Source organism: Tropicibacter oceani, assembly GCF_029958925.1.
In the GTDB taxonomy this organism is placed as follows: domain Bacteria; phylum Pseudomonadota; class Alphaproteobacteria; order Rhodobacterales; family Rhodobacteraceae; genus Pacificoceanicola; species Pacificoceanicola oceani.
The window spans coordinates 2,872,531-2,928,813 of record NZ_CP124616.1 but is presented as its reverse complement, the minus strand read 5'-3'; the positions used below and the strand labels follow the sequence as shown (position 1 = coordinate 2,928,813).

Sequence of the window (56,283 nt, the reverse complement as noted above, 5' to 3'; positions counted from 1 at the left end):
ATCGGATCTGCCGCGAAACCGCCGACTGCGACAGGTGAAGCGAGTCGCCAGCATGGGTCAGACTGCCGGCATCCGCCACGGCGTGAAAGATTCGTAGCTTGTCCCAGTCCATTTTGGTCACATCTTTCTGTTGCGCGGTGGGTTGTTGAAACGAATGCATAGTTAAATGCCACCTTAATGTAACCGGTGAAAAACACAAAAAATTCCCTGTTCAGGTCAGCTTTTATGACCTATATTTGCTGTAGACTGCCGTCTTATTCAGCGTTGGGAGGCGCCGATGACCACGCAAGACATATCCCTGAATGACCGTTTCGATCTGTCCAAGGATCAGGTCCTGTTGAATGGCACCCAGGCGCTTGTCCGGCTGATGCTGATGCAAAAGGCGCGCGATGCGCAGGCCGGGCTGAACACCGCGGGCTATGTGACCGGCTATCGCGGATCGCCGCTGGGTGCGGTTGATCTGCAGATGACCCGCGCCGAAAAGCTGTTGACGCAAAACGACATTCTGTTCCGCGAGGGGCTGAACGAAGACCTTGCCGCCACCGCGCTTTGGGGCAGCCAGCAGGCCGAGTTGCGCGGCGAAGGCAAGTTCGACGGCGTCTTTGGCCTGTGGTACGGCAAGGGGCCGGGCGTGGACCGGTCGGGCGATGTGATGCGCCATGCCAACATGGCCGGGACCTCGCCGCATGGCGGGGTGATCATGGCCATGGGCGACGATCACACCGGTGAGTCCTCGACCGTGCTGCACCAATCGGAATGGGCGCTTGTCGATGCTTATATGCCCGTCGTCTCCCCGGCGGGGGTGCAGGAGATCCTGGATTACGGCATCTATGCCTGGGCGCTTAGCCGCTTTGCCGGGGTTTGGGTCGGGTTGAAAACCATGAAGGACACGGTCGAGGCGACGGCGGTGGTCGATGGCCGCCCGGACCGGGTGCAGCTGACATCGCCCGCCTTTGACATGCCCGAAGGGGGCCTGAACATCCGCCTGATCGACACGCCGCACGCGCAGGAATCGCGGATGATCGATTACAAACGCTTTGCCGCCGAGGCGTTTTCCCATGCCAACAAGATGGACAAACGCGTCTGGGGCAAGCCGGGGGCCAAGATCGGTTTTGTCTCGGCCGGCAAGAACTGGCTGGACCTGCTGCACGCCATGTCCCTGCTGGGCATCGACGAGGCCGAGGCCGAAAGGCTGGGCATCACCACCTACAAGATCGGGCAGGTGTTCCCGCTGGACATGAAAGGCTTTCACGATTGGGCCGAGGGGCTGGATCTGATCGTCATCGTCGAGGAAAAGCGCAAGCTGATCGAGGTGCAGGTCAAGGAAGCGCTGTTCGAGGATGCGCATCGGCGTGTCTATGGATGGTACAAGGGCGGCGCGGGCGCGCTGCACCGCGAAGAACTGTTCCCGACCCGCGGCGCGCTGGACCCGACATGGATCGCCCGCAAGCTGGGCGAAATCCTGATCGAAGAGGGCCGCGGCACTGATGGCATCAAGGCCGGGCTGCGCACCATCGAAGAGGCAACCAAGGCCGACAACGCGCAGGAAATCGCCGCGCGCATTCCCTATTTCTGCTCTGGCTGTCCGCACAACTCCTCGACCAAGGTGCCCGAGGGCAGCCGCGCCTATGCCGGCATCGGCTGTCACTATATGGCGCAGTGGATGGACCGCGAAACCACCGGCTTTACCCATATGGGCGGCGAGGGCGCGAACTGGATCGGCGAGGCACCGTTTTCCAAGCGCGGTCATGTGTTCCAGAACCTTGGCGACGGCACCTACAACCATTCGGGCGTGCAGGCGATCCGCGCGGCGCTGTTGGACAACACGCGCATCACCTACAAGATCCTGTATAACGACGCGGTCGCCATGACCGGCGGCCAGCCGAACGAAGGCGGGCTGACGCCGCAGCGCATCGCGGCCGAAGTCACCGCCATGGGCGTCAAGAAACTGGCCGTGGTCTATGACGAAAAAGAGGACGTCGACCTCAAAAGTTTCCCCGCCGGGGCCGAGTTGCATGAGCGGGCCGAACTGGACCGGGTTCAAAAGGCGCTGGCGGAGTATGAGGGCGTCTCGGTCCTGTTGTATATCCAGACCTGCGCGGCGGAAAAACGGCGCCGTCGCAAGCGCGGCAAGTTCCCCGATCCCGATCGCCGGGTGTTCATCAACACCGATGTCTGCGAAGGCTGCGGCGATTGCGGCGTGCAGTCGAACTGCGTGTCCATCGTGCCGGTGGAAACCGAATTGGGCCGCAAGCGGGCCATCGACCAATCCAGTTGCAACAAGGATTTTTCCTGCCTCAAGGGATTCTGCCCGTCTTTCGTGACGCTGAAGGGCGCGCAGGTGAAAAAGGCGCAGACCGCCTCGCTTGACCTGCCGGACCTGCCGTTGCCAAAGCTGCCCGCAATCAAGGGCACGCACAACATCGTGGTCACCGGGGTTGGCGGCACCGGGGTTGTGACCATTGGCGCGGTGTTGGCGCAGGCGGCGCAGATCGACGGCAAGGGCGCTGCGATGATGGAAATGGCCGGGCTGGCGCAAAAGGGCGGCGCGGTGCATATCCACCTGCGGCTGGCGGAAAAGCCGGGCGACATCAGCGCGGTGCGCGTCGCAACGGGCGAGGCCGATACCTTGATCGGCGGCGATCTGGTGGTGTCAGCCGGGGCCAAGACGCTGGGCCTGATGACCACGGGACGCACCGGCGCGGTGGTCAACAGCCATGAGATCATCACCGGCGACTTTACCCGCAACACCGAATTTGCCCTGCCCATCGACCGGTTGGAGGTGGCTTTGCAGGCGCGGTTGCAGGATCGGCTGGCGTTGTTCGATGCCTCGGAACTGGCCAAGGCGCTGCTGGGGGATTCGATTTTCTCGAACATGATGATCCTTGGCGCCGCGTGGCAAAACGGGCTGGTGCCGCTGACACACGAGGCGATCCGCAACGCGGTGCAGCTGAACGGTGCGGCGGTCGACAAGAACCTGCGCGCCTTTGAAATCGGCCGCTGGGCCATGGTGCATCCCGATGAGGCGGCAAAACTGATCGCCCCCAGCGTGGTGCAACTGCCCAAAACGCTTGAGGACAAGATCGCCTTTCGCGCCGATCATCTGGTGAAATACCAGGGCAAGCGGCTGGCCAAACGCTATCGCAAGCTGGTCGACGGTGTGAGCGATCCGCGCCTGCGCGAAGCGGTGGCCAAGGGCTATCACAAACTGCTGGCCTACAAGGACGAATACGAGGTCGCGCGCCTGCACTTGGAAACGGTGGACAAGGCGAAACAGCAGTTCGAGGGCGATTTCGAGGTGAGCTATCACCTGGCCCCGCCGATGCTGTCGAAAACCGGCCCGGACGGGCGGCCCTTGAAAAAGGAATACGGCGCGGGGATGCTGCGCGGTTTCAAACTGCTGGCGCGGATGAAACGCCTGCGCGGCACGCCGTTCGATCCCTTTGGCCGTACGGATGAACGCCGGATGGAACGCGCCCTGATCAAGCAATACGAGGCGGACATGGCCGCGTGGCTGCCCAAGGCGGGCAGCGCCAACATGGACGCGCTGGTGGCGCTGGCGGAACTGCCCTTGCAGATCAAGGGCTTTGGTCCGGTCAAGCAAAAGGCCGAGGAAAAGGCCGCAAAACGGCGCGAGGAATTGCTGGCCGCCCTGCGCGCAGGCCCCGCACCGCTGAAGCAGGCGGCGGAATGATCGCAGGCAGGCCCCGGACTTGATCCGGGGCCGCGCGGTCATCCGGGCAACGGGGCCCGTGGCGCGCCGGGGGCAGGGGGCACTGCACCGGCAGTCATCAATTTTTGACAGACCGCGTGCAATCTGGTGTCCTTGGATGCATTCGGGTAAAGCCCCGCGCATCCGGTCCTGAGGATTCCAGCCATGCCGCCCCGCAAACAGGTCGCCCGAGACATCTCTTACAGCTACTCTGCCACCACGCGGGGGGGCAAGGCGATGATCCGCCTGATGGAAAACGCCACCGGGCGGCTGGGCCTGATCAAGCGCGCCAAGGGCTACGAGCACGAGGTCGCCCTTGGGCGGGATTTCTGGCAGGTCATGGTGGAACGCTATGGGCTTGGCCTTGAGGTGGTGCAGGGGCATCTGGACGATATCCCCAAGGACGGCCCGCTGATTGTCATCGCCAACCATCCTTACGGCATTCTTGACGGGCTGATGATGGGTCATATCCTGTCGGTGGTGCGCGGCGATTTCCGCATTCTGGCCAATTCGGTGTTCCGCAAGGCCGAGGATCTGAACAAGGTGATCCTGCCGGTGGATTTCGACGGCAGCAAAGAGGCGCTGAAACTGAACCTGGAAACCCGCAAGACCGCACTGGAGTATCTGGGGCAGGGCGGCTGCATCGGGATTTTCCCGGGCGGCACCGTGGCCACCGGGGTCACGCCCTTTGCACGCCCCATGGACCCGGGCTGGCGCACCTTTACGGCCAAGATGATCGCCAAATCCGGGGCGCAGGTGGTGCCGATCTATTTCGACGGCCATACCTCGCGGCTGTTCCAGCTGGCCAGCCATCTGCACACGACCCTTCGCATGGGCCTGCTGATCAAGGAATTCCGCAAGCGGGTGGATACGCCCGTGCGGGTGTCGGTCGGCCAGCCGATCGACCCTGCGCAGATCGCCGCACGGGCCGGGGATGCGCGCGCGCTTATGGATTTCCTGCGCAAGGCGACATATGATCTGTCGCCGATCCCCTTGCCATCCTATGACTACGGGTTCGAGTTCGAAACAAAACACAAGAGCGGCGATGAGCCGCCCAAACGGATCTATTGAGGCGCCAGGGCGCGCAGCAGGAGTACATGACATGGCAGTTGGCGTTTTTGATTCCGGCCTTGGCGGGCTGACCGTACTGGAGGCGCTGACCCAGCGCCTGCCTGACGTTCCCTTTGCCTATTTCGCCGACAGCAAGCACGCGCCCTACGGCGTGCGCGATGCCGATGACGTCTACAACCTGACCTGCGCCGCCACCCAGCGGCTGTGGGACGAAGGCTGTGACCTGGTGATCCTGGCATGCAACACCGCCAGCGCGGCCGCCCTGCGCCGGATGCAGGAAAGCTGGATCCCCAAGGACAAGCGCGTGCTGGGGGTCTTTGTGCCGCTGATCGAGGCGCTGACCGAACGCCAGTGGGGCGACAATTCCCCGCCGCGCGAGGTTGCCGTGAAACACGTGGCCCTGTTCGCGACGCCAGCCACCGTGCGCAGCCGCGCCTTTCAGCGCGAGCTGGCCTTTCGCGCCATCGGCGTCGATGTCGAGGCGCAGGCCTGCGGCGGTCTGGTCGATGCCATCGAAGAGGGCGACATGATCCTGGCCGAGGCGCTGGTGCGCTCGCACGTCGATGCGCTGATGCGCAAGATGCCCACCCCCGAGGCGGCGATCCTGGGCTGTACCCATTACCCGCTGATGCAGGAGATTTTCCAGGATGCGCTGGGGCCCGATGTGACGGTCTACAGCCAGGCCAACCTGGTGGCCGCCTCGCTCGAGGATTACCTGCGCCGCCATCCGGGAATGCTGGGCAGCGGCACCGACAGCGTGTTCCTGACCACCGGGGATCCGGCCAAGGTGTCGCGCAATGCGACGCAGTTCCTCAAGCGCAAGATCGCGTTCACTTCAGCATAGGATCGTCGCGCCGGTCCGGCAGCGGCTGCTCTGGTGCGCGCGGGCCGGTGTCGCCCTGCCACCAGGCGCGCTTGATCCCCTGGTAGACGGTGATCTGGCTGCCGGGACCAAAGCCGGCCAGCGCGCTTGCGCGGTACATCAGGCTTTGGCCGGTGCGGCCGCTGGCCTCGCGCCATTTCAGGCGGTACATGCGTCGGTTGTTGATGGTGACCGAGGTCGCGGCGATTTCTGTGACTTCGGCGGTTTCCTCGGCGCCAAAACGCCGGGCGCGGACGGCGGCGATGGCGCGGCTGCCGGAATACCACAGCCCGCCCAGCATCAGCGTGCCAAACACCAGCGCGATGATCTGCGTCACCGTCGCGGCGCTGCGGTTCGCGCCTTGGGTCAGTTCGGTGCGGTCGGGTTCAGAGTCGAGATACCAGATCGGCATGGTGTCATGCACCCGCGCGCGGTTGTAGACCGACAGGCTGACCGAGCGGCTGATTTCCATCTGCGCGCCGCTGTTGGTCATGTAGTCGAGCACAAGGTAATGGGTCACCTCGCGGTCGCCATCGCTGTCGGTGCTTTCGGTGTAATACTTGTCCATGATCCTGGCGGTGGTCTGGCGGCCTTCGGTTTCAAAGCGGATCGCCAGCCCCAGGGCAAAGTGGCTGACCAGGGTCAGCACCAGCAGGCTGCCCAGGAAGGCAAGGGAAAACCAGCCGCCCATGCGCAGGTACAGCTTGTGAATGGGAACGGGTCTGTCCAGGGTCACCTTGGCCATGGCGCAATGATGCGGCGGGCCGCGCCGCCGATCAAGAGCATTGATCCCCCCGCGCTGCGCCGATATAGCTGAAGGCAGGAGAAAACAGATGAACGGTATGCCCCTTCTTTCCCTGCGACGATAAATCGCCTGCCTGCGGTGCGCCATGCTCCGCTGCGTTTTCTTCTTGTCCCTGGCGCCGATCGTGCGCCCCAAACGTCAGGTTCCCCCATGCCCCATTCCATCGCCATCATCGGCGCGTCCGGCTATACCGGCGCCGAACTTGTCCGCATCATCGCCACGCACCCGTCTTTTGAAATCAAGGCCCTGGCCGCCAATTCCAAGGCCGGGCAAAGCATGGCGCAGGTGTTCCCGCACCTGCGGCACCTTGATCTGCCGGATATGGTGACCTGGGAACAGATCGATTTCGACCAGATCGACCTGTGCTTTTGCGCGTTGCCGCACAAGACCAGCCAGGAGGTGATTTCCCAGCTGCCCAAAACCGTGAAGATCGTCGATCTGTCGGCGGATTTCCGGCTGCGCGATCCGGCGGCCTATGAAAAGTGGTACGGCAACAAGCACGCCGCCATCGAGATGCAGAAAGAGGCCGTCTATGGCCTGACCGAGTTCTACCGCAAGGAAATCGCGGCGGCGCGTCTGGTGGCTGGTACGGGCTGCAACGCGGCAACCGGGCAGTTCATCCTGCGCCCGCTGATTGCCGCCGGGGTGATCGACCTGGATCAGATCATCCTGGACCTGCAATGCGGGGTGTCGGGGGCTGGCCGGTCGTTGAAGGAAAACCTGCTGCATGCGGAGCTGTCCGAGGGCACCAATGCCTATTCGGTCGGGGGCACGCACCGCCATCTGGGCGAGTTCGACCAGGAATTCAGCGCCATCGCGGGCCGCGAGGTGAAGATCCAGTTCACGCCGCACCTGGGGCCGTTCAACCGCGGGATCCTGGCCACGGCCTACCTGTCCGGGGATGCGGCGCAGGTGCTGGCGACGCTGCAGGCGGCCTATGCCGATGAACCCTTTATCGAGGTTCTGCCGATGGGCGAGACACCCAGCACGCACCATGTGCGCGGGTCGAACTTTTGCCATATCGGCGTGACGGCGGACCGGATTGCGGGGCGCTGCATCGTGGTGGCGGCGCTGGACAACCTGACCAAGGGCAGTTCCGGGCAGGCGGTGCAGAACGCCAACCTGATGCTGGGCGAGGACGAGACCGCCGGTCTGATGCTGGCGCCCTGTTTCCCCTGATCGGGCAGTGACCTGGCGGTGCGCCTTGCGGCGCGCTTGCCTTGATTGCGTTCGGGCCACGCAGGCCATGGGGAGGGCGCTGCCCTCCCCAAACCCCACCCGGGATATTTTTGGCAATTGGAAGCATGGGCGCGGCAAATCGCGCCGGGGGCTTCGTTTCGTATGCGCAATGCCTTATATAGGCGACAGGAATTCGCTTGGCATGTGGGAGGCCCCTGATGGCTTTGAAATCGCTGAAAAAGAAACGTCGGGTGCAGGTCATTGCCATGACGGCGGTTGCGCTGATCGTATCGACGGCCCTGATCGGCTATGCGATGCGCGACGGGATCAACTTTTTCCGCTCGCCCAGCCAGGTGGTTGAAACGCCGCCGTCGCCGTCCGAGACCTTTCGCATTGGCGGGTTGGTCGAGGAAGGATCGTTGGTGCGCGGGCAGGGCCAGGAGATCCGCTTTCGCGTGACCGATGGCGGGGCGACGGTGCCGGTGGTCTATTCGGGGGTCTTGCCGGACCTGTTCGAAGAGAACCAGGGCATGGTCGGCACTGGCCGCTATGTGAACGGCGTCTTTGAGGCGCATGAGATCCTTGCCAAGCATGACGAGACCTATATGCCCAAGGAAGTGGTGGACGCGCTGAAGGAACAGGGTGTCTATCAGGAACCGGGCAGCTGAGCCGGCGTTTCCCCCGCCTTCTTGGCGAGGGGGAGCAGTAGCGTCACGCGCAGCCCGCCCTTGGGCCGATTTTCCACCATCAGGCTGCCCTGTGACTGGCGGGCAAAGCCCAGCACGGCCGAGAGGCCGAGGCCGGGGCCTTGGCCCAGCGGTTTGGTGGTGAAAAACGGTTCGGTCAGCATCGGCAGGGCATTGGGCGGAACGCCGGGGCCGTTGTCTTCGACGATGATCGCCATGTAGGGCGGCGGCGCTTCGGGGCGCGGGTCAATGTCGGGCAGGGTGTCGACATGGGCCGAGCGCAGCCAGATCCTGCCCCGGCCTTGCAGCGCGTCCTGAGCGTTCAGGCATAGCTGCACCAGAACCGTTTCCAGCATGTCGTGGTCGGCAAGGACCTTGAGGTCCCGGTCGCCGGGTTCCGAGGCGAGCGTGATGCCCGGGGACAGCAGGTCGCGCAGCAGAGCGTGCATCTGGTCGTGCAGGGCCGCGGCGCTGATCGGGGCGGGGCGCAGGCGGGCGCGGCCACTGGTGGCCAGCAGTTGGCGTACGGTCATGGCGGCGCGATGGGCGGCCTCGTGGGCCTGTCTGATCACCTGGGCGCGTTCCTTTTCGTCGCTCAGGGCGCCGTGGAGTTCCAGGTTTCCGATCACGGCGGTCAGGATGTTGTTGAAGTCATGCGCAACCCCGCCGACGAATTGATTGAGCGCGCGGGCCTTTTGCGACTGGGCATAGCGGTGCTGCGCGGCGCGCAGGGCCTGCGAGCGGGACAGCTGTCCCATCAAGGCCAGGTAATAATAAATGGTCACGCCAATTGCGGTAACCACGGCGGCCATAAATTGGTAGGTGCCGCCGAAATTGGGATATAGCAGGACAATCAATGCCGCCGCGACAAAGGTGAATTGGGCGGCATCCGAATATACCACTTCGCGGATCATTTCACCCTTGTGGAAATTGTTCAACAGCAAGGCCACCAGGCCAAGCGCGCCGACAAGAACCAGGGCCGTGTCCTGGACCGCCAGCAAATACAATGGGCCAGAGACAAAGCTGAGCGCCGCGAGGTTGTAGAGCGCAAGACACAAGGCGTATTGGCGATTGGGGTTTGCGGTGATCCGGCAGATGAGTGTGGCCGCAAAGAGGCTGTCCACCACAAGATAGACCAGCAGCCATTGGATGAAGAACCAGTCCGAGGTGGCAAGGTACAACAGCGCGGCGCATGCAAGGGCAAGACTGTATCGCAGGGCCATTTCGGGGACAGAACCGAAATCGGCCTTTCTCAAATGCTCGATCCGGGCCTCGGGTGTGTCGTGCTGCATGGATCGGGCTCAATGTTTTTCAGTTTTCTTAAAAATAGCCTTAAAACGTTAATTTAAAAAACGAATTGAGCAAAATCAAAGGAAAGTTTCGCCGCCGCTTTGCCAAAGCGACGAAAAAGCGACGGGGCCGCAACCGGGGCGGCCCCGACGATGGAATTATTTCAGGATCGAACGGCCGGCGTAGACGGCGGTTTCGCCCAGCAGTTCCTCGATCCGGATCAGCTGGTTGTACTTGGCCAACCGGTCGGAACGGGCCAGCGAGCCGGTCTTGATCTGGCCGCAGTTGGTGGCCACGGCGAGGTCGGCGATGGTCGCGTCCTCGGTTTCGCCCGAACGGTGCGACATCACGTTGGTCATGCGGGCGCGGTGCGCCATGTCGACGGCGCGCAGGGTTTCGGTCAGCGTGCCGATCTGGTTGACCTTGACCAGCATCGAGTTGGCGCAGCCTTGCTCGATCCCCATGGCCAGACGCGCGGGGTTGGTGACGAACAGATCGTCGCCCACCAGCTGGATCTTGTCGCCCAGCTTGTCGGTCAGCATCTTCCAGCCGTCCCAGTCGTCTTCGGCGCAGCCGTCTTCGATCGAGATGATCGGGTAGTCGTCGCACAGGGCTGCCAGGTAATCGACGTTTTCAGCCGAGGTCAGGGATTTGCCTTCGCCCTTCATCTCGTATTTGCCGCCCTTGAAATATTCGGTCGAGGCGCAGTCGAGGGCCAAGTAGATGTCTTCGCCCGGTTTGTAACCGGCCTTTTCGATGGACTTGAGGATGAAATCCAGCGCTTCGCGGGTCGAGGCGATGTTGGGGGCAAAGCCGCCTTCGTCGCCGATGCCGGTGGACAAGCCCGCGGCGGACAGCTCTTTTTTCAGGGTGTGAAAGACTTCGGAGCCCATGCGCACGGCTTCGCGGATGTTCGCGGCCGACACCGGCATGATCATGAATTCCTGGATGTCGATCGGGTTGTCGGCATGTTCGCCGCCGTTGATGATGTTCATCATCGGAACGGGCAGGACGGTGGCCTGGGTGCCGCCGACATAGCGGTATAGCGGCTGGCCGCAGAAATCGGCGGCGGCCTTTGCCACGGCCAGCGACACGCCCAGGATGGCGTTGGCGCCAAGGCGGCCCTTGTTGTCGGTGCCGTCCAGTTCGCACATGGCCATGTCGATGGCGACCTGTTCGGTGGCGTCATAGCCCAGGATCGCCTCGGCGATTTCGCCGTTCACGGCAGCGACGGCATCCAGCACGCCCTTGCCCATGTAGCGCGCCTTGTCGCCGTCACGCTTTTCCACGGCTTCGTGCACGCCGGTCGATGCGCCCGAGGGCACGGCGGCGCGGCCCATGGTGCCGTCTTCGAGGGTGACGTCAACTTCGACGGTCGGGTTGCCCCGGCTGTCAAGGATTTCGCGGGCGTGAATGTCGATGATGGTGCTCATGGGGCAGGTCCCTTTGGCGATGAAATTTGCTTGTGTCATATCAGGCGCGGCGGGAAAGTAAACAATCCTGTTACCGCTAACGAAGCCCTGTTGCAAAGGGTTGCGCTAACGGTCGGCGCTAACGGCCTGACGGGCAAGGCGTCTTTCGCGCAAGAAGCTGTAAAGCCCTGCGCCAAGGATCAACGCGCCGCCGATCAGGGTCCAGCCGTCGGGCCAGTCGTCGAACACCGCGATGCCCAGCAGGGTCGCAAAGATCAGGCGCGTGTAGCGAAACGGCGAGACGACCGAAGCCGGGGCCATGCGCATCGCCGTGGTGATCGCCAGGTATCCGCCGGTGGTCACGAAAACCGCGCCAAGGATGTACCACAACGTCGCCGGATCGGTCGAAAACGGCCTGTCGGCCATGGCCAGCAGCACCAGCCCCGGCAGGATCGTCGCCATGAAGCCCCAGGTGGAAATCGCCAGCGCCGGGATATGCGGCGGCGACATGCGGGTCACCAGATCACGCGCCGACAGCGCGGTGATTCCCAGCACACCGAACAGCTCGTAACCGGTGAAACTGGCGCCAAAGGGCCGGATCACGATCAGCATGCCGATCAACCCGACCAGAACCGCCAGCCAGCGCCGCCAACCGACCTCTTCGCCCAGGAAAAGCGCGGCGCCCATGGTCACCACCAGCGGCCCGGCCTGGGTGATCGCGGCAAACACCGGAAGCGAGGTATTGGCGACGCCGATCACCATGCCGACGGCGGCGATGATCTCGAACCCGTTGCGCAGCATCACCTTGGGGTGCAGGGCATCGGCGGTAAAGATCGCCACGCCGCGCAAGCGCGCCAAGGCAAGGAACAGCAGCGTGCCCCCTGCGCTGAGCAGCAGCATGGTCTGCCCGACCGAGGCAACCTGCGTCGACAGCTTGATAAAGGCATCCGTCCCGGCCAGCAGGGCCATGGACAGAACCATCAGCGCGATGGCGCGAAGGATGTCCAACTCAGGTGATCACATCCGGGGCGGCGCGCCCCGTGCGGTCCTTGATCCCGGCCAGTTCCTCGGCGGCGGCGATGACCGGGGCCAGCGCCTCTTGGGCGTCCATGTGCAGGTTCTCGGTGTCCACCGTTTCCAGGTAGACCCGCAGCGTCGCGCCAACGGTGCCGGTGCCCGACAGGCGCAGCACGACGCGCGCGCCGCCTTCGAACCCGATGCGGATGCCCTGGGCTTCGGTGCGCGATCCGTCGATCGGATCGTCATAGGCGAAATCATCGGCGCTGGTGATGGTCAGGCCCGCGACGGTCGTGCCGGGCAGGGCAGCAAGCCGCGAGCGCAGATCGTCCATCAGGGCATTGGCGGCGGTGGCGTCGACACCTTCGTAATCGTGGCGCGAATAGTAGTTGCGCCCATACTTGGCCCAGTGCTCGGCCATCAGGTCGGCAACGGAAATCTGCCGCTTGGCCAGGATGTTCAGCCAGAACAGCACCGCCCACAGCCCATCCTTTTCGCGGACATGGTCGCTGCCGGTGCCGGCGCTTTCCTCGCCGCACAGGGTGCAGCGGCCGGCGTCCATCAGGTTGCCGAAAAACTTCCACCCGGTCGGGGTCTCAAAGCATTCGATCCCCAGTGCCTGCGCCACCCGGTCCACCGCCTTGGAGGTCGGCATCGAGCGCGCCACACCCTGAAGCCCCCCGGCATAGGCCGGGATCAGCGTGGCATTGGCCGCCAGCGCCGCCAGGCTGTCCGAGGGGGTCACATACAGGCCGCGCCCGACAACCATGTTGCGGTCGCCGTCGCCGTCGCTGGCGGCACCGAAATCAGGGGCGTCTGGCCCCATCATCTCGTCCATCAGCGGTTTGGCCCAGATCGGGTTGGGATCGGGGTGGCCCTTGCCAAAATCGGGCAGGGGGGTGCCATTGATCACGCTGCCCCTTTGAGCGCCAAGCTGGTCCTCAAGGATGGCGGTGGCATAGGGGCCGGTGATGGCGTGCATGGCGTCAAAGCGAATGCGAAAACCGCCCTGAAACAGCGCGCGCAGGGCGTCAAAGTCAAAGATCTTCTGCATCAGCGCGGCGTAATCGGCGACCGGGTCGACGACCTCGACCACCATGTCGCCCAGCCTGTGTTCGCCCAACTTGGACAGGTCGATGTCATGGCTGACAAAGATCGCGTATTCGCTGATTGTCTTGGTCGCCTCGAAGATCTTCGAGGTCACGTTTTCCGGGGCGGGGCCGCCGTTGGCGGTGTTGTACTTGACGCCGAAATCGCCCTCGGGGCCGCCGGGGTTGTGGCTGGCCGACAGGATGATGCCGCCATCGGCGCGGCGCTTGCGGATCAGGTTCGAGGCGGCAGGGGTGGATAGCAGCGCATTCCGCCCGACAATCACCCGGCGCGCGCCCGAAGCGGCGGCCATGCGCAGCACGACCTGCGCGGCTTCGGCGTTGAAATGGCGACCATCGCCGCCCAGCACCAGGGTCCTGTCCTTGACGCCGCCGATGCCGTTCCAGATCGACTGGATGAAGTTTTCAAGGAAATGATGCGCCTGAAATTCGGGCGTCGTCTTGCGCAGCCCCGAGGTGCCGGGTTTCTGGCCCGCGATGGGCTGGGTGGCGACGGTCTGGATGCTCATGGAAAACGCCCTGTTGGTGATAACGTTAACAAGAGGTATCGCCGCGATTGGCCCATCACGCAAGGCCGCAGCGCCGTCTAATGCGCCAGCCGTTCCGCCAGATGCCCGGCGCAGCCGGTCAGGGCGGCATAATCGTCTTCGACCAGGTGCACGGGAAACTGCGTCATGTAGGGGCCAAAGCGGCCCTTGTCGGCAAAGCTTTCGGCAAAGCCGAGGCGCAGCAGGTGCGGCCCGAAATGGCGCACCACGCCGCCCACCAGGTAGATGCCGCCAAAGGGCAGGGTGATCAGCGCAAGGTTGCCCGCATAACGCCCCATGAAGCGCACGAACAGCTTGGCGGCATGGGTGGCGCGCGGATCGCCGTTTTCAAAGGCCTTCATGATCGCGCTGGCGTCCAGCGCCGGGCTGTCGTCACCCGCCTCGGCGCTCAGCCAGGCGTGGATGCGTTCGAACCCGCGCCCGGACAGCACATCCTCGAGCCCCGGGGTGCCGTGCTGGGCGGCGACCCAGGTTTTCAGGCGCAGCTCTTCCTCGGTCTGGACGGGCATGGTGATGTGGCCGGCCTCGGCCGGGGGCACGACGGTCTGCCCGCCCATGCGATAGACCGGAGAGGCGTTCAGCCCGGTGCCGACATTGACCACCAGCCGCGTCGCGCCCTCATCGGCGGGGCGGCCCGGCAGGATGGCGCGCTGCGCGGCGTGGTCCAGATGCGCCACGGCAAAGCCCTGCGCCTGCATGTCATTGAGCACCGACACCACCTTGGCCCCGGTTTCCCGGGCGATGCTGTCGGCGGCGATGGTCCAGGACAGGTTGGTCATCTGCCCGACACCGTCCTTGACCGGCCCGGCCATGTCGACACAGACCGCATGCGGGCGGGCGTCCGATCCGGACAGGAAATCACGCAGGATCGGTTCGATCCCGGCCTGGTCGGCGTTGCGATAGCGTTTGACCGTGTGCATCTGCACCTGCGTGCCGCGCGCATAGGCGACCCGGGTGTTGGTTCCGCCGATATCGGCGACGACTGCCAGTTCATCCGTCATGTTAGCGCCTCAACTTTTCCGCCAGCGCGTGGTAGGACGCTTTGGGTCTGCGTTCAAGCGTTTCGAAATCCACATGCACCAGGCCAAAGCGCTGTTCATAGCCGCAGGCCCATTCGTAATTGTCCAGCAGCGACCAGATGTAATAGCCCTTCAGCGGCACGCCCTCGGCGATGGCCTGGCGGACCTTGTCCAGATGCGCGTCAAGATAGGCGATGCGCTGCGGGTCATCGACCTTGCCGTTCTTGACCACATCGGGCGAGGCAAGACCGTTTTCGGTGACGATCAGCGGCAGGTCACCGGTGTATTCGCGCGCCGTGCGGGTCAGGAAATTGTACAGCCCTTCGGGATAGATTTCCCAACCCATCAGGGTCTTGGGCAGCGGGCCTTCGACCTCTTTGACACCGGGCCAGGGGCCGCCATCGGGGCCGATCAGCTTGCGGGTGTAATAGTTCAGCCCGCACCAGTCGACGGGCTGCGAAATCAAGGCCATGTCGTCCTGCCAGCGGTCCGGCATGTGCGGCCCCAACCCTTCGAGAACCTTCTCGGGGTAGGCGCCCTTGAACACGCCGCCCAGGAACCAGCGGTTGTAGATGGCGTCGTACAGCGCGGCCTTTTCGGCGGCCTCGGCGCTGTCGTCCGCCGGGTCAGCCCATTCAAAGTTGAAGACCGCGCCAAGGTTGTCCATGCCCAGCCCGCGCATCACCTCGATCGCGCGGCCATGCGCCAGAAGGACATGGTGCATGGCGCGGGCGGTGGCGCGGATGTCGCGCAGTCCGGGCGCGTGGTAGCCCATGAAGTGGCTCAGCCAGGCAACGCACCAGGGTTCGTTGATCGGGGCGACCGAATACATCCGGTCGCCGATCCGGCCCATCAGGGCCTGGGTATAATCGGCAAACCAGCCGGCGATGTCGCGGTTGCGCCAGCCGCCCATGTCCAGGATCGGCGAGGGCAGTTCCCAATGGTACAGGGTCGCGCAGGGTTTGATCCCGCGTTCCAGCATGGCGTCGGTCAGCCTGTCATAGAAATCCAGCCCCTCGGGGTTCACCGTCTTGCCGTCGGGCATGACCCGCGCCCAGCTGGTGGAAAAGCGGTAGCAGTCGAACCCGGCGGCGGCGACCAGATCCAGGTCTTCGGGATAGCGGTGGTAGTGATCCACCGCGACCGCGCCGTTTTCGGCATTCTTGACGTTGCCCGGGGTCGCGGCGAAATCGTCCCATTGGGTGCGGCCGGCGCCGCCAAAGCCATGGCCTTCGATCTGGTAACTGGAGGTGGCGACCCCAAAGAGGAAATCCTTGGGGAAATCGGCGCGTGCATGTTTCATGGTGTCCTCGGGGGTTTCAGGTGGGGGCAGGGCCGGTGGATTGGCCGATGATCAGCTCGGCCTCGAACAGCTCGCTCAGCGGGCCGGACCCTGGATCGTTGATCAGTTGCATCAGCAATTCGGCCGCCCGCGCCCCGGCCGCGCGGACCGAAGACCGGGTGGCGGTGAAGATCGGCACGGATTGACCGTTCGAAAGATAGCTAAGGTCGTCGTCATGGGTGATGACCGACACATCGCGGCCCAGGACCAGCCCGCGTTCCAGAATGGCGCGGCGCACACCGATGGCGGTGATCATCGACGACACAAGAAAGGCGGTCGGCGGCGCCGGGATGTCCAGCATGGCCGCTGCGGCGCGATACCCATAGCCTTCGGTCATTTCCTCGCTGCGCATCAGCGCGGGGTCGACCGGCAGACCGTGGTCCGACAAGGCCTGTTCATAGCCCAGCCGGCGGCGGTGCGCGAAATCTAGAAATTCAAGACCATTGACCAGCGCAATCCGGCGATGGCCCAAGTCCAGCAGGAACGCCGTCGCGCGGCGAAAGGCGCGGGTGTTGTTGACGTCGTGCCACGAATAGGGCCCCGCAATGTCCGAGGCCCGGCCATGCACCACGAAGGGCAGGCCCAGCTCTTGCAGCAGTTCGATCCGGCTGTCGCGCATCCGCGGGCCGTGCACCACGATCCCGTCGACATTGCCGCGCGCCTTGATGGTGCGATAGGCGTTTTCGATCTTGCTGTCCTCGACCAGCGACAGCACCACCTCATAGCCGTGGCGGGCATAGGTCGATCCGGCCCCGGCGATGAAATCGCCAAAGATCGGGTTCACCATCTCGTGCTGGTCCGACACCGGCAGCACGTGGCCGATGGCATGGGTGCGCCCGGTGGCCAGGCTCTTGGCGCGGGCATTGGGGCTGTAGCCGTGGGCACGCGCCGCCTCGCGCACGGTCTTGCGGGTCTTTTCGCTGACCTCGGGATAGCCGTTCAGCGCACGGCTGACCGTGGTTTGTGACAGGCCCAGATGCTGAGAGAGTTGTTTGAGATTCATAGCGTACATAGGAACCAAAGCGATTTGAATTTGTAAAGGATTCCATCGGGCGGAAAACAGGGAAACAATCCGGCCCCTGCCTGAAAAAGCTGCGGTGCAGCATAAGTTTGGGGCGTTTTGTGAACATCTTTGATTGACTAAATCGCAGAATCGCGCGAAAGCTGCGGCATTCAAAGCGCTTTGGAAATCCCCGAGGGATTGCGTTGGCGCCAGATTGATACATCATGCCAGATGTAGACTTTGGGAGGACTACCATGAAAAGAACCTATCTTATGGGCGTTGCCGCGGCGGCGCTGAGCGCCGGCATGGCCCATGCCGAGCAACTGACCATCGCAGGCCCCTGGATCGGCGCCGATCAGGACCAGGTCGAAAAGGTGCTGGACGTGTTCCGCGCGCAATCCGGCATCGACGTCAGCTATGTCGGCTCGGACAGCTTTGAACAGCAGATCGTCATCGACGCCGAGGCCGGTTCGGCCCCCAACATCGCCGTGTTCCCGCAGCCGGGCCTGGCCGCCGACATGGCATCGCGCGGCTTCCTGACGCCGCTGGCCGATGGCACCGCCGACTGGATCCGCGAAAACTATGCCGCCGGGCAGTCCTGGGTCGACCTGGGTACCTATGCGGACAAGGACGGCACCGATCAGCTGTTCGGCTTTTTCTACAAGGTCGATCTGAAATCGCTGGTCTGGTACATCCCCGAGAACTTCGAGGATGCCGGCTATGAAGTGCCGCAAAGCATGGAAGAGCTGAAGGCGCTGACCGACCAGATCGTCGCCGATGGCGAAACCCCCTGGTGCATCGGTCTGGGGTCTGGCGGCGCGACCGGCTGGCCGGCAACCGACTGGGTCGAAGACCTGATGCTGCGCACCCAATCGCCCGAGGATTACGACAAGTGGGTCTCGAACGAGATGCCCTTCAACGATCCCAAGGTGGTGGCCGCCATCGACGAATTCGGCTGGTTCATCGAAGACGCGCGCGTGGCGGGCGGCAAGGGCGCCGTTGCCTCGACCGACTTCCGCGACAGCCCCAAGGGCCTGTTCGAAGCCCCGGCGCAGTGCTACATGCACCGCCAGGCGTCGTTCATCCCGGCCTTCTTCCCCGAAGGCACCGAAGTGGGCTCGGACGTCGATTTCTTCTACTTCCCGTCCTACGCGGAAAAGGACCTGGGCGCACCGGTTCTGGGCGCTGGCACCCTGTGGGCCATCACCAAGGACAGCCCCGAGGCACACAAGTTCATCGAATTCCTCGAATCCACCGAGGCGCATGAAACCTGGATGGCGCAAAAGGGTTTCCTGACCCCGCACAAGGGCGTCAACCCCGAGGCCTTCAGCGATCCGACCCTGCGCAAGATGAACGAGATCCTGCTGGGGGCGACCACCTTCCGATTTGACGGCTCTGACCTGATGCCGGGCGGCGTGGGCGCTGGCAGCTTCTGGACCGGCATGGTCGATTACGCGGGCGGCAAGGATGCCGAAACCGTGGCGACCGAGATCCAGAACAGCTGGGACGCGCTGAAGTAAGGCATTCGCCTTGAGCTACCGAAGCCCCCCGCCATCTGCGTGGGGGGCTTTGACCAAATTCGGCAACTGACGCGCGGGGGAGGACGTCATGCATCCGGCAATCCAGGGCATTCTGACGATCGTGATCGGGGTGGGCGCATGCGTCGCCTATTTCTACTTTTCCAACCAGTTTCTGGACAAGGTTCTGTTCCCCGCCAAGGGCAAGCACGCGGGGCGCAACATCAACCGCGCCAACATGATCCGGCCTTGGCTTTTCCTGTTCCCCGCGCTTTTCGCGCTCAGCGTCTATCTGGCCTATCCCGTGCTGGAAACGCTGCGGCTGTCGCTGACCGACCGGCGGCTGGATGGCGCCTTTGTCGGGTTGGACAATTATCGGCAGATGGTCACAGAGCCCAAGTTCTGGGAAGCGATGCGCAACAACATGCTGTGGCTTTTCGTGGTGCCGGCCATGTCCACCGCCTTTGGCCTGCTGGTGGCGCAGCTGACCGACCGGATCAAATGGGGCAATATCGCCAAATCGCTGATCTTCATGCCGATGGCGATTTCCTTTGTCGGCGCCGCGGTGATCTGGAAACTGGTCTATGACGCCCGCCCGCCGGGCACCGAGCAGATCGGCGTTCTGAACGCGCTTTATGTCTGGTTCTCCGGCAATGATCCGCAGCAATGGCTGACCGTTCCGTTCTGGAACAACTTTTTCCTGATGGTGGTGTTGATCTGGATCCAGACCGGCTTTGCCATGGTGATCCTGTCGGCGGCCCTGCGCGGCATCCCCGAGGACACCATCGAGGCGGCGATCATCGACGGCGCCAACCCGTTCCAGATCTTCTTCAAGATCAAGGTGCCGCAGATCAAGTCGACCATCATGGTGGTCTGGACGACGATCACGCTGGTGGTGCTCAAGGTCTTTGACATCGTCTTTGCCATGACCAACGGCCAGTGGGAAACCCAGGTGCTGGCCAACTACATGTACGACAAGCTGTTCCGCTCGTTCGATTGGGGGGTCGGCAGTGCCTCGGCGATTGTCATCATGCTGTTGGTGACGCCGATCCTTGTCTGGAACGTGCGCAACGTGCGCCGCGAAATGCGCTGAGGGGGGCGGGATCATGGACAATATCGCAGGAAGCAAATCGTCGCTGACATGGGCGGTGCATATTTCGGTCGTGGCGCTGGTGGCGCTGTGGCTGTTCCCGACCGTGGGGCTGTTCGTGTCCTCGTTCCGCACCGCCGACCAGATTTCCGGCTCGGGGTGGTGGAAGGCGCTGTTCCCGTCAGAGCAGACCCTGACGCTGCGCACCGCCGACCCGGACAGCCAGGTACAGCAAGGCGCGCTATACGTGATCGAGGGCAACCTGTTCGACGACGAGGCCGCCAACGGCAGCAAGTCGGAAATCAGCGCCTTTGGCATTTCCTCGCGCGAGCTGAGCGCCTTTGCCGTGGGCGAAACCGCGCCGCTGCGCGATGGCAGCCGGATCACGGTGCAGGTCAACGGCGACTACCGGCTTGAGTCCGAGACCGAGATCACCGGCAGCCGGGGCGCGCGGGTATTCGTCGATGCCCGCACACCGCCCAAGTTCACGATGGACAACTACCGCCAGGTGCTGTTTTCCGGCAGCGCCACGGACAATATGGCCAAGGCCTTCATAAACACCCTGACCGTGACCATTCCGGCAACGATCATCCCGATCGTGGTGGCGGCCTTTGCGGCCTATGCGCTGGCCTGGATGGATTTCCCGGGCCGGGCGCTGCTGGTGGCCTTTGTGGTGGGGCTTTTGGTGGTGCCGCTGCAACTGGCGCTGATCCCGCTGCTGAAACTGCACCTGGGCATCGGCATCGGCAAGGGATACCTGGGGGTCTGGCTGGCCCATACCGGGTTCGGATTACCCTTGGCGATCTACCTGCTTCGCAACTACATGGTCAGCCTGCCGCGGGACATCATCGAAAACGCCCGGGTCGACGGGGCGACGGATTTCCAGATCTTCACCAAGATCATCCTGCCGCTGAGCTTTCCTGCGCTGGCTTCCTTTGCGATCTTCCAGTTCCTGTGGACATGGAATGACCTGCTGGTGGCCAAGGTGTTCCTGATCGACGCGACGGGGCAGACCACGGTGATGACCAACCAGATCATCGAGCTGTTGGGCACCCGGGGCGGCAACTGGGAAATTCTGGCGACGGCGGCCTTTGTGTCGATCGCGGTGCCGCTGGCGGTGTTCTTTGCGATGCAGAAATACCTTGTGCGCGGGCTACTGGCCGGCTCGGTGAAATAGCAAACCCGCCCCGGACGCAGATCCGGGGCCTATGCCCCCCGGGGGGCGGATCGAAAAACAGGTCCCGGGGCAAGCCCGGGAACCAGAGTGACAGACGTGAAGGCAAAGGCGCAAAACGACATGGCGAAAACGCTGACGACAGACCCCGATTGGTGGCGCGGTGCGGTGATCTATCAGATCTATCCGCGCAGCTATCAGGACAGCAACGGCGACGGGGTGGGGGACCTTTTGGGGATCACCGGCCGTTTGCCGCATATTGCCTCGCTTGGGGTCGATGCGATCTGGATTTCGCCGTTCTTCAAATCCCCGATGAGGGATTTCGGCTATGACGTCAGCGATTACTGCGATGTCGACCCGATGTTCGGCAGCCTTGCGGATTTCGACGCGCTGATCGGCATGGCGCACCAACTGGGCCTGCGGGTGATGATCGACCTGGTTCTGTCGCATACCTCGCAGGATCATCCGTGGTTCGAAGAAAGCCGTGCGTCCAAGGACAACGACAAGGCCAACTGGTACGTCTGGGCCGATGCCAAACCCGACGGCACCCCGCCCACCAACTGGCTGTCGATCTTTGGCGGCTCGGCCTGGCAATGGGACAGCCGCCGATGCCAGTACTACATGCACAACTTTCTGACCTCGCAGCCCGACCTGAATTTCCACGAACCGCAAGTGCAAGAGGCACTGCTGAAAGTGGCCGAGTTCTGGCTGGATCGCGGGGTCGATGGTTTCCGCCTGGATACCATCAACTTCTACGTTCACGATCAGGAGTTGCGCGACAACCCGGCCCTGCCTGCGGACAAGCGCAACGCCATCACCGCCCCGTCGGTGAACCCATACACCTGGCAGGACCACCTGTACGACAAGAACCGCCCGGAAAACCTAGAGTTCCTGCGCAAGCTGCGGACCCTGATGAACCGCTACAACGCCGCCGCTGTGGGCGAGGTGGGCGATGACCTGTATGGGTTGGATATCCTTGGCGAATACACCTCGGGCGGGGACAAGGTGCAGATGAGCTATGCCTTCGAGCTGCTCTCGGCCGTGCCACCCACCGCCGGTTACGTGGCCGAGGTGATGGACCTGGTCGACGAAAAGGCGCCCGAGGGCTGGGTTTGCTGGGCCTTTTCCAACCATGACGTGCCGCGCCACATCACGCGCTGGAACCTGCCCGACGCGGCGGCGCGCGCCTATACGACGCTGATGATGTGCCTGCGCGGATCGGTCTGTATTTACCAGGGCGAAGAGCTGGGCCTGCCCGAGGCGGATGTGAGTTTCGAGGACCTGCAGGACCCTTACGGCATCCAGTTCTGGCCCGAGTTCAAGGGCCGCGACGGTTGCCGCACGCCGATGGTCTGGGACAACGACAGCCAGAACGGCGGGTTCACCACCGGCAAACCCTGGCTTCCGGTCAGCCATGACCACCTGCCGCGCGCCCTGTCCGAACAGGAACGCGACCCCGGCGCGCTGCTGCACCACTATCGCAAGGCCATCGCCTTTCGCCACGCCCACAAGGCGCTGATCAAGGGCAGCCATGACCGGGTCAAGGCCACCGGCAGCGTCGTGCATTTCCTGCGCGAGGACGCGGACGAGACGATCTTTGTCGCGGTGAACCTGTCGGGTGAGCCGGCGACCATCGACATGCCGAAAGGCCAGTGGCACCAGATCGGGATCGAGCTGGGCAGCACCGGCCCTGCGCCTGACGGCAAACTGCATCTGGGGCCCTGGCAGCCCGCGCTGGCCCTGCGCCAGTCCGCGTAACACAGCAAAAGAGGAGGGGGAGACATGGCCAATCTGAAGCTGACCGGGATCGAAAAGACCTATGGCGGCACGGTCAACGTGCTCAAGGACATCAACCTTGAGATCGAACAGGGCGAGCTGATCGTCTTTGTCGGCCCGTCGGGCTGTGGCAAATCCACCTTGCTGCGGATGATCGCGGGGCTGGAAAAGATCACCGGCGGTACGCTGGAGATCGACGGGCAGGTGGTCAACGACGTGCCCCCCGCGCAGCGCGGCATCGCCATGGTGTTCCAGTCCTATGCGCTGTATCCGCACATGACGGTGCGCGACAACATGAGCTTTGCCCTGAAGCTGGCGAAAAAGTCCAAGGCCGAGATCGACGAGGCGGTGATGCGCGCCGCCAAGATGCTGCAGCTCGAGGATTACCTGGACCGCCTGCCCAAGGCGCTGTCCGGTGGGCAGCGGCAGCGGGTGGCGATTGGCCGGTCGCTGGTGCGCGACCCCAAGGTCTATCTGTTCGACGAGCCGCTTTCCAACCTGGACGCGGCGCTGCGCGTGGCGACGCGGATCGAGATCGCGCAGCTGAAAGAACAGATGCCCGACCGCACGATGATCTATGTGACGCACGACCAGGTCGAGGCGATGACGCTGGCCACCCGTATCGTGGTGCTGGCCAACAAGGGGATCGCGCAGGTCGGATCGCCGCTGGATCTGTACGAGCGGCCGAACTCGGAGTTTGTCGCGCAGTTTATCGGGTCACCTTCGATGAACCTGCTGCCGGGCGAGGTGATCGCCACGGGCGCGCAGACCCGGGTCAGGCTGGAGCGGGGCGGCGAGGTGCTGTCGCATTACCCGACGCGGGACGAAGACATGGGGCTTAAGGTCAATGTCGGGGTACGCCCCGAGGACATGGTTGAAACCGATGGCGAGGCCTATGTCTATGCCGGCAAGGTGGATTTCACCGAAGCCCTGGGCGAGGTCACGCTTCTGTATCTGCAGCCGGAGAATTCCCACGACCCGATCATCGCCAAGCTGCCGGGTATTCACCGCGACACGCGCGGCACCGAGGTGAAGCTGGGGGTTGCACCGGAAAAGGTGCACCTGTTCGCCAACGGGGTGTCGCTGCTGTATCGCTGAGCGGCCGCGGGTGAGGGAAGTCAGCGGTGCGCGCCTTGCGGCGCGCGCCCATTTGTTTTGCGTTCGGGCCACGCGGGCCTTGGGGGCGGACCCCCAAACCCCCGGGGCTCTGCCCCCGCGCTGCGCGCGTCCCCGGGATATTTGGGGCAAATGGAAACGAGCGGGGCCTAGCGGGTGATTTCGCCGCCGGCCTGCTGCCAGTGGACGAGACCGCCGATATTGTGAACCTCGTCGTGGCCCATGCGTTTGAGCATCATCCTGGCCATGGAGGACCGTGCGCCGGACGCGCAGTAGACCGCGATGGGTTTGCCCTGTTTGAGTTCGGGCAGGCATTCGGGGCTGCGCGGGTCGGCGCGCATCGCCAGCGTGGACGAAGGGATTTCGAGCGCGCCCTTGGCCTTGCCGCTGGCGCGGATTTCCATCGGGTCGCGGATGTCGATCAGCACCACTTCGTTTGCGGCGCTGCGGGTGATCGCCTCGGCCGGGGTCATGGTGCCACCGCTGACGGCGTTTTGAAGAAAAGCAAACATCTCGCGTCTCCTTGCGTGTTGTTGATGCTATATACATTCGGTAAGTGGAATGTAAAGGGGAAAGCCGCTTGTTCTTCTAATGTTCCTGATTTTCCATTGGCGAGGCCACAGGTTTCGCCTATCTGTTAACCGGTCGTTATGCGGGGGGCGTCATGCCTGAGTTGAAGTACATCGAAGTGCGCGGCGCGCGCGAACACAACCTCAAGTCCATCGACGTGGATATTCCGCGCGATGAGCTGGTGGTGATCACCGGGCTGTCGGGCTCGGGCAAGTCGTCGCTGGCCTTTGACACGATCTATGCCGAGGGGCAGCGCCGCTATGTGGAATCGCTGAGCGCCTATGCGCGGCAGTTCCTGGACATGATGGAAAAGCCCGATGTGGATCATATCAGCGGGCTTTCCCCGGCGATTTCCATCGAGCAGAAGACGACCAGCAAGAACCCGCGGTCCACTGTCGGTACGGTGACCGAGATTTATGACTATCTGCGGTTGTTGTTTGCGCGGGTCGGCACGCCCTACAGCCCCGCCACCGGCATGCCCATCGAGGCGCAGCAGGTGCAGGACATGGTTGACCGGGTCATGGCGCTGGAGGAGGGCACGCGTGCCTATCTGCTGGCGCCCATCGTGCGCGACCGCAAAGGCGAATACCGCAAGGAATTCCTGGAGTTGCGCAAGCAGGGGTTCCAGCGGGTCAAGGTGGATGGCGAACTCCACGAATTGGACAACCCGCCGACGCTGGACAAGAAATTCCGCCATGACATCGACGTGGTCGTCGATCGGATCGTCGTACGCGAAGGGATGGAAACGCGGTTGGCGGACAGTTTCCGCACGGCGCTGGACCTGGCGGACGGCATCGCCATTCTGGAAACCGCGCCGAAGGAAGGTGACCCCGAGCGCCTGACATTCAGTGAGAATTTTGCCTGTCCTGTGTCTGGCTTTACCATCCCCGAGATCGAGCCGCGCCTGTTTTCCTTCAACGCGCCCTTTGGGGCCTGTCCCGATTGTGACGGGCTGGGGGTCGAGCTGTTCTTTGATGAACGGCTGGTGGTGCCCGACCAGACATTGAAAATCTCTGACGGGGCGCTGGCACCCTGGCGCAAGGGCAAAAGCCCCTATTTCCTGCAGACCATCGACGCCATCGCCAAGCATTACGAGTTCGACAAGAAGGCCCGTTGGAAGGATCTTCCGGCGCATGTGCAGCAGGTGTTCCTGTACGGGTCGGGCGACGAGGAAATCCAGTTCCGCTATGACGAGGGCGGGCGGGTCTATCAGGTGTCGCGGGCCTTTGAAGGGGTCATTCCCAACATGGAGCGGCGCTATCGCGAGACGGATTCGAACTGGATTCGCGAAGAGTTCGAGCGCTATCAGAACAACCGGTCCTGCGGGACCTGCGGGGGCTATCGCCTGCGCGAAGAGGCGCTTGCCGTCAAGATCGGGCCATCGGGCGACAAGGACAAGCTGCTGCATGTGGGGCAGGTGGTCCAGATGTCGATCCGCGAAGCCTTTGAGTGGTGCGGCAGCGTGCCGGGCGACCTGACCAAGCAGAAGAATGAAATCGCGCGGGCAATCCTGAAGGAAATCCGCGAGAGGCTGGGGTTCCTCAACAACGTCGGGTTGGAATACCTGACGCTGTCGCGCAATGCCGGCACCCTGTCAGGCGGCGAAAGCCAGCGGATTCGGCTGGCCAGCCAGATCGGCAGCGGTTTGACCGGGGTGCTTTACGTGCTGGATGAACCCTCGATCGGATTGCACCAGCGCGACAACTCGCGCCTTTTGGACACGCTGAAAAACCTGCGCGATCAGGGCAATACGGTGATCGTGGTCGAACACGACGAAGAGGCGATACGCGAGGCGGATTATGTCTTTGACATCGGGCCGGGGGCCGGGGTGCATGGCGGGCAGGTGGTGGCCAAGGGCACGCCCGCGGAAATCATTGCCGATCCAGCCAGCCTGACCGGGCAATACCTGTCGGGCGCCCGCGAGATTGCCGTGCCAAGCGAACGGCGCAAGGGCAACAAGAAGCAGATCAAGGTGGTCAAGGCGACGGGCAACAACCTGCGCGAGGTGACAGCCGAATTCCCGCTGGCGAAATTCGTCTGCGTTACCGGCGTGTCGGGCGGGGGCAAATCGACCCTGACGATCGAAACCCTGTTCAAGACCGCCAGCATGGCGCTGAACGGGGCGCGCCAGACGCCCGCGCCCTGCGAGACGATCAAGGGGCTGGAGCATCTCGACAAGGTGATCGACATCGACCAGCGGCCCATCGGGCGCACGCCCCGGTCGAACCCGGCGACCTATACCGGGGCCTTCACCCCGATCCGCGACTGGTTCGCCGGTCTGCCCGAGGCGAAGGCGCGCGGCTACAAGCCCGGGCGGTTTTCGTTCAACGTCAAGGGCGGCCGCTGCGAGGCCTGTCAGGGCGACGGTGTGATCAAGATCGAGATGCATTTCCTGCCCGACGTCTATGTTGAATGCGAGACCTGCAAGGGCAAGCGCTATAACCGCGAAACCCTGGAAATTCGCTTTAAAGGCAAGAGTATAGCGGACGTTCTTGATATGACGGTTGAAGAGGCGCAAGAGTTCTTCAAGGCGGTGCCCAGCATCCGCGACAAGATGGATGCGCTGATGCGCGTGGGCCTTGGTTATATCAAGGTGGGCCAGCAGGCGACGACCCTGTCAGGCGGCGAGGCGCAGCGAGTCAAGCTGTCGAAGGAACTGGCGAAACGGTCCACCGGGCGGACCCTGTATATCCTGGATGAACCCACCACGGGCCTGCATTTCGAAGACGTGCGCAAGCTGCTTGAGGTGCTGCACGAACTGGTGGATCAGGGCAATTCGGTCGTGGTGATCGAACATAACCTCGACGTGATCAAGACCGCCGACTGGCTGATCGACATCGGCCCCGAAGGTGGCGATGGCGGTGGCGAGATCGTGGCCGTGGGTACCCCAGAACAGGTGGCGCAGGTCGAACGCAGCCACACCGGGCGCTACCTGAAACCAATGCTGGATGCCCGCAAGGTGGCCGCCGAATAATGGGCGGCCCCCATGGCGGGGGCGGATTTTTTCACGCGGCGGGGGCTTGGCTAACACAATGTTAACTTTTGTTCCCAAACAATGAACGGATTCGTTCCGAAGGAGCGGGCGAAGCGTATTCTAGTTGCGAATTGATAAATGGGTGCCGCGTGATCCCAGATATTTCAGATTGTCCAATCGGTATCGGGGTCGTCGGCCTTGACGGGTCGTTCCTTTGGGGATCGACCCGCTTGCGCGAAGAACTGGGCCTTGTGCCGGAATCGGCATTGGATTTCCGGTTTCAGGACATCACCTTTGCCGAAGATCTGGACGAGGACCTGCGCAACCTCGAACTTTTGTTGTCTGGTCAGCAAAGCCAGTACCAGATGGAAAAACGCTATGTCATCGGCAACCAGGCGCCGTTCTGGGCCAGCCTGTCGGTCAGTCTGAAACGTGACCAATGGGGCAAGCCCAAGCATTTCATTTCCTGCGTGCAGAACATCGACGACCGCAAGGCCCGCGAGGCGGTGCTTGAAAAACTGGCCTGGCAGGACGAGCTTACGGGGCTGCCAAACCGGCACGCCTTTGTCGAAAGCGCGCGTCAGGCGCTTGAAAACCACCGCCCGGGCAAGGGGCTGTTGGTCGTGGCTTTTGCCGACATGAACGGGCTGAAGGACATCAACGATACCCGGGGCCATGCGATTGGCGACATGGCCATCTGCGCGATGGGCAAGGCTCTGACCGATCAGATCGGCTCTGACGGCTTTGTCGCGCGGCTGGGCGGGGATGAATTCGGGATTGTGGTGACTGGCTGCGGTGCCGGGGCCATCCGCATGATGCTGGATGGCTGTCTGTCGCTCGAGGTGCAGCTGCAAGGCGACAAACAGATGCTGAGTGCAAGTATCGGATTTGCCATTTTCGGGGCCGATGGCACCGATCTGGACAGGCTTCTGAGCGTGGCGGACCAGCGCATGTACGACCGCAAAGTGCCGTTCCGCCCCGATCAGCGACAGCGACGCCCGGTTTCACGCATGGGCCTTTAGGCCGACCATGAAACCGGGGCGCCCCGGGGTTATTTCTTCATCGGGCAGGTGTTGATGCCGACCAGCGAATACAGCAGGCAGCTGCCCATCAGGCCGGTGGCCAAGGGGATGATCCCGATCCACATCCAGACGCCATAGCCCATCAGGGCACCAAGGATCAGCAGGGCGCCGATGACGATACGGGCAATCTTGTCGATGCCGCCAACATTGTTCTTGAGCATGGTTCTAACCTTCCACTCCGGAATTTCGATGGTCAAAGGTTAACCGATTCGCGGGGGGGCGTCGGTGATCTGGTCACATAGCGCGGCGCATTCGCCACATATTTTCGTGATCGTCTAGCTGTCGCTTTGCGCCAGATCGCGTAGCGCGTCGGCATCGCGCAGCACCACCTGACCACGTTCCTGCGCCACGATCCCGCGCCGCGCCAGCGCATCCAGCCGTCGCGACACGACCTCGCGCGCGGATCCGATCATCACGGCCAGCTCGGCATGGGTGGCATGCACGACACCGCCTTCGGCGCGGTCCAACAGGCATTGCGCCAAACGGGCCTCGACCCGGGTAAAAGCCACCTTTTCAAGCAGATGCATCATGCTTTGCAGGCGCTGCGCGAAGGCGTGAAAGACAAAGCTGCGGAACTGCGCGTCGCTGTCCATCAAGGTCAGGAACAGAGCGCGCGGGATCAGCACAAGGCGGCTGTCGCTGCGGGTCAGGGCCTCGCCCGAGTAATCCTCGCCGCCCAGCAGGCCAAGGGTGGATTGCACACAGCTTTGCCCCGGCTCGACCGCGTAAAGCAGGATGTCGCGGCCGGTGGGGCCGGTCAGGAAAACATCGACCCGGCCATCCAGCACGATGACAAAACCCTGCACCGCGTCGCCGGGATGGAACAGCGCGGTGCCCTTGGGCACGGTCATGGGCGCCAGCGCGTCAAGCCGGCGGCGGCTGTCGGGGGACAGATCGGACAGGCCCGGGGCCTGCGTGCTCCAACCGGGGATGGGGGGCTGTGTCATGGCCTTTACGATAGGGGTTGCCCGGCCCAAGGGAAAGGCCGGGCGATGCCCTTAGCCACGCCCGCGCTTTTCGAACCGCGGCAGCATGGCGCTGAAATCGCGGCCCTTGCCATCCTCATCCTCGACAAAGCTTTGGTACAGGTCCATCGCGGCCTTGCCCATGGGGGTGTCGGCATCGGCGGCCTCGGCGGCCTGTTGCGACAGGCGCAGGTCCTTGAGCATCAGATCGGCGGCAAAGCCGGGGACATAACCGTTGTCGGCGGGGGACTTGGGGCCGACGCCCGGCGCGGGGCAATAGGCATTCATCGACCACGAATAGCCCGACGAGGTGCTGACCACGTCGAACATCGCCTCGCGCGACAGGCCCAGCTTGTCGGCCAGGGCAAAGGCTTCGCAGGTGGCGATCATGGTGACGCCAAGGATCATGTTGTTGCAGATCTTGGCAGCCTGGCCATTGCCCGAGGGGCCGCAATGCACGGCCTTCTGGCCCATGATGTCGAAAAGCGGCTTGGCCTTGGCAAAGGCGTCGTCGCTGCCGCCGACCATGAAGGTCAGCGTGCCGGCGCTGGCCCCGCCGATGCCGCCCGACACCGGGGCATCCAGCGCGCCAAGGCCCGCGCCGGCCGCCTGCGCGGCCACGGCGCGGGCGCTTTCGACGTCGACGGTAGAGCAATCCAGCAGCACCGCACCGGGCTGCATCGCCGGGATGATGTCATCGGCGACGCTGCGCAGGATGGCACCATTGGGCAGCATGGTGATGACCACGTCGGCGCCCTTGGCGGCCTCGGCGGCGCTGGTGGCCTGCGCCGCGCCCTCGACCGTGACGCCCGCCACGTCAAAGCCTGTCACCTGATGCCCTGCGGCGATCAGGTTGGCGGCCATCGGCGCGCCCATGTTGCCCAGTCCGATAAATCCGATTTTCATGCTGTTCTCCCTGAAATCCAAAGCCTGTTTGCCCAGCGGCGCCAGCATCCGGCTGACATCGACGGCGGGCACCTTGTCCAGCGCATGCCGCCATTTGGGCGATCTGTCCTTGTCGATGATGGCCGCGCGGATGCCTTCGAGAAAGTCGCCGTGTTCCATGATCCGGTGCGACACGCGGTATTCCAGCTCCAGCGCCTTGCGGATCGTCAGGTTGGACATGGCGCGCAACCGGTGGATCATCTCAAGCGTGACGGCCATCGACAGCGGCGCATTGCGGCCCAAAGCCTTGAGCGTCTTTTGCGCGAAATCGGAGGTGTCATTGCGCAAGAGGTTCAGCACATCGGCCAGCCCTTCGCCGCCGAACAGCGCGTCGATCTGCGGCTGCTGCGCGGCCAAAGGGCTGTCTGGCGCGGGCAGGGCGGCCTGCTGGACAAGCCCGGCATCGCCGGTTTCGCGCAGCAAGGTTTTCAGCGTCGGCCATTCGGCCTCGGGGATATAGTGATCGGCAAAGCCGGCGTGGATGGCATCGCCCGGACCCATGCGCGCGGCGGTCAGGCCAAGGTATTCGCCCAGGCGCCCGGGCGCGCGCGCCAGAATAAACGAGCCGCCCACATCGGGCACAAAGCCGATGCCGCATTCGGGCATGGAAATCTGGGTGCTTTCGCAGGTGATCCGGTGCGAGCAATGGCCGCCCAGCCCGACGCCGCCGCCCATGACAAAACCGTGCAGAAAGCTGACGACGGGTTTGGGATACTCGGCCAGCTTGGCGTTCAGGCGATATTCGTCGCGCCAGAACCGGCGGCCGTAGTCAAGGTTGCCTTCGGTGCCGGTCTGGTACATCTCGGCGATATCGCCGCCGGCGCAGAAAGCGCGATCGCCCTCGGCGTCGAGCAGGATCAGATCGACCTGCGGATCGTTGCGCCATTGGTCCAGCGCGGCCTCGACTGCCAGACACATGTCGTAGCTGAGCGCGTTCAGCGCCTTGGGCCGGGTCAGGGTGATATGGCCGGCGCGGCCCTGTTTTCGGATCTTGGTGTCACTCATCTGGGCGCGGGTCCTTTTGGCGCGGCACGGACCGGGGGCCAGCCCCCGGACCCCCGGGATATTTAGGGCAATTGGAAACGGGCGCGGGTCACCGGGCCAGCATGTGGCGCGCGGTGATCAGCCGCATGATTTCATTGGTGCCTTCGAGGATCTGGTGCACCCGCAGGTCGCGGACCAGCTTTTCGATGCCGTAGTCGGCCAGATAGCCATAGCCTCCGTGCAGTTGCAGGCATTGATCGACCGTTCTGCTGCCGGCCTCGGTCACGAATTTCTTGGCCATGGCGCAGAATTTCGTGGCGTCGGGGGCCTTTGTATCGAGCTTCCAGGCGGCCTGACGCAGAAAGGTGCGGGCGGCCTGCAGTTCGATCTCCATATCGGCAAGGCGGAATTGCAGCGCCTGGAACTGGTCGATGGTCTGTCCGAAGGCCTTGCGTTCGGACATGTATTGGAGGGTCATGTTCAGGCCGGTCTGCGCCGCGCCGAGCGAACAGGCGGCGATGTTCAGGCGCCCGCCGTCAAGGCCTGCCATGGCGTATTTGAAACCCTGGCCTTCGTCACCGATCAGGTTGTGATGCGGCACGGTGCAGTCGTCGAATTGCACCTGGCGGGTGGGCTGCGACTGCCAACCCATCTTGCGTTCGAGCCCCCCAAAGGACAGGCCGGGTGTGCCGGCCTCGACATAGAGGGCCGAGATGCCCTTGGGGCCGTCGTCGCCGGTGCGTGCCATGACCACATAGGCATCGGAATAGCCGCCGCCCGAGATGAAGGCCTTGGTCCCGTTCAGGCGGTAGCCTTCGTTGGTCTTTTCCGCGCGGGTTTTCAGCGCCGCCGCGTCCGAGCCGGAGCCCGGTTCGGTCAGGCAGTAGGACAGCACGGTTTCCATGCTCAGCGCGCGGGGCAGGATGCGGTCCTTCATTTCAGGGCTGGCAAAGCTGTCGATCATCCGGGCGCACATGTTGTGGATCGACAGGAAGGCGGCGACCGAAGGGCAGGCCATCGACAGCGCCTCGAAGACCAGGGTGGCGTCAAGGCGGCTGAGGCCCGAACCCCCAGCCTCTTCGGAGACGTAGAGCCCGCCAAAGCCCAATTCCGCCAGTTGCGGCCAAAGCTCTTTGGGGATGGTGCCGGCGGCCTCCCATTCCTGCGCGTGGGGGGCGATATGTTCCTGCCCGAAAGCATGGGCCATGTCGAAGATGGCGGTTTGTTCCTCACTCAGTGCGAAATCCATGTCGACCCCTCCCTTGGTGCCAATGAACGCGGCGAATTGAACGCTTGTTCAGATTGTGCCGGATGCCGCGGCAGGATGCAAGGATTACAGGCGGTCCGCGACAGTATTGCGGATGACGGTTTCGACCCGGTGCAGGCCCTGGGCATTGTCGAACTTTTCGATGGCGGTGGCGCGGGCGGCGGCGCCCAGGGTGCTGCGGTCGGGCATTGCGATGATCTGCGCGATGCGCTCGGCAAAGCCGGCCTCGTCCCATTCATCGACCAGCAGGCCGTTGACGCCATCCTCGACCGCCTCGGGGATGCCGGCGTGGCGGGTGGACAGGGTGATGCAGCCGCAGGCCAGGGCCTCCTGGATGGCGGTGGGCAGGCCCTCGGTATTGCCGTTGCGGGCAGTGACCGAATGCTGCAGGAACACCTCAGTTGTCTGCAAATGCCTGCGCACCTGGTCATGGGGCAGGGCACCGGCAAAGGTGATCTGGTCAGCGACGCCCAGCTCGGCGGCCAGCGCTTTTGAGCTGTCCAGCAAAGGCCCGTCGCCGATAAAGGTCAGATGCGCGGCGCCCCCCTTCGCGGCCTTGGCAAAGGCGCGCAGGGTAATCTGCGGCGCTTTCTTTTCGACCATGCGGCCGACCGCCAGAAACGACAGCGGGCGCTTTTCGCCGGGACAAAAGCGGCGGATATCCACCCCCGAGGGCACCACATGCGCATTGCCGTGCCGCACCCCATGCGCGGCCAGGTTGTCCAGCAGGAACTGGCTGACCGAAAACATCCCCGCAAGGCGCGGCATCATCAACCGATAGGACCGCACCCGCTGCCGCGAGGTCAGCGCCGCTGAGGCATCGGTGCCGCGCCAATAGGTAAAGACCGGAATGCCCAGGTCATTGCCCAGCTTGGCCACCACCAGCGCCTGGGTGCCGAATTCGGCCAGGATCGCCTTGACCCCGTGCTGCCTGAGAAACCCGGCCAGTTGCGCCCTGTTGTCACCATAGGGCAGGCGCGACGTGCCATGCAGCAGGGCGCCGGACAGGGCGGCAAAAGGCGCCGTCAGCCGGTCACGCAAGGACAGCCTGCCACGCCGCTGAAAGATCGGCTTGCCATAAGGGTCTTCCCCGTTGAACCGCCCGCACAGCACCACGGTGTCGCCGCCGAACATGTGTTCGATATGGCGGTTGATGAAGGTTTCCCCCATCACGAAGTAATCCGATGTGGCGATTGCGATCTTCATGGCGGCCCCGTCTGTGTCGCTTCGGACTTATCGCGTGCCGCGCCAACTGCCAAGGGCGCAGTCCCGCTGCTTCTTCTTGGCGCAAATACTCCGGGGGGACGGGCCGCAGGCCCGGCGGGGGCAGCGCCCCCACCCGGCGCTACAGATCGGCGTGGAACTCGTCGATCAGATGGCGCACCACGGCGCGCATCTGGTCTTCGTGATCTTGCCCGTCTGCCTTGGCCTGCGCCAGGACCGCGCGCTGGCGCGTCGTGCTGTTGCCTTCGATGGCGATCTCGCGGGCGCGTTCGATTTCCGGCAGGCAGCGCAGGATGCCGGCATCCTGTTCCACCAGTTCGATCATCTCGTCGATCAAGGCAGGGAAATCCACGATCTGCGCCGCGCCAAAGTCGATCAACCCCTCCGAAACCCCATAGCGCTGCGCCCGCCAGCGGTTTTCGCCGATCAAAAAGCGGTCATAGATGCGCCAGCGCTGGTTCTTGATCCGCAGCCGCCACAGCATGCGCAGCAGGCACTGGTTCAGCGCCGCCAGCGTCAGCGCATGTTCCAGCCGCGGCTGCACATCCATGATCCGGGTTTCCAGCGTCGGAAACCGCGACGAGGGGCGCAGGTCCCACCAGATGCGGCTGCTGTCCTCGATCACCCCCAGATCGACCAGGATCTGCACCGAGCGTTCGTAGTCCGACCAGCTTTCGAACTGCGGCGGCAGGCCGGTGCGTGGCAGGTTGTCAAAGACCGAAATCCGGTAAGAGGCCAGCCCGGTATCGGCCCCTTGCCAGAAAGGAGAGGAGGTGGACAGGGCCAGCAGATGCGGCAGGAAATAGCTCATCTGCCGCATCAGGTCGGCGCGCACAGCATCATCGTCGATGCCCACATGCACATGCATGCCGCAGATCAGCAGCCGGCGCACCACGCCGCCCAGATCGCGGCTCAGCTCGTTATAGCGTTGCTTGTCGGTGTGATGCTGGGTCTTCCAGTCGGCCAGCGGGTGGCACGAGGCCGCGATGGGCGACAGGCCCCGCTTGCCGGCGTGTTTGGACACGGCGCTGCGCAGCCGTTTCAGATCATCGCGCGCGGCGGCGATATCGGCGCAGGGCTTGGTACCGATCTCGATCTGGCATTGCAGGAATTCGGGGCTGACCTGGCCTTCCAGTTCGGCGGCGCAATCCTCCATCAAACCGGCCGGGGCCTCGGTCAGCGCCAGGCTGCCTTGATCGACCAGCAGGTATTCTTCCTCGATGCCCAGTGTAAAGTCCGGTTCCCGCATGTTGGCCCCCCAATTCCCTTGCGACTGGCCCAGTTGACCGCAGAATGCCCCGTCAGGGCAACGGCTTTGTCCGCGGCGATGGGCAGCAGGGTCAGGGAGCGTCGGCCAGCATGCGATCGACCGTTTGCGTCGAAAGCGCCAGAACCCGCGCCGCTTCGGTCCGAGAGCGCACCAGGCTGACCGAAAAGGGGGTGCGCCCTTCGATCAGTTGCTGGAACATCCGGGCCATGCCGTAATTGATGTCGCGGGTGGCAAGGATGACGAACAAGGTGCCAGGTTCGATGTCAACCGCACTGTCCGCGATAAACGAGGCCAGCGTCGAGACCTGGGCATAATCCGCATCGAACCGCGTGATGCCGGTCAGATCGGTGATCTGGGCAAAATCCGGTGAAAAGGCGGGGTCAGCCATGGCCGACCGGGTGGCCGTCCGGCAATCCTCGATCGAATAGACGCCGTGCATGCGGAATGCGATGCAGCGCTCGTCGGGAAAGATCTGGTAGTCAAAGGCCATTGTGTCTGCTCAAGTCAAGGGTCGTTGAAAAGCGCGGTGGCGTATCCGGACGGGCCGGGCAAAGGTAGCACAGACAGTCAACACGCGGTAGGCGGGTTATCGCATCCTGTCGCGGTCAGGCGGGGCGTCCTTTCGCGGCACGTTCAGCGCATCGTGCAACGCCGGGAAATCCGCTTCGGGTTGTCCCGCCAGCTTGAGCGCGGCGGCCTGATCCTTGACCACCACGATCTTGACCTTGGACAGCGGCGACAAAGTCTGCTCCAGCATTCTGGCCATGCCATAGATCGTGTCCGATCGGGCATAGATCACGCTCAGGGCTGGTTCGGGAAAGGCGGCCAGCGCGCGCTGCATCGACAAGAGGCGGGTCAATATCCCGCGAAAACTGGCATGGACGGACGTCAGCTGGCTTGTGTCACTCAACATCGTCAGGTCTGGCGAGAACCGCCTGTCCGCGACGAAATCCAGAAAGACTTCGGCGCAGTCCGCGGTGGTCACGCTTCCCTCAAATCGGAAAAGAGCCAAGCGTCGTTCCGGAATAATGCTGTACCGGATCGGCATTGGAAACCCTAGTTGAAAAGTCATCTTTATCGTTTGTTTCCAAGGGTATCGCAAATCCACCCTGCGGCAACATCTTTCGGTGCAAAAAACAGGGGCGCCGACATGGGCGCCCCTGAAATCATTTGAAACTGCCGGTTAAAGTGTCAGTCCATCGCCTTGAAGTTGAGCGCGGCCCCGTCCTTTATACCAGAGAACCAGCGCGCAGTGACGGTCTTGGTCTTGGTGTAGAATCGGAAGGCATCCGGGCCATACTGGTTCAGGTCGCCAAAGGCCGATTTTTTCCAGCCGCCAAAGGTGTGGTAGGACAGCGGAACCGGGATCGGAAAGTTGATCCCGACCATGCCGACATTGACCCTGTGGGCAAAATCGCGCGCCGTGTCGCCATCGGCGGTATAGATCGCGGTGCCGTTGCCATAGGGGTTGTCCATGGTCAATTTCAGCGCCTCTTCATAGCTGTCGGTGCGCACCTGGCTCAGCACCGGGCCAAAGATTTCCTCTTTGTAGATGTCCATGTCCGGGGTCACGTTGTCGAACAGCGACGGGCCGACGAAATAGCCGTTCTCATAGCCCTGAAGCTCGAACCCGCGGCCGTCGATCAGCAGGCTGGCGCCCTGGGCGACACCGGAATCGATCAGGCCGGTGATCCGGTCCTTGGAGGCCTTGGTGATCACCGGGCCAAAGTCCACGTCGTCGCCGCCGGTATAGGGGCCGACCTTCAGTTTCTCGATGCGCGGGATCAGCTTTTCGATCAGCGCGTCGGCGGTGTCCTTGCCCACGGGCACCGCCACCGAGATCGCCATGCAGCGTTCGCCTGCCGCACCGTAACCGGCGCCGACCAGCGCGTCGGCGGCCATGTCCAGGTTGGCATCGGGCATGATGATCATGTGGTTCTTGGCGCCGCCAAAGCACTGGGCGCGCTTGCCGTTGTTGGCGGCGCGGCCATAGATGTACTGCGCGATCGGGGTCGACCCGACAAAGCCCACGGCGGCAATTGTGTCGTTGTCCAGGATGGCATCGACCACCGCCTTGTCACCGTTCACCACTTGCAGGACGCCATCGGGCAGGCCGGCCTCTTGCAGCAGTTCGGCCAGGCGCAGCGCGGTCGAGGGGCAGCGTTCGGACGGCTTGAGGATCATGGCGTTGCCGCAGGTCAGGGCAGGGGCCATCTTCCACAGCGGGATCATCGCCGGAAAGTTGAAGGGCGTGATGCCCGCGACCACGCCCAGCGGCTGGCGCATGGAATACAGGTCGATGCCGGGGCCGCCATCGTCGGTGAATTCGCCCTTGAGCATGGCCGGTCCGCCCATGCAGACCTCGACCACCTCAAGACCGCGCTGCACGTCGCCGCGTGCGTCGGGCAGGGTCTTGCCATGTTCGCGGCTGACCAGCTCGGCCAGCTCGTCCATGTGGTCGTTGATCAGCTGGCCGAATTTCATCATGACGCGGGCGCGGCGCTGCGGGTTGGTGGCGCCCCATGCGACCTGTGCCTCGGCGGCCTTGGCGACGGCGTCGTTCAGTTCCTCGACGGTGGCCAGCGGCAGACGCGCCTGCACTTCGCCGGTGGCGGGGTTCATCACATCGGCAAAGCGGCCCGAGGTGCCTTTGACATGGGCGCCGTTGATGTAGTGGGACAGTTCTTGCATGGGGGGTCCTCCGATTGGGTCTGGGGCGACCCTACTCTTGCAAAAATGCGCGATAAAGGGGCAATGTGGCAAAAGGGTTTTGCAAAAATGCAAGGGCGCCATGTCAGACAGTTGGGATGACCTGCGGATTTTCCTGGGCGTGGCGCGGGGCGAAAGCCTGTCGGCGGCGGGGCGGTTGCTGCGCATGGACCCGGCCACCGTGGGGCGGCGCATCGCCCGGCTGGAACAGGGGATGGGCGCGGCGCTGTTTGTCAAAAGCCCGCAGGGCTATGCGCTGAGCGAGGCAGGCGTGCGCATGCTGCGCCATGCCGAAGAGGCCGAGCAGGCGCTCAGCCTGGCCTCCGAGGCGGTGCGCGGTGGCGCCGAAGGGCTGTCGGGGCAGATCAGGATCGGTGCGCCGGACGGCTGCGCCAACTTCTTGCTGCCGCAGGTCTGCGCCCGGATCGCTGACGACAACCCGGACCTTGAGGTGCAGATCGTTGCCCTGCCGCGCGTGGTCAACCTGTCGCGCCGCGAGGCCGACATGGCCATCGCCGTCAGCGCCCCCACCGCCGGACGGCTGGTGGTGCAGAAGATCACCGATTACCGCCTGCATCTGGCCGCATCGCGCGCCTATCTTGCGCAACACCCGCCGATCCGGGCGGTCGGCGATCTGCATGACCACCGCATCACCGGCTACATTCCGGACATGATCTTTGACAAGGAACTGGACTACCTGGGCGAGCTGGGCCTGACCCGGGTGCCGCTGGCCTCGAACTCGGTCTCGGTCCAGTTCCAGTGGATCCGGCAGGGCGCGGGGCTGGGGATCGTGCATGATTTCGCCTTGCCCACGGCACCCGACCTGCGCCGCATCCTGACCGACCAGGTCAGCCTGAAGCGCAGCTTTTACCTGGTGCGCCACGCGGACGACCGCAGGCTGGAACGGATGAACCGCTTTGCCGATGCCCTGTTGACCCACATGCGGGCCGAACTTGCCCGGCTGGAACGGCTTTGCGTGAACGTCTGACTTGACAGAATGATGCACCGCGACGACGCTGGGGAAACGGGGCAGCGCATAAAAAGGAGTACCCACATGCAAGTGCACAGCATCCTCAAGAGCAAGGGATCGGATGGCGTCGTCACGGTGAAACCGGGGACCCTGATTTCCGATGCGGCCAAGATCCTGGCGGAAAAGCGGATCGGCACCGTGGTGATCTCGGCCACCGGGACGGATGCGCTTGGCATTCTGTCGGAACGCGACATCGTGCGCCAGCTGGCCGCGCATGGGGCCGGCTGCCTGATCGAAACCGTCGATACCTTCATGACCAAGAAACTGGTGACCTGCACCCGGTCGGATCAGGCCGACGACGTGCTGAGCAAGATGACCGAAGGCCGGTTCCGCCACATGCCGGTGATCGAAGACGGCGAGATGGTCGGACTGATCACCATCGGCGACGTGGTCAAGGCCCGCCTGTCGGAACTGGCGATGGAGAAAAGCGCGCTGGAAGGGATGATCATGGGGCACTAAGCGCCCCCCGGATCGGATCGCGCAGGCAGTTTTGATATTTCCGGGTTGCATTCCCGCGCGCAATATTGTTGCGTGCGCCCCAACGTGACGAAAAGGCCAGGCCCCCATGCGCATCGGATTGTACCCCGGGACGTTTGATCCCATCACTCTTGGGCATATCGACATCATCCGGCGCGCTTCGGCGCTGGTTGACCGGCTGGTGATCGGGGTGGCCATCAACCGCGACAAGGGGCCCTTGTTCTCGCTTGAGGAACGGGTTGCCATGCTGGAGGCGGAATGCGCCTATCTGTCAAAACAGACCGATACGGAAATCGTTGCCCATCCCTTTGAAAACCTGCTGATCGACTGCGCCAATGACGTGGGCGCACAGATCATCATCCGCGGCCTGCGCGCGGTTGCGGATTTCGAGTATGAATATCAGATGGTCGGCATGAACCGCGTGCTCGACAGTTCAGTCGAAACGGTGTTCCTGATGGCCGAGGCCCGGCATCAGGCGATTGCCTCGAAACTGGTCAAGGAAATCGCCCGGCTGGACGGGGACGTGTCAAAATTCGTCACGCCCCCGGTGCATAAGGCCCTGCTGGAAAAGCTGGGCAAAACCCGCGCCTGACCCCAGGGGCCGGGCAAGGGGCCGTTGATTAGCCGTAGACCGCCTTGCGGGCGATGCGGTGTGCATCGGCCGGGCTGAGGCCCAGGTCATCGGCCACGTCCTTGGGCATATTGCTCAGTTCCTGGACGGTGCGGTTGTAGCGGGCGCGCTTTTCAAGGCTGGCGCGTACAGTGTTGAAGAAACCATTCATTTTCAGTCTCCTGTTCTCAAGGTTCGCTTGTTTGCGTTACCGATAAGATAGGAAATGCTGCACTGCAGAACAATTGCCGCTTCGGTCTTTCCGCCTTGCGTTCAACGCATGGAACCGGCGGGCTTGGTTAAGGGTTTCGGCGGCTCGCGCCCGGCCTGCAGTCAGCCCTGTATGGCTGTTCATCGAATCTTTACCGCTTCGAGGTTAACCTTAACAAGGTATGAGGCGGTCCGGGTTTCGGTATTGGGCCGGGGCGGGCGCCTCGCAAGGACGGAGAGTGTCATGCACATTGGATATGCAGCGGCCCTTCCCTTGACGCGGACGCCGGGCCGGGGGGCGGCGGCGCTGCAGGAAGTGGCAATGATGACAAACGGACGGGCCGAGGTGGTGCTGAAACCGCCTGTGCCGGTCTCGACCCAGTTTCTGCCCGCCAGCGAAGCCAGGGCAATGCCTGCGGCGACGGCGCAGGCGGCCTCGGCCTACAAGGCGGCCAAGGGGGCATTCGCGCTGGACTGACGCCCTGGGCGCGGCAACGAAAAAGGGCCGCATGATGCGGCCCCTTGCGTGACTGTACGGGCCCCGGAATGCCGGGGCCGGGGCCGGCGCGCTTAGATCAGCTTGCCCATGGCGACGGCGGTGTCGCTCATCCGGTTCGAGAAACCCCATTCGTTGTCGTACCAGGTCAGGATGCGTACCATGGTGCCTTCCATGACCTTGGTCTGGTCGGTGTGGAACACCGAGGAATGCGGGTCGTGGTTGAAATCCGAGCTGACCAGCTTTTTGTCGGTATAGCCAAGGATGCATTTCAGCGGGCCATCGGCGGCGGCGCGGATCGCGGCGTTGATTTCTTCGACGGTGGTGGTGCGGGCGGCCTCGAAGGTCAGGTCGACGACCGAGACGTTCGGCGTGGGGACGCGGATCGCGACGCCGTCCAGCTTGCCGTTCAGTTCCGGCAGCACCAGGCCCACGGCCTTGGCGGCCCCGGTCGAGGTCGGGATCATCGACAGCGCGGCAGCGCGGGCGCGGTACAGATCCTTGTGCATGGTGTCCAGCGTCGGCTGGTCGCCGGTATAGCTGTGGATCGTGGTCATGAAGCCTTTGACGATGCCGACGGTGTCGTTCAGCACCTTGGCGACGGGCGCCAGGCAGTTGGTGGTGCAGGACGCGTTGGACACGACGATGTCGTCCGATGTCAGCACGTCGTCATTGACGCCGAAAACGATGGTCTTGTCGGCATTGGCGCCGGGCGCCGAGATCAGCACGCGCGACGATCCGTTTTCAAGGTGCGCCTGGCAGGCCTCTTTCGAGGTGAAGATGCCGGTGCATTCCATCACCACGTCGATGTTCGACCAGGGCAGGTCGGCGGGGTTGCGGATGGCCGACACCTTGATCTGGCCACGGCCCACGTCGATCCAGTCATCGCCCGAGGTGACGGGCGCCGGGAAACGGCCGTGCACGCTGTCGTATTGCAGCAGGTGGGCGTTGGTTTCCACCGGCCCAAGATCGTTGATGGCGACCACTTCGATATCGGTCCGGCCGGATTCGATGATCGCGCGCAGGACGTTACGGCCGATGCGGCCAAAACCGTTGATTGCAACCTTGACTGTCATGGAAGTCTCCCTTCGTGCCAAATGGCCTGGATGTGGGTGTTAACGCTAACAATCAAAGACCGGGCGAAATGTCAACGTCCCGCGCCGGGCCTTGGCATCTTTTTTGGGGTCAGGCTGCGCCTGTGGCGGGCCGCCGTCAAGGGCCGGGGTGGCCCGGGTCAGCGCCAGAAGGCCAGCCAGTCAAGCAGGGTGAACATCTTTTTGCCAAGGAAAACCAGATGTTCGCTGCCAAAGATCATGTAATCCGCGACGATGGCGGCAACGATCATAACCCCGAGGTAGATGGCAAGTTTGTTGGTCATGTCGGCTCCGGCGTTTTCAGCCCCTCATGCCAGAGGCGCGGCGCGCTGTCACCCCGAAGTTGCATGGCCCGCGCCGTCCGGCGGGGTGCTTTGCGGCGTCTGCATCAGGTCCTCGACGAAAAGCCCCAGCAGGGCGCCGCGCCCGGTCACCCCGGCCTTGCGGTAGATCGCGCCAAGCTGCGCCTTGACGGTGCCCTCGGCGGTGCCGCGCAGCGCGGCAATTTCGGCGATCGACATGCCCTTGAGCGTGAAGGTGGCGACATCGGCCTCGGAGGGGGTCAGCTGCCAATCGGCAAAGCGCGCCTCCATGATATCGTGAAAGGCGCCGGCGGCAATCGACAGCTGCGCCTGCAGGTGGGCTTCGCGGCGCAGCAGTTTGCCCAGCAGGTGGATCTCGACCGCGACCGCCGCGATCAGCGCCAGCGCGGCCAGGGTTTCGATCACGAAATGCGGGTTGTTGAGGGGCGGCCAGGCGGCCTCGAGCCCGTCGATGGCGACGTCCCACAGGAAGAAACCCGCGCACAGGATCTGGCCTGCGATCAGCGCCACAAGCGCCAGCGGCCTGGAGGTGGACTTGTCCGTCATGGATCGACAGATACGCCTTTCGGGATGCGTTTGACACCGGTGACCATGGCGCGCGGCAAGTTGACGCCGGTGCGGCGGCTTTCCCAGATCACTGCGCCGACATGCAGGACCACGGAAATCTCGGCCCAGGTGACCAGTGCCTCGTGCGCCTCTTCGACCCAATCGACGCCCCAGAAGGTGTCGGTGGTCATCAGGTGGCCGGTCAGGGCGATTCCCGCGATGCTGAGCAGCAGGTTGAAGATCATCAGCGCGCCCAGCGGCGAATGCCCCATATGCGCCTTGCGCCGCCCGGCAGCGATGTCGGCCATCTGTCGGACAAGGCCGGCGCGGGTCGGCGCAAAGCTGGCAAAACGCGCCGCATAGGGCCCGACCAGCCCCCAAAGCACCCGCACGGCGATCAGCGCCGCGATGGCATAGCCGACGACCTCGTGGGTCTTGCTTTCGTCGTCGGTGAACAGGGCGTTGGCGGCGAAAAGCAGCACAAGGCTCCAATGAAAAATCCGCACGAGGGGATCCCAGATGCGATGTTCGGTCATGTCCCTACCTTCCTGCAAAGCCGGGGGCGGGGGGGATCCCCGCCGCCCGGGCCAGGGTCAATCGTCGATCTTGGTCTTGATGATGTTGAAATCGGCATCGAGATACAGCTCGAGCCGCGCCCCGTCCTTGAGGGCGTAGACCTCGATCATGCCGTCCTCGCTTTCGATCTTGCGCACGTCATAGCCTTGGGCGGTCAGCTTGGCGCGGATCTGCTCTTGCTGCTGGGTGCTCAGGTTGCCCGAGGCAAGGGCGGCGCCGGTGCCAAGCACCAGCGCGAGGATGGATGCGGTCAGAATGCGGGTCATGGTCAGTCTCCTGTGTCATGTGACGGTCGTACCGGGACAGGATGTCCGTGGCATGACAGGAAACGTGACCACGACAGGCGCCGCGGTCCATGCGTCTTTGGGCAGAATCCGCCCGCCTATACCCCAGGTTTGCGGGGCTATGACTTTGGTTTAGGCCACCCTGGCGGGGGCGGCGCGGGTCAGCATGCCGAACAGGTCGCGCGGATCGTCGGGATCGGCCAGCAGGTCCAGCGGCAGGTTCAGACCGGTGTCGCGGGCCTTGGTCAGCACATAGCGCAAGGCGCTGAAATCCTCGATCGCAAAGCCGACGCTGTCGAACAGGGTGATCTGCCGGGCATCGCGGCGCCCCGGGGCCTGACCGGTGATGACCTGCCACAGCTCGGTCACGGGATGATCAGCGGGCAGTTGCTGGATTTCGCCCTCGATCCGGGTCTGGGCCGGGTATTCGACAAAGATCTCGGCGCGGGTCAGAACGCCGGGGGCCAGCTCTGTCTTGCCCGGGCAATCGCCACCGATGGCGTTCAGATGCACGCCGGGGCCGACCATGTTGTCGGACAGGATCGTGGCGTTTTTCTTGTCGGCGGTGCAGGTGGTGATGATCTGCGCGCCCTCGATGGCGTGTTGCGCGGTGGTGCAGGGAATGACGGTCAGCCCGGTGCCGCGCAGGTTCGCGGCGCATTTGGCGGTGGCACGCGGGTCGGTGTCATACAGGCGGACTGTGTCGATGCCGACCAGCGCCTGCATGGCAAGGCACTGGAATTCCGACTGCGCGCCATTGCCGATCATCGCCATGCAGCGCGCGCCCTTCGGGGCCAGGTATTTCGCCGCCAGCGCCGACATGGCGGCGGTGCGCAGGGCGGTCAGCAAGGTCATTTCCGACAGCAGCAGCGGATAGCCGGTGTCCATGTCCGCCAGCAGGCCAAAGGCGGTGACGGTCTGCAGCCCTTCGGCGGTGTTCTTGGGGTGGCCGTTGACGTATTTGAAGGCATAGTGGGTTTCATCGGCGGTGGGCATCAGTTCGATCACGCCGACCTCGGAATGGGCGGCGACGCGCGGGGTCTTGTCGAACTGTTCCCAGCGGCGGAAATCCTCTTCGATGCATTCGGCGATGCCGGTGATCATCTGCTGCAACCCGACGCGGTGGATCAGCTGCATCATGTGATCGACGGACACGAAGGGCACGAGGGCTTTGGCGGAGGGGGTCATGGGCTTTGTCCTGTAGCGGATTGGGGCAAGGGCGGAGCGAGGGGCGCTGCCCCTCGCGCTCCCCGGAGTATTTTGGCCAAGAAGAAGAGGCGGTCAGAGCAGGCGCGGGGTGGGGCGGTCAAAGACCCGGCGGCCAAGCGCCGAGGCGCAAAGATCGACCATGACCTGCGCGGTGCGGCCGCGTTCATCCAGCATCGGGTTCAGTTCCACCAGGTCCATCGAGGTCATCAGGCTGCTGTCGTGGATCAGCTCCATCGCCAGGTGGGCTTCGCGGACGGTGGCGCCGCCCGGAACGGTGGTGCCGACGGCGGGGGCGATGCTGGGATCGAGGAAATCGACATCGAGCGAGACATGCAGCGCGCCGCCGGCCTGCGCGACGCGGGCCAGGAAGGGGGCGAGCAGGGCCTTGATGCCGTGTTCGTCGATGGCGCGCATGTCGTGGCGGTTGATGCGCGAAGCTTCGAGCGCGGCGCGTTCCGCCCCATCGACCGAGCGCAGGCCGAGAATGCACAGGTTTTCCTGCGGAATCGGGTGGGGCACCGGCGGAAAGGCGTCAAAGCCCGGTTGCCCGGTGACATAAGCCAGCGGCGTGCCGTGCAGGTTGCCCGATTGCGTGGTCTGCGGCGTGTGGAAATCGGAATGGGCATCGAGCCAGAGCACGAATTGCGGCCGGCCTTGTGCCGCGGCATGGGCGGCCACCCCGTGCACCGATCCCAGCGACAGCGCGTGATCGCCGCCCAGAAAGATCGGCAGGCCCTGCGCCATGGCATCCTGCGCCGCCGCGCTGAGCGTTTGCGTCCAGCCGACGGTGCGGGGCAGTTCGAACAGGTGGTCCATCGCCGCGACCGCGCAGGGGCGCGGCGCGAGGTTGCCCAGGTCGCGCACCTCGTGGCCGAGGTCGGCGAGGGCGCCGGGCAGGCGGGCGACGCGGTAGGCGTCGGGCCCCATCAGGCAGCCCTGCCGGGTCTTGCCGCTGTCCACCGGGGCGCCGATCAGAAGAATTGTCTTGGTCATGGGGTTTTGTCCTGTTCGCGAAGCGTTGCGGCATTATTTTCCCGATATGTGCAGGGCGAAAGCGTGCATTTTGCACGAAGTGGGGATAGATTGACCGAAACGGAGGCAAAAATGGCCGAATTGGACGATGTGGATCACCGCTTGATCGCGGCGTTGCGCCACGATGCGCGGGCGGCGCTGTCGGATCTGGCGGTGCAGCTGGGGCTGTCGCGCACCACCGTGCGCGCGCGGATCGAGCGGTTGCGCGCGGCGGGGGTGATCCTGGGGTTTTCGGTCGTGCTGAAGGAGGATGTGACACAGGACGCGGTGCGCGCGCTGATGATGATCGGGATCGAGGGGCGCGGCGCGGACCGGATCAAGCGGCAGATCATGGGCCTGCCCGAGGTGCGCGCGGTGCATTCGACCAACGGCCGCTGGGATGTGATCGTCGAGCTGGGCGCAGGCAGTCTGGAGGCGCTGGACCGGGTGCTGGACAGGGTGCGGCGGCTGGACGGGGTTGCGACCTCGGAAACCTCGTTGCTGTTGTCGACGCGGCATCCGGGGCGCTGAGGCTGATGACACCGGTTTTCATCGGCGCGCGGATCTATCGCGGATCAAGCTACGGGCGCAATCATCCCCTGTCGATCGAGCGGGTGCCGGCGGTGATCGACCTGTGCCGCGCGCTTGGCTGGCTGCCCGAGGCGCGCTATCGGACTTCGCCGCGGGCCAAGCCGGCCGCGCTGACCGGCTTTCACACCGAAACCTATGTGACCCAGCTGATGCGGGCCGAGCAGCAGGGCGCGGTCAGCGAGGAGGTGCGCGCGCGCCACGGTCTGGGCACGCTGTCGAACCCGATCTTTGCGCAGATGTACCGCCGTCCGGCCACGGCGGTGGGCGGCGGTTTGCTGGCGGCGGAACTGGTGGCGCAGGGCGGGGTGGTGTTCAACCCCGGGGGGGGCACGCATCACGGGCTGGCCGATCGCGCGGCGGGGTTTTGTTACCTGAATGAACCGGTGGTGACGATCCAGCGGTTGCTGGCGATGGGGCTGCGCCGCGTCGCCTATGTGGACATCGACGCCCATCACGGCGACGGGGTCGAGGCGGGGTTTGCCGGATCGCAGGCGGTGCGGCTGATATCGGTGCACGAAGAGGGGCGCTGGCCCTTCAGCGGCGCGCTAAAGGATCGGGCGGGCGGTTCCGCCTTTAACCTGCCGGTGCCGCGCGGGTTCAACGATGATGAATTCGCCTATGTGCTGAACCAGTTGATCCTGCCGGCGGTGCAGGATTTCGCGCCCGATGCGGTCTTTTTGCAATGCGGGGCGGATGCGCTGGTCGAAGATCCGCTGTCGCGGCTGGCGCTGTCGAACAATGCTCACCGCGCGGCGGTGCGGGCGCTGCGCGCGTTGTCGCCGCGTCTGATCGTGTCGGGCGGCGGCGGGTACAACCCCTGGTCCGTGGCGCGTTGCTGGGCCGGGGTCTGGGCAGAGATGGCCGGGTACGAACTGCCCGTCGCATTGCCGCAGGCCCCGCAAGGGGTGCTGCGCGCCCTGGCCTGGCATCGCAAGGGCCAGCCCTCCGAGACGCTGTTGACGACGCTGCAGGATGCGCCGCGCGGCGGTCCGATCCGCGACGAGATCCGTCAAAGGGTGGCAACGCTGCGCGAGCGGTTGCAGCGTCAGTTGTGACTGGGGGAACCGGAGGATTGGAGCGGGTAACGGGAATCGAACCCGTAACTAAAGCTTGGGAAGCTGCCGTGATACCTTTTCACCATACCCGCGCTCCGGGATTTCCAGATAGCCCAAGGGATGCGCCCTTGCAAGGGGGCTGAGGGCGGATTTGCCGCCCGGCCCGGCGCTTTGGGGATCTGCCCGGCGGGCGCCTAGTTGAAGTGATAGTTCCAGACCACGGACACGACGCCCATCCGTGCGCGGGTGTCATAGGCTTCGGCGGTGTTGATGTTGCTGGCGCGGCCCTTGTGGCGCACCGTACCGAAATCGTAGTGGCGATAGTTGATCCCCACCGACGAGCGCTGCGACACCTTGTAGGACAGCCCCGCGCCCAGAACATAGCCGTTGTGCCGCTCGTCCGAGCGGAAGATGCACTTGGGTACGCAAAAGCTGTCGACGTTGTCGATGCCGACCTGGGCAATGGCGAACCCGGCCTCGGCATAGGGCAGCCAGCGGCCGGTGGCATAGCCGATCTTGCCGGTCAGCGCGATCGGCCGGTCGATCGAGGTGCCAAGCCGATCCGTGCCGGGAAAGAACTTGCTGTTCTCGTTGGTTTCCAGAGACAGGGCCATGCCGCTCAGCTCGACCCCGAAGACAAGGTTGCTGCTGGTTTGCCAGTTATAGCCCATCTGCGCGCCAAAGCCGCCTGCGTCGCTGTCCTGCGACAGTTTGCTGCCGGGGGCAAAGGTGTACCAGCCGCCGTTGCGGTCCTCCCATTTCACGGTGCCCTTGCCCTTGCCATAGCTCAGGCCGCCGTAAAAGCCGGCCCAGTTGGCGACCTGCGGGGCAGGGCGGACCACCGGGGGATCGGCGGGCGGTGTTTCGATGGTGCCGGCCTGGGCCAGCCCGGCGCCGGTCAGCGCGGCGGCGGCCGTCAGGGTTGCAAACGCGGTGCGCAGGGTCTGTTTCATCAGGCGGGTTCCAAATGCAATGGCCGAAAGGGCCGTGAAAAACGGGGATCAATGGCGCCAGTCTGGCACGAATCCGCCGCGTTTCACAGTCTTTCGTGACCCCTGCGCCGAAAGCCCTGCGCCCGTTCAGCCTCGGCGCCTGCGCCGCCGCCCGTCGCCATCGCCGCCCGACCCGCCGGTGTTGAAGCTGACCTGCGGAAGCGAGGTCAGTTTCGCCAGCTCCGGGAAAGGATCGGTGGCATGGGGGATGGCGTTGGCGTTGACAAAGTGTTCCTGGAAGCGCGGCTCGATGGCGGTTTCGACCTTGGTGATCTCGCGCACCACGCGCTCGATCTCGCGGCGCGAAGTGACGTTGCACAGGGCGATGCGCGCGCCGGTGCCTGCGGCGTTGCCGGCGCTGGTCACCTTGTCCAGCGGCACATCGGGGATCATGCCCAGCACCATGGCGTGCAAGGGCGAGATATGCGCGCCAAAGGCCCCGGCCAGCACCACGCGGTCCACCTTGTCGACGCCGCGTTCGTCCATCAACAGGCGCGCGCCGGCATATAGCGCCGATTTGGCCAGCTGGATGGCGCGAATGTCGCCCTGCGTTACGGTGATGCGCGGGCCGCCGTCGGCGGTGGCGTCGTGGATCAGATAGGCATGGGTGCGGCCTTCGGGGATGCTGCGCTCGGTGCCGGTCTGTTCGGCGCTGCCGATCAGGCCCTTGGCGTCGACCAGGCCCGCGATGCGCATTTCGGCCACCGCCTCGATGATGCCCGATCCGCAGATGCCGGTGATGCCGGTCTGGGCGGTTTCGTCCCAGAACCCGTCCTCGTCCGACCACTTGTCACAGCCGATCACCTTGAAGCGCGGGTCCTTGGTGACCGGGTCGATGCGGATCGCTTCGATGGCGCCGGGGGCGGCGCGCTGGCCTGAACTGATCTGCGCGCCCTCAAAGGCCGGACCGGTGGGCGACGAACAGGCCAGCACGCGGCTGCGGTCGCCCAGCAGGATTTCGGCATTGGTGCCGACATCGACGATCAGCGCCAGATCGTCGGATTTGCCGGGTTCTTCGGACAGGGCCACGGCGGCGGCATCGGCCCCCACATGGCCTGCGATGCAGGGCAGGATATAAATCTGCGCCGAGGCGGGCAGGGCGCTCAGCCCCAGGTCCGCCGCCGTCAGCGACAGCGCGTCCGAGGTGGCCAGCGCAAAGGGCGCCTGACCCAATTCCACCGGGTCGATGCCCAGCAGCAGGTGATGCATGACCGGGTTGCAGACAAACACCGTTTCAAGGATCAGGCTGGTGTCGATCCCGGCCTCGGCCGCGATTTCCTGCGCCAGCGCGTCCAGCGACTCGCGCACCGCGCGGGTCATTTCGACGTCGCCGCCAGGGTTCATCATGGAATAGGACACCCGGCTCATCAGGTCTTCGCCAAAGCGGATCTGCGGGTTCATGATCCCCGAAGAGGCCTTGACCTCGCCGGTTTCGAGGTTGGTCAGATGCGCCGCGATGGTGGTCGATCCCAGGTCGATGGCCAGACCGTACAGCCCGCCTTCGTGCAACCCGGGCCAGGCGGCGGTGATGTGCGGCGCACCCGCGCCATCCTTGTGCAGGGCAACGGTGATCTTCCAGTCGCCCTTGCGCAGGATCTTTTGCAGCTGCGCCACGACCGGAAAGGCGGCGGTGACGTCCTGCATGTCCCATTGATCGCGCAGCGCGCGCGCCACGCGCTCAAGATCACCGGTGGGTTCGTGCATGTCGGGCTCTTCGACCTCGATGTAGAACAGCCGCGTTGCCGGGTCCATTTCGATGGCCCGCGCGCTGGCCGCCTTGCGCACGACCTGGCGGTGCACCTGGCTTTCGGGCGGCACGTCGATAACAACGTCGCCCTGCACCGTCGCCTGACAACCCAGCCGCCGACCCGCTTTCAGCCCGCGCTTGTCGTCATAGCGTTGCTCGACCGCGTTCCAGTCACTCAGCGCGCCCTGCGCCACGGTCACGCCATGCTTGGGGAAATCGCCATAAGACGGCGTGATCTGGCATTTTGAACAGATCCCCCGCCCGCCGCAGACCGAATCCAGATCGACGCCCAACTGACGGGCGGCGGTCAGAACCGGGGTACCGACGGGAAACCGCCCGCGTTTGCCCGAAGGGGTAAAGATGACAAGGGGATCTGTGCTCATGTCGGTCGTCCTGTGCGCGTTTGTCGGGGAACATACGCGTGCGGCGGGGAATGAAAAGGCAGCCTGCGTCATTCCGTCGTCAAAACACGGCACAAGCCGCGAAAATCCCCGGGTTTCCGGCGGCGACGGGCGGCGCGTCTATTCCCGGCCCAGCCAGCGCAGGATTTCACCGCGGTTGCCATCCAGATCGGGCGACGGCGCGCGGGTGGTCGGATCGGGGGCATCGGACATCTTGATCGGATTGCCCGCCGCCTTGAAGGCCGCGCGCCCGTTCTTGTCCAGGATGTCGACCACCATGTTGCGCGCCAGGATCTGCGGGTCCTTCAGAACCTGGTCGACGGTCTGGATCGGCCCGGTCGGAATGCCCGCCGCCGTCAGCTTGGCGATCCAGTGGGCGCGCGGATGGTCCAGCGTCACCGCCTCGATCAGGCGTTTGAGCAGCCGCGCGTGTTTGCAGCGATCCACATTGGTGGCAAAGCGGTCGTCCCCCATCAGCGGCAGGTTCAGCGTGATGCACAGCTTTTCGAACAGCTTGTCATTGCCCGCCGCAATGACGAACAACCCGTCGCTGGCATGAAAGGTCTCGAACGGGGTGATCGACGGATGGCGCGCCCCCGAAGGCGCCGGCGGCTTGCCGGTGACGGTGGTGATGGCCACTGCGTGTTCCAGAATGGCCAGCTGGCTGTCCAGCATGGCGACGTCGATCTTGCGCCCCTTGCCGGTCTTTTCGCGGTCGAACAGCGCAGCCAGCACGCCCTGGCCCAGGTACATCCCGGCGATGATATCCCCGATCGAGGCACCGACCCGCACCGGATCGCGGTCCTTTTCGCCGGTGATGCTCATGACGCCGCCGCGCGCCTGTACCACCATGTCATAGGCCGGGCGCTTGGAATCCGGACCGGTGTGGCCAAAGCCCGACACCGCGCCATAGATCAGCCGCGGATAGCGCGCGTGCAGATCCTCCCAGCCATAGCCCATGCGCTCCATCACGCCGGGGCGATAGTTTTCCAGCACCACATCGGCGCGCGCCAGCAGGATTTCAAAGGTGGCGCGGTCGTCCTCGTCCTTCAGGTCCAGGGCGATGGATTTCTTGCCGTGGTTGATGGCGGCGAAATAGGCGCTCTTGCCATCCTTGAAAGGCGGAAAGGCGCGGGTGTCATCGCCGACGCCCGGACGCTCGACCTTGATCACCGTGGCGCCCATGTCGGCCAGCGTCATGGAGCAAAAAGGCCCGGCCAGCACATGGGTCAGGTCAAGCACGGTAACGCCGGTCAGAGGATGGGCCATGGGATCACCTTTGGTCAGGGGGCTGGGGTCAGGGGCAGAATGCCCGCCCGGCCAAGGATGCTGCAAGTGCGAAATTGCGGCGCGGCGGGATGACGCGCAGGCTCAGCCCGCTTTGGCCGTGCGCGCGTGAAAGACAAACCCCAGCAGGTTCATCAGCAGTTGCGCCGCCAGGATCGCGGTCGACCCGCTCCGGTCATAGTCGGGGGCCACCTCGACCAGGTCGATGCCGACGACCGGATGGGCGCGCGCGACATGCTGCAACAGCTCCAGCACTTCGTAATACAGAAAACCGCCATGGCTGGGCGTCCCGGTGCCCGGCGCGATCGAAGGGCAGAACCCGTCAATGTCTATGGTGATATAGACCGGCGCGCCCGCCGGCAGCCGGTTCGCCGTGGCCAGCGGGCCAAGCGCCCGCATCTGCCGCACCGACAGGATGTCCGACCCCATGGCGCGGGCGGCGTCATAGCCCTCTTTCGCGGTCGAGCTGACATTGCGGATGCCGACCTGGGTCAGGCCGCTGACCCAGGGCTTTTCCGCGGCCCGGCGCATCGGGTTGCCATGGCCGCGCGTCACGCCGTGGCGCTCATCGACGAAATCCAGATGCGCGTCGATCTGCAACAGGTGAAAGGGCGCGCGCCCTTCATAGGCCTCGATGCAGGGGATGTTCACCGAATGATCGCCCCCGATCACCACGGGCAGGGCCCCCGCCGCCAGCGCCGCCTCGACCCCGGCGCGGATGTTGGCGTGGCTTTTCACCGTGTCCGTATGCACGATATCCGCATCGCCCATGTCGACGATGCGCACATCCTCGCCCAGGTAGGTCACGTCGTCCTCGTGGTCATAGGCCCCGGCATGGCCAAAGGAAAACAGGGTCGAGGCCTCGCGCACCGCCCGCGGGCCAAAGCGCGCCCCGGCCCGCCACTGCGTCCCGGCATCATAGGGCGCCCCCAGCACCGCCACATCGGCCGCGATCGTACCCCAATCCGCCACATGCGGCTTTCTGGCAAAGGTGCAGATGCCGGTGAACGGCAGGTCCAGCCGCCCGCCCTCGTATCCGTGGCTCATGGTCTCTCTCCGCTTTTCACGCAGGCTGCGCCGCGCCTTTCGCGGACACAAGCCCCCCGGGTTTCTTTGTGCCAAAAATATCCCGGGGGAGGGGCTGCGCAGCAGCGCCGGGGGCAGCGCCCCCGATGCGTGGCCATTTGCCCTTTCCCCCCGGCCAGATCCATGCAATAGGAAACCGCCAACCGATCCCCTCCAAAGGAGCCGCCCCATGGAGATTCGCGAGGCCCTGACCTTCGACGACGTCCTTCTCATTCCCGGTGCATCCGACGTGCTGCCCAGCACCGCCGATACTCGCACCCGGGTGACCCGTTCCATCGACCTCAACATCCCGCTGCTGTCCAGTGCCATGGACACCGTGACCGAGGCCCGCATGGCCATCACCATGGCCCAGGCCGGCGGCATGGGCGTGATCCACAAGAACCTGAGCGCCGAAGAACAGGCTCGCCAGGTCCGCCGGGTCAAACGCTTTGAAAGCGGTATCGTCTACAACCCGGTGACGCTGACCCCCGACCAGACCCTGGCCGACGCCAAGGAATTGACTGAACGCTACGGCTTTACCGGCTTTCCGGTGGTCGACAAGGACCACCGCGTGGTCGGCATCGTGACCAACCGCGACATGCGCTTTGCCGAACATGACGACACGCCGGTCAAGGCGATGATGACCCATGAAAACCTGGCCATCCTGCACGAACCCGCCGACCGCCAGCAGGCGATCAGCAAGATGAAGGAACGGCGCATCGAAAAGCTGCTGGTCACCGATGCCAGCGGCAAGCTGACCGGCCTTCTGACCCTCAAGGACACCGAACAGGCCGTGGTCAACCCGACCGCCTGCAAGGATGAACTGGGCCGCCTGCGCGTCGCCGCCGCCAGCTCTGTCGGTGACAGCGGCTTTGCCCGCACCGAAATGCTGATCGACAGCGGCGTCGACATCGTGGTGATCGACACCGCCCACGGCCATTCGCGCGGCGTGATCGAGGCCGTGACCCGCGCCAAGAACCTGTCCAACAGCGTTCAGATCATCGCCGGCAACGTCGCCACCGCCGAGGCGACGCGCGCGCTGATCGATGCGGGCGCCGATGCGGTCAAGGTCGGCATCGGGCCGGGCAGCATTTGCACCACGCGCATGGTGGCCGGTGTCGGTGTGCCGCAGCTGACGGCCATCATGGACTGCGCCCAGGCGGCGGGCGATGTCCCGGTGATCGCCGATGGCGGGATCAAGTTCTCGGGCGATTTCGCCAAGGCCATTGCGGCGGGTGCCTCCTGCGCCATGGTTGGCAGCATGATCGCTGGCACGGACGAAAGCCCCGGCGAGGTGATCCTGTACCAGGGCCGCAGCTTCAAGGCCTATCGCGGCATGGGCAGCCTTGGCGCCATGGCGCGCGGCTCGGCCGATCGCTATTTCCAGAAGGACGCGGCCAGCGACAAGCTGGTCCCCGAAGGCATCGAAGGTCAGGTCGCCTACAAGGGCAGCGCGGGGGCCGTCATTCACCAGTTGGTGGGCGGATTGCGCGCGGCCATGGGCTATACCGGTTGCGCCACGATCGAACAGATGCGCCACAACTGCCGCTTTGTGAAGATCACCGGTGCGGGGCTCAAGGAAAGCCACGTCCACGACGTGCAGATCACGCGCGAGTCGCCGAACTACCGCGTCGGATAAGCCCGGGCATCGGCACACCGGACAGAAAAAGGGCGGGGTACACCCCCGCCCTTTTGGCCGTTTTGGGGCAGGGCGGGGCTATGCCCCGCATGCCCAACGGGGTCAGTCATGGCCGTTGATCAGCTCTTGCATCATCGCGCGTTCCTCTTCGGTCAGGTCGGTCAGGGGCGTGCGCACCGGGCCGGTGTCAAAGCCGCGCAGGGACACGCCTGCCTTGATCGCCGACACCGCATAGCCGGTACACCGGTCGCGGATCGCCGCGAAGGGATAGTAGAAATCGCGCAGCATCGCCTCGCAGGTCTTGTCATCCCCGGCCACAAAGGCCGCGTGGAACTTCAGCGCGGTCCTGGGCACAAAGTTGAACACCGCTGACGAATAGGTATCCACCCCCGCGCCGCGATAGGCCTGGGCAAAGAGTTCATGCGTCGGCATGCCGCCGATATAGGCCAGCCGGTCGCCGTTGTGCACGGTGATGCGTTTGACCGTGTCGATGTCGCCGGTGCCGTCCTTGAAACCGATCAGGTTGGGGCAGTCATCCGCCAGCCGCGCCAGCGTCTGGGCCGAAACCACCGACTGACCGCGATTGTAGACGATCACGCCCATGTTGGTCGATTGGCAGACGCGGCGGATGTGCGCCTCGATCCCGGCCTGGGGCGCGCCGATCAGGTAGTGCGGCAGCAGCAGGATGCCGTCGCCGCCCGCCGCCTCGATCCCCTGGGCCATCTCGATGGCCATGCGGGTGCCATAGCCGCAACCGGCGATGATCGGATCGTTCGGCTGGGCCGCCTTGGCGGTCTTGACCACCGCCACCACTTCGTCCGGCGACAGCGAGAACAGCTCGCCGGTGCCGCCGGCGACGATCAGCCCGGCAACGGGGGTTTGCGCCAGCCATTCCAGATGGGCGGCAAAGGCGCGGTGGTTCACCCGGTCCTCGGCGTCGAAGGGGGTGACGGGAAAGGACAGCAGGCCAGAGCGGATGATGTCGCGCAGCTCGGTTGGTGCAATCATGGTCGGTTCTCTTTTCTGAAAGGACGCGGGCAGGGGTCAGTCTTCGTGGATGCCATCGGCGCAAAAGGCGCCGCCCTGGTAAACGGCGGTCGGATCATCCGCCGGCGGCGGGTCCATTTCGGCGTCGATCTTGGCGCGAAAGACCTCGCTGCTGTCCTTGGGCTGCCAACCCAGGTACGCGACCTCGCGGTTGTCCCACCAGCTGGCGGCATTGGCCGAGGCGCCATAGATGATCGGGCACCCAAGGCGCGGCACGGCAAAGATGCGTTCGATCAACTGGACCATGTCGTCATAGCTCATCCAGGTGGACAGCATGCGGTGGTTGACCGGTTCGGGAAAGCACGACCCGATGCGAATGCTGGCGGTCTCGATCCCGAACTTGTCGTGGTACATTGATGCCAAGGCCTCGCCAAAGACCTTGGACACGCCATACAGCCCGTCGGGGCGGGTCACCGACCTGGCGTCCAGCCGGTCGCTTTGCTTGTGAAAGCCGATGGCGTGGTTCGAGCTGGCAAAGATGATGCGCGGCTGGGTGCTGGATTTGCGCGCCGCCTCGTACAGGTTGAACATGCCGTCGATATTGGCGTTGCGGATGGTGTCCCACTTGGCCTCGACCGATTGGCCGCCCATGTGCACGATGCCGTCGCAACCTTCGACCATCGCCTCGACCGCGGCCTTGTCACCCAGGTCGCAATAGACGATTTCCTCGTTCGGGCGGGCGTCGCCCAGACCCTTGCGGGCGTTCAGCCGCAGGGTGGTGGCCAGGTGGCCCAGCCGATCACGGCAGACCGATCCAAGCCCGCCATTGGCGCCGGTGATCAGCAGGCGGTTCATTTTCGTCATCACAAAGTCCTTTCAAAGGGCGTGGTCCGGGGTGTCCGGGCAGCGGCAGGGCGAAAAGTTGTCATATAAGT

At 64.2% G+C, this 56,283-nt stretch carries 52 protein-coding genes, 1 tRNA gene and 1 pseudogene (1 of these 54 only partly in view); 19 read left to right on the top strand and 35 right to left on the bottom strand.

The features are described from left to right. Positions 1-112, bottom strand: the 5' end (the start) of a protein-coding gene (locus QF118_RS14055) for a LysR family transcriptional regulator (protein WP_282302482.1). 794 nt of this gene lie to the left of the window's left edge; only the first 112 of its 906 coding nucleotides appear in the window; it begins with the start codon at positions 110-112; its stop codon lies off the left edge, out of view. A gap of 165 nt (positions 113-277) precedes the next feature. Between QF118_RS14055 and QF118_RS14050 the strand changes: the two genes are divergently transcribed. The 3 genes from QF118_RS14050 to QF118_RS14040 all read left to right on the top strand — a co-directional run bounded on the left by QF118_RS14050 (position 278) and on the right by QF118_RS14040 (position 5,627). Continuing rightward, positions 278-3,694 carry an indolepyruvate ferredoxin oxidoreductase family protein gene (locus QF118_RS14050; RefSeq protein WP_282299675.1) on the top strand — a complete coding sequence of 1,139 codons (3,417 nt, stop codon included), beginning with the start codon at positions 278-280 and terminating at the stop codon, positions 3,692-3,694. Positions 3,695-3,877: 183 nt separating this feature from the next. After that, positions 3,878-4,783: a lysophospholipid acyltransferase family protein gene (locus tag QF118_RS14045; protein ID WP_282299674.1), complete on the top strand. Its 906-nt coding sequence runs from the start codon at positions 3,878-3,880 to the stop codon at positions 4,781-4,783. A 31-nt stretch (positions 4,784-4,814) separates the two neighbouring features. Continuing rightward, positions 4,815-5,627: a glutamate racemase gene (locus tag QF118_RS14040; protein WP_282299673.1), complete on the top strand. Its 813-nt coding sequence runs from the start codon at positions 4,815-4,817 to the stop codon at positions 5,625-5,627. Here the strand turns inward: QF118_RS14040 and QF118_RS14035 are convergent. Then, positions 5,614-6,390, bottom strand: coding sequence for a DUF3592 domain-containing protein (locus QF118_RS14035; protein WP_282299672.1), 777 nt, complete (start codon positions 6,388-6,390; stop codon positions 5,614-5,616). The two genes, QF118_RS14040 and QF118_RS14035, sit on opposite strands and share 14 nt — an antisense overlap. 210 nt (positions 6,391-6,600) lie before the next feature. On the opposite strand from QF118_RS14035, the gene argC reads away from it, so the two are divergent. Both argC and ccmE read left to right on the top strand, forming a co-directional pair. Further along, positions 6,601-7,629 carry an N-acetyl-gamma-glutamyl-phosphate reductase gene (gene argC / locus QF118_RS14030; RefSeq protein WP_282299671.1) on the top strand — a complete coding sequence of 343 codons (1,029 nt, stop codon included), beginning with the start codon at positions 6,601-6,603 and terminating at the stop codon, positions 7,627-7,629. Between the two features lie 218 nt (positions 7,630-7,847). Continuing rightward, positions 7,848-8,297 carry a cytochrome c maturation protein CcmE gene (gene ccmE / locus QF118_RS14025; RefSeq protein ID WP_282299670.1) on the top strand — a complete coding sequence of 150 codons (450 nt, stop codon included), beginning with the start codon at positions 7,848-7,850 and terminating at the stop codon, positions 8,295-8,297. On the opposite strand, the gene QF118_RS14020 is transcribed toward ccmE, so the two are convergent. The 7 genes from QF118_RS14020 to QF118_RS13990 form a co-directional block, all read right to left on the bottom strand. After that, a complete protein-coding gene (locus tag QF118_RS14020) occupies positions 8,279-9,607 on the bottom strand; it encodes a sensor histidine kinase (protein WP_282299669.1) in 1,329 nt (442 codons plus the stop codon). The genes ccmE and QF118_RS14020 overlap by 19 nt on opposite strands. 156 nt (positions 9,608-9,763) lie before the next feature. Further along, positions 9,764-11,038, bottom strand: a complete 1,275-nt coding sequence (gene eno / locus QF118_RS14015) for a phosphopyruvate hydratase (RefSeq protein ID WP_282299668.1) — start codon at positions 11,036-11,038, stop codon at positions 9,764-9,766. Positions 11,039-11,143: 105 nt separating this feature from the next. Next, entirely contained in the window at positions 11,144-12,025 is an 882-nt protein-coding gene (locus QF118_RS14010) for a DMT family transporter (RefSeq protein WP_282299667.1), read from the bottom strand. Position 12,026: 1 nt separating this feature from the next. Continuing rightward, complete coding sequence (locus QF118_RS14005) at positions 12,027-13,652, bottom strand: alpha-D-glucose phosphate-specific phosphoglucomutase (protein ID WP_282299666.1); 1,626 nt, start codon at positions 13,650-13,652, stop codon at positions 12,027-12,029. 77 nt (positions 13,653-13,729) lie between these two features. Then, positions 13,730-14,692: a glucokinase gene (locus QF118_RS14000; RefSeq protein ID WP_282299665.1), complete on the bottom strand. Its 963-nt coding sequence runs from the start codon at positions 14,690-14,692 to the stop codon at positions 13,730-13,732. Position 14,693: 1 nt separating this feature from the next. Next, entirely contained in the window at positions 14,694-16,013 is a 1,320-nt protein-coding gene (locus QF118_RS13995) for a GH1 family beta-glucosidase (protein ID WP_282299664.1), read from the bottom strand. Between the two features lie 16 nt (positions 16,014-16,029). Next, on the bottom strand, positions 16,030-17,055 hold the full coding sequence (locus tag QF118_RS13990) for a substrate-binding domain-containing protein (RefSeq protein ID WP_282299663.1): 1,026 nt from the start codon (positions 17,053-17,055) through the stop codon (positions 16,030-16,032). 254 nt (positions 17,056-17,309) lie between these two features. Between QF118_RS13990 and QF118_RS13985 the strand changes: the two genes are divergently transcribed. The 5 genes from QF118_RS13985 to QF118_RS13965 all read left to right on the top strand — a co-directional run bounded on the left by QF118_RS13985 (position 17,310) and on the right by QF118_RS13965 (position 23,710). Beyond that, complete coding sequence (locus tag QF118_RS13985; RefSeq protein WP_282299662.1) at positions 17,310-18,575, top strand: ABC transporter substrate-binding protein; 1,266 nt, start codon at positions 17,310-17,312, stop codon at positions 18,573-18,575. An 88-nt stretch (positions 18,576-18,663) separates the two neighbouring features. Beyond that, positions 18,664-19,665 (top strand): carbohydrate ABC transporter permease, encoded by a 1,002-nt coding sequence (locus QF118_RS13980; protein ID WP_282299661.1) that lies wholly within the window; start codon positions 18,664-18,666, stop codon positions 19,663-19,665. 13 nt (positions 19,666-19,678) lie between these two features. Further along, positions 19,679-20,839: a carbohydrate ABC transporter permease gene (locus QF118_RS13975; RefSeq protein WP_282299660.1), complete on the top strand. Its 1,161-nt coding sequence runs from the start codon at positions 19,679-19,681 to the stop codon at positions 20,837-20,839. A gap of 120 nt (positions 20,840-20,959) precedes the next feature. Continuing rightward, positions 20,960-22,594: an alpha-glucosidase gene (locus QF118_RS13970; protein ID WP_282302481.1), complete on the top strand. Its 1,635-nt coding sequence runs from the start codon at positions 20,960-20,962 to the stop codon at positions 22,592-22,594. Positions 22,595-22,618: 24 nt separating this feature from the next. Beyond that, on the top strand, positions 22,619-23,710 hold the full coding sequence (locus QF118_RS13965; protein WP_282299659.1) for an ABC transporter ATP-binding protein: 1,092 nt from the start codon (positions 22,619-22,621) through the stop codon (positions 23,708-23,710). Between the two features lie 167 nt (positions 23,711-23,877). Here QF118_RS13965 and QF118_RS13960 read toward each other — a convergent pair whose 3' ends face one another. Then, positions 23,878-24,240: a rhodanese-like domain-containing protein gene (locus QF118_RS13960; protein WP_282299658.1), complete on the bottom strand. Its 363-nt coding sequence runs from the start codon at positions 24,238-24,240 to the stop codon at positions 23,878-23,880. 152 nt (positions 24,241-24,392) lie between these two features. On the opposite strand from QF118_RS13960, the gene uvrA reads away from it, so the two are divergent. Together uvrA and QF118_RS13950 are read left to right on the top strand one after the other, a co-directional pair. Then, entirely contained in the window at positions 24,393-27,272 is a 2,880-nt protein-coding gene (uvrA, locus tag QF118_RS13955; RefSeq protein WP_282299657.1) for an excinuclease ABC subunit UvrA, read from the top strand. 149 nt (positions 27,273-27,421) lie between these two features. Beyond that, positions 27,422-28,294, top strand: coding sequence for a GGDEF domain-containing protein (locus QF118_RS13950; protein WP_282299656.1), 873 nt, complete (start codon positions 27,422-27,424; stop codon positions 28,292-28,294). Between the two features lie 29 nt (positions 28,295-28,323). Here the strand turns inward: QF118_RS13950 and QF118_RS13945 are convergent, their stop codons facing one another. The 10 genes and pseudogenes from QF118_RS13945 to QF118_RS13905 form a co-directional block, all read right to left on the bottom strand. Further along, positions 28,324-28,515: a YgaP family membrane protein gene (locus QF118_RS13945; RefSeq protein ID WP_282299655.1), complete on the bottom strand. Its 192-nt coding sequence runs from the start codon at positions 28,513-28,515 to the stop codon at positions 28,324-28,326. 114 nt (positions 28,516-28,629) lie between these two features. Beyond that, positions 28,630-29,301, bottom strand: coding sequence for a Crp/Fnr family transcriptional regulator (locus QF118_RS13940; protein ID WP_282299654.1), 672 nt, complete (start codon positions 29,299-29,301; stop codon positions 28,630-28,632). A gap of 51 nt (positions 29,302-29,352) precedes the next feature. Continuing rightward, on the bottom strand, positions 29,353-30,225 hold the full coding sequence (gene mmsB, locus QF118_RS19800) for a 3-hydroxyisobutyrate dehydrogenase (protein WP_317133910.1): 873 nt from the start codon (positions 30,223-30,225) through the stop codon (positions 29,353-29,355). A 27-nt stretch (positions 30,226-30,252) separates the two neighbouring features. Further along, positions 30,253-31,269 (bottom strand): annotated as a pseudogene (locus tag QF118_RS19795) (enoyl-CoA hydratase/isomerase family protein); the annotation flags it as partial. A gap of 88 nt (positions 31,270-31,357) precedes the next feature. Then, a complete protein-coding gene (locus QF118_RS13930; protein WP_282299652.1) occupies positions 31,358-32,497 on the bottom strand; it encodes an acyl-CoA dehydrogenase family protein in 1,140 nt (379 codons plus the stop codon). A gap of 84 nt (positions 32,498-32,581) precedes the next feature. Next, entirely contained in the window at positions 32,582-33,721 is a 1,140-nt protein-coding gene (locus QF118_RS13925) for a glycosyltransferase (protein WP_282299651.1), read from the bottom strand. Positions 33,722-33,860: 139 nt separating this feature from the next. Further along, the gene (locus QF118_RS13920; protein ID WP_282299650.1) at positions 33,861-34,988 is read right to left on the bottom strand and encodes a carboxylate-amine ligase; all 1,128 of its coding nucleotides are present in this window, start codon (positions 34,986-34,988) and stop codon (positions 33,861-33,863) included. A gap of 91 nt (positions 34,989-35,079) precedes the next feature. Then, a complete protein-coding gene (locus tag QF118_RS13915) occupies positions 35,080-35,499 on the bottom strand; it encodes a hypothetical protein (RefSeq protein ID WP_282299649.1) in 420 nt (139 codons plus the stop codon). A 96-nt stretch (positions 35,500-35,595) separates the two neighbouring features. After that, complete coding sequence (locus QF118_RS13910) at positions 35,596-35,994, bottom strand: hypothetical protein (protein WP_282299648.1); 399 nt, start codon at positions 35,992-35,994, stop codon at positions 35,596-35,598. A gap of 206 nt (positions 35,995-36,200) precedes the next feature. Beyond that, complete coding sequence (locus QF118_RS13905) at positions 36,201-37,700, bottom strand: CoA-acylating methylmalonate-semialdehyde dehydrogenase (protein ID WP_282299647.1); 1,500 nt, start codon at positions 37,698-37,700, stop codon at positions 36,201-36,203. Between the two features lie 100 nt (positions 37,701-37,800). Here QF118_RS13905 and QF118_RS13900 point away from each other — a divergent pair, with 100 nt between their 5' ends. The 3 genes from QF118_RS13900 (at position 37,801) to coaD (ending at position 39,817) form a co-directional block, all read left to right on the top strand. After that, on the top strand, positions 37,801-38,706 hold the full coding sequence (locus QF118_RS13900) for a LysR family transcriptional regulator (RefSeq protein WP_282299646.1): 906 nt from the start codon (positions 37,801-37,803) through the stop codon (positions 38,704-38,706). A gap of 66 nt (positions 38,707-38,772) precedes the next feature. Beyond that, positions 38,773-39,207, top strand: coding sequence for a CBS domain-containing protein (locus tag QF118_RS13895; protein ID WP_282299645.1), 435 nt, complete (start codon positions 38,773-38,775; stop codon positions 39,205-39,207). Between the two features lie 106 nt (positions 39,208-39,313). Beyond that, positions 39,314-39,817, top strand: coding sequence for a pantetheine-phosphate adenylyltransferase (gene coaD, locus QF118_RS13890; RefSeq protein WP_282299644.1), 504 nt, complete (start codon positions 39,314-39,316; stop codon positions 39,815-39,817). A gap of 28 nt (positions 39,818-39,845) precedes the next feature. On the opposite strand, the gene QF118_RS13885 is transcribed toward coaD, so the two are convergent. Then, positions 39,846-40,007, bottom strand: coding sequence for a DUF1127 domain-containing protein (locus QF118_RS13885; RefSeq protein ID WP_282299643.1), 162 nt, complete (start codon positions 40,005-40,007; stop codon positions 39,846-39,848). Positions 40,008-40,367: 360 nt separating this feature from the next. Between QF118_RS13885 and QF118_RS13880 the strand changes: the two genes are divergently transcribed. Further along, positions 40,368-40,523: a hypothetical protein gene (locus QF118_RS13880; RefSeq protein WP_282299642.1), complete on the top strand. Its 156-nt coding sequence runs from the start codon at positions 40,368-40,370 to the stop codon at positions 40,521-40,523. A 92-nt stretch (positions 40,524-40,615) separates the two neighbouring features. Here the strand turns inward: QF118_RS13880 and gap are convergent, their stop codons facing one another. The 7 genes from gap to rocF all read right to left on the bottom strand — a co-directional run bounded on the left by gap (position 40,616) and on the right by rocF (position 45,566). After that, positions 40,616-41,617, bottom strand: coding sequence for a type I glyceraldehyde-3-phosphate dehydrogenase (gap, locus tag QF118_RS13875; RefSeq protein ID WP_282299641.1), 1,002 nt, complete (start codon positions 41,615-41,617; stop codon positions 40,616-40,618). A 158-nt stretch (positions 41,618-41,775) separates the two neighbouring features. After that, entirely contained in the window at positions 41,776-41,919 is a 144-nt protein-coding gene (locus tag QF118_RS13870; RefSeq protein ID WP_282299640.1) for a hypothetical protein, read from the bottom strand. Positions 41,920-41,967: 48 nt separating this feature from the next. After that, on the bottom strand, positions 41,968-42,504 hold the full coding sequence (locus QF118_RS13865) for a helix-turn-helix transcriptional regulator (protein ID WP_282299639.1): 537 nt from the start codon (positions 42,502-42,504) through the stop codon (positions 41,968-41,970). Further along, entirely contained in the window at positions 42,501-43,040 is a 540-nt protein-coding gene (locus tag QF118_RS13860) for a cytochrome b/b6 domain-containing protein (RefSeq protein WP_282299638.1), read from the bottom strand. Before QF118_RS13860 ends, QF118_RS13865 begins: the two co-directional genes overlap by 4 nt. 57 nt (positions 43,041-43,097) lie before the next feature. Next, the gene (locus QF118_RS13855) at positions 43,098-43,346 is read right to left on the bottom strand and encodes a PepSY domain-containing protein (RefSeq protein WP_282299637.1); all 249 of its coding nucleotides are present in this window, start codon (positions 43,344-43,346) and stop codon (positions 43,098-43,100) included. 150 nt (positions 43,347-43,496) lie between these two features. After that, positions 43,497-44,552 carry an ornithine cyclodeaminase gene (locus tag QF118_RS13850; RefSeq protein WP_282299636.1) on the bottom strand — a complete coding sequence of 352 codons (1,056 nt, stop codon included), beginning with the start codon at positions 44,550-44,552 and terminating at the stop codon, positions 43,497-43,499. 93 nt (positions 44,553-44,645) lie between these two features. Beyond that, positions 44,646-45,566, bottom strand: coding sequence for an arginase (rocF, locus tag QF118_RS13845; protein WP_282299635.1), 921 nt, complete (start codon positions 45,564-45,566; stop codon positions 44,646-44,648). Positions 45,567-45,686: 120 nt separating this feature from the next. Here rocF and QF118_RS13840 point away from each other — a divergent pair, with 120 nt between their 5' ends. Both QF118_RS13840 and QF118_RS13835 read left to right on the top strand, forming a co-directional pair. Continuing rightward, positions 45,687-46,115, top strand: coding sequence for an Lrp/AsnC family transcriptional regulator (locus tag QF118_RS13840; protein WP_282302480.1), 429 nt, complete (start codon positions 45,687-45,689; stop codon positions 46,113-46,115). A 2-nt stretch (positions 46,116-46,117) separates the two neighbouring features. Next, positions 46,118-47,230, top strand: coding sequence for an acetoin utilization protein AcuC (locus QF118_RS13835; RefSeq protein ID WP_282302479.1), 1,113 nt, complete (start codon positions 46,118-46,120; stop codon positions 47,228-47,230). 18 nt (positions 47,231-47,248) lie between these two features. Here QF118_RS13835 and QF118_RS13830 read toward each other — a convergent pair. From QF118_RS13830 to speB, 5 genes are all read right to left on the bottom strand, one after another. Further along, positions 47,249-47,322, bottom strand: a tRNA-Gly gene (locus QF118_RS13830). Between the two features lie 102 nt (positions 47,323-47,424). After that, positions 47,425-48,183, bottom strand: a complete 759-nt coding sequence (locus tag QF118_RS13825) for an outer membrane protein (protein ID WP_282299634.1) — start codon at positions 48,181-48,183, stop codon at positions 47,425-47,427. Between the two features lie 126 nt (positions 48,184-48,309). Next, positions 48,310-50,352 carry an ASKHA domain-containing protein gene (locus QF118_RS13820; protein WP_282299633.1) on the bottom strand — a complete coding sequence of 681 codons (2,043 nt, stop codon included), beginning with the start codon at positions 50,350-50,352 and terminating at the stop codon, positions 48,310-48,312. Positions 50,353-50,490: 138 nt separating this feature from the next. Further along, positions 50,491-51,639, bottom strand: a complete 1,149-nt coding sequence (locus QF118_RS13815) for a CaiB/BaiF CoA transferase family protein (RefSeq protein ID WP_282299632.1) — start codon at positions 51,637-51,639, stop codon at positions 50,491-50,493. A 102-nt stretch (positions 51,640-51,741) separates the two neighbouring features. Next, entirely contained in the window at positions 51,742-52,704 is a 963-nt protein-coding gene (gene speB / locus QF118_RS13810; RefSeq protein WP_282299631.1) for an agmatinase, read from the bottom strand. A gap of 208 nt (positions 52,705-52,912) precedes the next feature. On the opposite strand from speB, the gene guaB reads away from it, so the two are divergent. After that, a complete protein-coding gene (gene guaB / locus QF118_RS13805; RefSeq protein ID WP_282299630.1) occupies positions 52,913-54,361 on the top strand; it encodes an IMP dehydrogenase in 1,449 nt (482 codons plus the stop codon). A 102-nt stretch (positions 54,362-54,463) separates the two neighbouring features. Here guaB and QF118_RS13800 read toward each other — a convergent pair whose 3' ends face one another. Together QF118_RS13800 and QF118_RS13795 are read right to left on the bottom strand one after the other, a co-directional pair. Further along, positions 54,464-55,366: a 5-dehydro-4-deoxyglucarate dehydratase gene (locus QF118_RS13800; RefSeq protein WP_317133909.1), complete on the bottom strand. Its 903-nt coding sequence runs from the start codon at positions 55,364-55,366 to the stop codon at positions 54,464-54,466. A 39-nt stretch (positions 55,367-55,405) separates the two neighbouring features. After that, the gene (locus QF118_RS13795) at positions 55,406-56,212 is read right to left on the bottom strand and encodes an NAD-dependent epimerase/dehydratase family protein (RefSeq protein WP_282299628.1); all 807 of its coding nucleotides are present in this window, start codon (positions 56,210-56,212) and stop codon (positions 55,406-55,408) included. Positions 56,213-56,283: the final 71 nt, after the last annotated feature.

Excerpts from the sequence above, each read along its gene's own strand:
- QF118_RS13920 (WP_282299650.1), bottom strand. The coding sequence starts at position 34,988 with ATGCGGGAACCGGACTTTACACTGGGCATCGAGGAAGAATACCTGCTG.
- QF118_RS13900 (WP_282299646.1), top strand. The coding sequence starts at position 37,801 with ATGTCAGACAGTTGGGATGACCTGCGGATTTTCCTGGGCGTGGCGCGG.
- QF118_RS13970 (WP_282302481.1), top strand. The coding sequence starts at position 20,960 with ATGGCGAAAACGCTGACGACAGACCCCGATTGGTGGCGCGGTGCGGTG.
- QF118_RS13965 (WP_282299659.1), top strand. The coding sequence starts at position 22,619 with ATGGCCAATCTGAAGCTGACCGGGATCGAAAAGACCTATGGCGGCACG.
- QF118_RS14035 (WP_282299672.1), bottom strand. The coding sequence starts at position 6,390 with ATGGCCAAGGTGACCCTGGACAGACCCGTTCCCATTCACAAGCTGTAC.
- ccmE (WP_282299670.1), top strand. The coding sequence starts at position 7,848 with ATGGCTTTGAAATCGCTGAAAAAGAAACGTCGGGTGCAGGTCATTGCC.
- QF118_RS13995 (WP_282299664.1), bottom strand. The coding sequence starts at position 16,013 with ATGAAACATGCACGCGCCGATTTCCCCAAGGATTTCCTCTTTGGGGTC.
- QF118_RS14000 (WP_282299665.1), bottom strand. The coding sequence starts at position 14,692 with ATGACGGATGAACTGGCAGTCGTCGCCGATATCGGCGGAACCAACACC.
- QF118_RS14050 (WP_282299675.1), top strand. The coding sequence starts at position 278 with ATGACCACGCAAGACATATCCCTGAATGACCGTTTCGATCTGTCCAAG.
- QF118_RS13815 (WP_282299632.1), bottom strand. The coding sequence starts at position 51,639 with ATGGCCCATCCTCTGACCGGCGTTACCGTGCTTGACCTGACCCATGTG.
- QF118_RS14040 (WP_282299673.1), top strand. The coding sequence starts at position 4,815 with ATGGCAGTTGGCGTTTTTGATTCCGGCCTTGGCGGGCTGACCGTACTG.
- QF118_RS13855 (WP_282299637.1), bottom strand. The coding sequence starts at position 43,346 with ATGACCCGCATTCTGACCGCATCCATCCTCGCGCTGGTGCTTGGCACC.
- uvrA (WP_282299657.1), top strand. The coding sequence starts at position 24,393 with ATGCCTGAGTTGAAGTACATCGAAGTGCGCGGCGCGCGCGAACACAAC.
- QF118_RS13865 (WP_282299639.1), bottom strand. The coding sequence starts at position 42,504 with ATGACGGACAAGTCCACCTCCAGGCCGCTGGCGCTTGTGGCGCTGATC.
- QF118_RS13820 (WP_282299633.1), bottom strand. The coding sequence starts at position 50,352 with ATGAGCACAGATCCCCTTGTCATCTTTACCCCTTCGGGCAAACGCGGG.
- QF118_RS14020 (WP_282299669.1), bottom strand. The coding sequence starts at position 9,607 with ATGCAGCACGACACACCCGAGGCCCGGATCGAGCATTTGAGAAAGGCC.
- QF118_RS13975 (WP_282299660.1), top strand. The coding sequence starts at position 19,679 with ATGGACAATATCGCAGGAAGCAAATCGTCGCTGACATGGGCGGTGCAT.
- gap (WP_282299641.1), bottom strand. The coding sequence starts at position 41,617 with ATGACAGTCAAGGTTGCAATCAACGGTTTTGGCCGCATCGGCCGTAAC.
- QF118_RS13870 (WP_282299640.1), bottom strand. The coding sequence starts at position 41,919 with ATGACCAACAAACTTGCCATCTACCTCGGGGTTATGATCGTTGCCGCC.
- mmsB (WP_317133910.1), bottom strand. The coding sequence starts at position 30,225 with ATGAAAATCGGATTTATCGGACTGGGCAACATGGGCGCGCCGATGGCC.
- guaB (WP_282299630.1), top strand. The coding sequence starts at position 52,913 with ATGGAGATTCGCGAGGCCCTGACCTTCGACGACGTCCTTCTCATTCCC.
- QF118_RS13990 (WP_282299663.1), bottom strand. The coding sequence starts at position 17,055 with ATGAATCTCAAACAACTCTCTCAGCATCTGGGCCTGTCACAAACCACG.
- argC (WP_282299671.1), top strand. The coding sequence starts at position 6,601 with ATGCCCCATTCCATCGCCATCATCGGCGCGTCCGGCTATACCGGCGCC.
- speB (WP_282299631.1), bottom strand. The coding sequence starts at position 52,704 with ATGAGCCACGGATACGAGGGCGGGCGGCTGGACCTGCCGTTCACCGGC.
- eno (WP_282299668.1), bottom strand. The coding sequence starts at position 11,038 with ATGAGCACCATCATCGACATTCACGCCCGCGAAATCCTTGACAGCCGG.
- rocF (WP_282299635.1), bottom strand. The coding sequence starts at position 45,566 with ATGACCAAGACAATTCTTCTGATCGGCGCCCCGGTGGACAGCGGCAAG.
- QF118_RS13850 (WP_282299636.1), bottom strand. The coding sequence starts at position 44,552 with ATGACCCCCTCCGCCAAAGCCCTCGTGCCCTTCGTGTCCGTCGATCAC.
- QF118_RS13795 (WP_282299628.1), bottom strand. The coding sequence starts at position 56,212 with ATGACGAAAATGAACCGCCTGCTGATCACCGGCGCCAATGGCGGGCTT.
- QF118_RS13885 (WP_282299643.1), bottom strand. The coding sequence starts at position 40,007 with ATGAATGGTTTCTTCAACACTGTACGCGCCAGCCTTGAAAAGCGCGCC.
- QF118_RS13915 (WP_282299649.1), bottom strand. The coding sequence starts at position 35,499 with ATGGCCTTTGACTACCAGATCTTTCCCGACGAGCGCTGCATCGCATTC.
- coaD (WP_282299644.1), top strand. The coding sequence starts at position 39,314 with ATGCGCATCGGATTGTACCCCGGGACGTTTGATCCCATCACTCTTGGG.
- QF118_RS13985 (WP_282299662.1), top strand. The coding sequence starts at position 17,310 with ATGAAAAGAACCTATCTTATGGGCGTTGCCGCGGCGGCGCTGAGCGCC.
- QF118_RS14005 (WP_282299666.1), bottom strand. The coding sequence starts at position 13,652 with ATGAGCATCCAGACCGTCGCCACCCAGCCCATCGCGGGCCAGAAACCC.
- QF118_RS13895 (WP_282299645.1), top strand. The coding sequence starts at position 38,773 with ATGCAAGTGCACAGCATCCTCAAGAGCAAGGGATCGGATGGCGTCGTC.
- QF118_RS13880 (WP_282299642.1), top strand. The coding sequence starts at position 40,368 with ATGATGACAAACGGACGGGCCGAGGTGGTGCTGAAACCGCCTGTGCCG.
- QF118_RS13980 (WP_282299661.1), top strand. The coding sequence starts at position 18,664 with ATGCATCCGGCAATCCAGGGCATTCTGACGATCGTGATCGGGGTGGGC.
- QF118_RS13930 (WP_282299652.1), bottom strand. The coding sequence starts at position 32,497 with ATGGATTTCGCACTGAGTGAGGAACAAACCGCCATCTTCGACATGGCC.
- QF118_RS13940 (WP_282299654.1), bottom strand. The coding sequence starts at position 29,301 with ATGACACAGCCCCCCATCCCCGGTTGGAGCACGCAGGCCCCGGGCCTG.
- QF118_RS14045 (WP_282299674.1), top strand. The coding sequence starts at position 3,878 with ATGCCGCCCCGCAAACAGGTCGCCCGAGACATCTCTTACAGCTACTCT.
- QF118_RS13925 (WP_282299651.1), bottom strand. The coding sequence starts at position 33,721 with ATGAAGATCGCAATCGCCACATCGGATTACTTCGTGATGGGGGAAACC.
- QF118_RS13945 (WP_282299655.1), bottom strand. The coding sequence starts at position 28,515 with ATGCTCAAGAACAATGTTGGCGGCATCGACAAGATTGCCCGTATCGTC.
- QF118_RS13825 (WP_282299634.1), bottom strand. The coding sequence starts at position 48,183 with ATGAAACAGACCCTGCGCACCGCGTTTGCAACCCTGACGGCCGCCGCC.
- QF118_RS13905 (WP_282299647.1), bottom strand. The coding sequence starts at position 37,700 with ATGCAAGAACTGTCCCACTACATCAACGGCGCCCATGTCAAAGGCACC.
- QF118_RS13960 (WP_282299658.1), bottom strand. The coding sequence starts at position 24,240 with ATGTTTGCTTTTCTTCAAAACGCCGTCAGCGGTGGCACCATGACCCCG.
- QF118_RS13860 (WP_282299638.1), bottom strand. The coding sequence starts at position 43,040 with ATGACCGAACATCGCATCTGGGATCCCCTCGTGCGGATTTTTCATTGG.